This is a genomic window from Aliivibrio salmonicida LFI1238 (assembly GCF_000196495.1).
Taxonomy (GTDB): domain Bacteria; phylum Pseudomonadota; class Gammaproteobacteria; order Enterobacterales; family Vibrionaceae; genus Aliivibrio; species Aliivibrio salmonicida.
The window spans coordinates 2,360,673-2,418,343 of the sequence record NC_011312.1 but is presented as its reverse complement, the minus strand read 5'-3'; the positions used below and the strand labels follow the sequence as shown (position 1 = coordinate 2,418,343).

53 protein-coding genes, 1 tRNA gene and 1 pseudogene (2 of these 55 cut by a window edge) are annotated in these 57,671 nt (G+C 39.2%); 19 read left to right on the top strand and 36 right to left on the bottom strand.

Annotated features, from left to right (window positions below):
* The 14 genes from tnpA to yceD form a co-directional block, all read right to left on the bottom strand.
* Positions 1 to 195, bottom strand: the 5' portion of a protein-coding gene (tnpA, locus tag VSAL_RS11795; RefSeq protein WP_012548925.1) for an IS66 family insertion sequence element accessory protein TnpA. Its footprint begins 120 nt before the window's first position; 195 of the gene's 315 nt are visible here — the first part of the coding sequence; its start codon is at positions 193 to 195; its stop codon lies beyond the left edge, outside the window.
* A gap of 188 nt (positions 196 to 383) precedes the next feature.
* Positions 384 to 1,154, bottom strand: coding sequence for a TatD family hydrolase (locus VSAL_RS11790; protein WP_012550761.1), 771 nt, complete (start codon positions 1,152 to 1,154; stop codon positions 384 to 386).
* Between the two features lies 1 nt (position 1,155).
* Positions 1,156 to 2,127: a DNA polymerase III subunit delta' gene (holB, locus tag VSAL_RS11785; protein ID WP_012550760.1), complete on the bottom strand. Its 972-nt coding sequence runs from the start codon at positions 2,125 to 2,127 to the stop codon at positions 1,156 to 1,158.
* Positions 2,117 to 2,749, bottom strand: a complete 633-nt coding sequence (gene tmk, locus VSAL_RS11780; protein WP_012550759.1) for a dTMP kinase — start codon at positions 2,747 to 2,749, stop codon at positions 2,117 to 2,119. Before tmk ends, holB begins: the two co-directional genes overlap by 11 nt.
* A gap of 2 nt (positions 2,750 to 2,751) precedes the next feature.
* Positions 2,752 to 3,762: an endolytic transglycosylase MltG gene (gene mltG / locus VSAL_RS11775; RefSeq protein ID WP_012550758.1), complete on the bottom strand. Its 1,011-nt coding sequence runs from the start codon at positions 3,760 to 3,762 to the stop codon at positions 2,752 to 2,754.
* Positions 3,756 to 4,562 carry an aminodeoxychorismate lyase gene (gene pabC / locus VSAL_RS11770; protein WP_012550757.1) on the bottom strand — a complete coding sequence of 269 codons (807 nt, stop codon included), beginning with the start codon at positions 4,560 to 4,562 and terminating at the stop codon, positions 3,756 to 3,758. Before pabC ends, mltG begins: the two co-directional genes overlap by 7 nt.
* A 98-nt stretch (positions 4,563 to 4,660) precedes the next feature.
* On the bottom strand, positions 4,661 to 5,902 hold the full coding sequence (fabF, locus tag VSAL_RS11765; RefSeq protein WP_012550756.1) for a beta-ketoacyl-ACP synthase II: 1,242 nt from the start codon (positions 5,900 to 5,902) through the stop codon (positions 4,661 to 4,663).
* 92 nt (positions 5,903 to 5,994) lie between these two features.
* A complete protein-coding gene (acpP, locus tag VSAL_RS11760; protein ID WP_017022099.1) occupies positions 5,995 to 6,228 on the bottom strand; it encodes an acyl carrier protein in 234 nt (77 codons plus the stop codon).
* 168 nt (positions 6,229 to 6,396) lie between these two features.
* Positions 6,397 to 7,131, bottom strand: a complete 735-nt coding sequence (fabG, locus tag VSAL_RS11755; RefSeq protein ID WP_044583480.1) for a 3-oxoacyl-ACP reductase FabG — start codon at positions 7,129 to 7,131, stop codon at positions 6,397 to 6,399.
* 19 nt (positions 7,132 to 7,150) lie between these two features.
* Entirely contained in the window at positions 7,151 to 8,074 is a 924-nt protein-coding gene (fabD, locus tag VSAL_RS11750; RefSeq protein WP_012550754.1) for an ACP S-malonyltransferase, read from the bottom strand.
* 60 nt (positions 8,075 to 8,134) lie between these two features.
* Complete coding sequence (locus VSAL_RS11745) at positions 8,135 to 9,088, bottom strand: beta-ketoacyl-ACP synthase III (RefSeq protein WP_012550753.1); 954 nt, start codon at positions 9,086 to 9,088, stop codon at positions 8,135 to 8,137.
* A 5-nt stretch (positions 9,089 to 9,093) separates the two neighbouring features.
* A complete protein-coding gene (gene plsX / locus VSAL_RS11740; RefSeq protein WP_012550752.1) occupies positions 9,094 to 10,119 on the bottom strand; it encodes a phosphate acyltransferase PlsX in 1,026 nt (341 codons plus the stop codon).
* A 10-nt stretch (positions 10,120 to 10,129) separates the two neighbouring features.
* The gene (gene rpmF, locus VSAL_RS11735) at positions 10,130 to 10,300 is read right to left on the bottom strand and encodes a 50S ribosomal protein L32 (protein ID WP_012550751.1); all 171 of its coding nucleotides are present in this window, start codon (positions 10,298 to 10,300) and stop codon (positions 10,130 to 10,132) included.
* Between the two features lie 16 nt (positions 10,301 to 10,316).
* A complete protein-coding gene (gene yceD / locus VSAL_RS11730; protein WP_012550750.1) occupies positions 10,317 to 10,838 on the bottom strand; it encodes a 23S rRNA accumulation protein YceD in 522 nt (173 codons plus the stop codon).
* 133 nt (positions 10,839 to 10,971) lie between these two features.
* Here yceD and VSAL_RS11725 point away from each other — a divergent pair, with 133 nt between their 5' ends.
* Positions 10,972 to 11,553, top strand: a complete 582-nt coding sequence (locus tag VSAL_RS11725) for a Maf family protein (protein WP_012550749.1) — start codon at positions 10,972 to 10,974, stop codon at positions 11,551 to 11,553.
* 78 nt (positions 11,554 to 11,631) lie between these two features.
* Here the strand turns inward: VSAL_RS11725 and rluC are convergent, their stop codons facing one another.
* Complete coding sequence (gene rluC, locus VSAL_RS11720) at positions 11,632 to 12,579, bottom strand: 23S rRNA pseudouridine(955/2504/2580) synthase RluC (protein WP_012550748.1); 948 nt, start codon at positions 12,577 to 12,579, stop codon at positions 11,632 to 11,634.
* Positions 12,580 to 13,022: 443 nt separating this feature from the next.
* Here rluC and rne point away from each other — a divergent pair, with 443 nt between their 5' ends.
* A complete protein-coding gene (rne, locus tag VSAL_RS11715; RefSeq protein WP_012550747.1) occupies positions 13,023 to 16,070 on the top strand; it encodes a ribonuclease E in 3,048 nt (1,015 codons plus the stop codon).
* 174 nt (positions 16,071 to 16,244) lie between these two features.
* Entirely contained in the window at positions 16,245 to 17,792 is a 1,548-nt protein-coding gene (locus VSAL_RS11710) for a SulP family inorganic anion transporter (protein WP_012550746.1), read from the top strand.
* A gap of 57 nt (positions 17,793 to 17,849) precedes the next feature.
* Here the strand turns inward: VSAL_RS11710 and VSAL_RS11705 are convergent.
* Positions 17,850 to 19,301, bottom strand: a pseudogene (locus VSAL_RS11705) (HD domain-containing phosphohydrolase).
* A 131-nt stretch (positions 19,302 to 19,432) separates the two neighbouring features.
* On the opposite strand from VSAL_RS11705, the gene cobO reads away from it, so the two are divergent.
* Positions 19,433 to 20,035, top strand: coding sequence for a cob(I)yrinic acid a,c-diamide adenosyltransferase (gene cobO, locus VSAL_RS11700; protein ID WP_012550744.1), 603 nt, complete (start codon positions 19,433 to 19,435; stop codon positions 20,033 to 20,035).
* 68 nt (positions 20,036 to 20,103) lie between these two features.
* Here cobO and VSAL_RS11695 read toward each other — a convergent pair whose 3' ends face one another.
* The 3 genes from VSAL_RS11695 to apbC form a co-directional block, all read right to left on the bottom strand.
* Positions 20,104 to 22,263, bottom strand: a complete 2,160-nt coding sequence (locus VSAL_RS11695) for an AsmA family protein (protein WP_012550743.1) — start codon at positions 22,261 to 22,263, stop codon at positions 20,104 to 20,106.
* A 164-nt stretch (positions 22,264 to 22,427) separates the two neighbouring features.
* Positions 22,428 to 23,075 (bottom strand): uridine kinase, encoded by a 648-nt coding sequence (gene udk / locus VSAL_RS11690; RefSeq protein ID WP_012550742.1) that lies wholly within the window; start codon positions 23,073 to 23,075, stop codon positions 22,428 to 22,430.
* 111 nt (positions 23,076 to 23,186) lie between these two features.
* A complete protein-coding gene (apbC, locus tag VSAL_RS11685) occupies positions 23,187 to 24,254 on the bottom strand; it encodes an iron-sulfur cluster carrier protein ApbC (RefSeq protein ID WP_012550741.1) in 1,068 nt (355 codons plus the stop codon).
* Between the two features lie 132 nt (positions 24,255 to 24,386).
* Between apbC and metG the strand changes: the two genes are divergently transcribed.
* On the top strand, positions 24,387 to 26,447 hold the full coding sequence (metG, locus tag VSAL_RS11680) for a methionine--tRNA ligase (protein WP_012550740.1): 2,061 nt from the start codon (positions 24,387 to 24,389) through the stop codon (positions 26,445 to 26,447).
* 76 nt (positions 26,448 to 26,523) lie between these two features.
* Here metG and pyrF read toward each other — a convergent pair whose 3' ends face one another.
* From pyrF to aroA, 7 genes are all read right to left on the bottom strand, one after another.
* On the bottom strand, positions 26,524 to 27,228 hold the full coding sequence (gene pyrF / locus VSAL_RS11675; RefSeq protein WP_012550739.1) for an orotidine-5'-phosphate decarboxylase: 705 nt from the start codon (positions 27,226 to 27,228) through the stop codon (positions 26,524 to 26,526).
* A gap of 55 nt (positions 27,229 to 27,283) precedes the next feature.
* Positions 27,284 to 28,453, bottom strand: coding sequence for a lipopolysaccharide assembly protein LapB (gene lapB / locus VSAL_RS11670; RefSeq protein WP_012550738.1), 1,170 nt, complete (start codon positions 28,451 to 28,453; stop codon positions 27,284 to 27,286).
* A gap of 7 nt (positions 28,454 to 28,460) precedes the next feature.
* Positions 28,461 to 28,745 (bottom strand): LapA family protein, encoded by a 285-nt coding sequence (locus tag VSAL_RS11665; protein WP_012550737.1) that lies wholly within the window; start codon positions 28,743 to 28,745, stop codon positions 28,461 to 28,463.
* Between the two features lie 188 nt (positions 28,746 to 28,933).
* Positions 28,934 to 29,215 (bottom strand): integration host factor subunit beta, encoded by a 282-nt coding sequence (ihfB, locus tag VSAL_RS11660; RefSeq protein WP_012550736.1) that lies wholly within the window; start codon positions 29,213 to 29,215, stop codon positions 28,934 to 28,936.
* Positions 29,216 to 29,274: 59 nt separating this feature from the next.
* Entirely contained in the window at positions 29,275 to 30,948 is a 1,674-nt protein-coding gene (gene rpsA, locus VSAL_RS11655; protein WP_012550735.1) for a 30S ribosomal protein S1, read from the bottom strand.
* 96 nt (positions 30,949 to 31,044) lie between these two features.
* Positions 31,045 to 31,719, bottom strand: a complete 675-nt coding sequence (gene cmk / locus VSAL_RS11650; protein WP_012550734.1) for a (d)CMP kinase — start codon at positions 31,717 to 31,719, stop codon at positions 31,045 to 31,047.
* A 155-nt stretch (positions 31,720 to 31,874) separates the two neighbouring features.
* On the bottom strand, positions 31,875 to 33,158 hold the full coding sequence (gene aroA / locus VSAL_RS11645) for a 3-phosphoshikimate 1-carboxyvinyltransferase (RefSeq protein ID WP_012550733.1): 1,284 nt from the start codon (positions 33,156 to 33,158) through the stop codon (positions 31,875 to 31,877).
* A 198-nt stretch (positions 33,159 to 33,356) separates the two neighbouring features.
* On the opposite strand from aroA, the gene aat reads away from it, so the two are divergent.
* The 3 genes from aat (at position 33,357) to infA (ending at position 35,071) form a co-directional block, all read left to right on the top strand.
* Positions 33,357 to 34,067, top strand: coding sequence for a leucyl/phenylalanyl-tRNA--protein transferase (gene aat, locus VSAL_RS11640; protein ID WP_012550732.1), 711 nt, complete (start codon positions 33,357 to 33,359; stop codon positions 34,065 to 34,067).
* Between the two features lie 3 nt (positions 34,068 to 34,070).
* The gene (locus tag VSAL_RS11635) at positions 34,071 to 34,763 is read left to right on the top strand and encodes an arginyltransferase (RefSeq protein ID WP_012550731.1); all 693 of its coding nucleotides are present in this window, start codon (positions 34,071 to 34,073) and stop codon (positions 34,761 to 34,763) included.
* 89 nt (positions 34,764 to 34,852) lie between these two features.
* Complete coding sequence (gene infA, locus VSAL_RS11630; protein WP_005420180.1) at positions 34,853 to 35,071, top strand: translation initiation factor IF-1; 219 nt, start codon at positions 34,853 to 34,855, stop codon at positions 35,069 to 35,071.
* A gap of 113 nt (positions 35,072 to 35,184) precedes the next feature.
* Here the strand turns inward: infA and clpA are convergent, their stop codons facing one another.
* Complete coding sequence (clpA, locus tag VSAL_RS11625; protein ID WP_012550730.1) at positions 35,185 to 37,437, bottom strand: ATP-dependent Clp protease ATP-binding subunit ClpA; 2,253 nt, start codon at positions 37,435 to 37,437, stop codon at positions 35,185 to 35,187.
* A 42-nt stretch (positions 37,438 to 37,479) separates the two neighbouring features.
* Positions 37,480 to 37,800: an ATP-dependent Clp protease adapter ClpS gene (clpS, locus tag VSAL_RS11620; RefSeq protein ID WP_012550729.1), complete on the bottom strand. Its 321-nt coding sequence runs from the start codon at positions 37,798 to 37,800 to the stop codon at positions 37,480 to 37,482.
* A 395-nt stretch (positions 37,801 to 38,195) separates the two neighbouring features.
* On the opposite strand from clpS, the gene cspD reads away from it, so the two are divergent.
* Positions 38,196 to 38,417, top strand: coding sequence for a cold shock domain-containing protein CspD (cspD, locus tag VSAL_RS11615; protein ID WP_012550728.1), 222 nt, complete (start codon positions 38,196 to 38,198; stop codon positions 38,415 to 38,417).
* A 117-nt stretch (positions 38,418 to 38,534) separates the two neighbouring features.
* Positions 38,535 to 39,080, top strand: a complete 546-nt coding sequence (locus tag VSAL_RS11610; protein WP_012550727.1) for a DUF4136 domain-containing protein — start codon at positions 38,535 to 38,537, stop codon at positions 39,078 to 39,080.
* Positions 39,081 to 39,124: 44 nt separating this feature from the next.
* Here the strand turns inward: VSAL_RS11610 and VSAL_RS11605 are convergent, their stop codons facing one another.
* Both VSAL_RS11605 and VSAL_RS11600 read right to left on the bottom strand, forming a co-directional pair.
* Entirely contained in the window at positions 39,125 to 40,582 is a 1,458-nt protein-coding gene (locus VSAL_RS11605; RefSeq protein ID WP_012550726.1) for a protein adenylyltransferase SelO, read from the bottom strand.
* A 109-nt stretch (positions 40,583 to 40,691) separates the two neighbouring features.
* Positions 40,692 to 40,768: transfer RNA gene (locus VSAL_RS11600), tRNA-Arg, on the bottom strand.
* Positions 40,769 to 41,032: 264 nt separating this feature from the next.
* Between VSAL_RS11600 and folD the strand changes: the two genes are divergently transcribed.
* The 4 genes from folD to VSAL_RS11580 all read left to right on the top strand — a co-directional run bounded on the left by folD (position 41,033) and on the right by VSAL_RS11580 (position 46,878).
* Positions 41,033 to 41,890 carry a bifunctional methylenetetrahydrofolate dehydrogenase/methenyltetrahydrofolate cyclohydrolase FolD gene (gene folD / locus VSAL_RS11595; RefSeq protein ID WP_012550725.1) on the top strand — a complete coding sequence of 286 codons (858 nt, stop codon included), beginning with the start codon at positions 41,033 to 41,035 and terminating at the stop codon, positions 41,888 to 41,890.
* A gap of 188 nt (positions 41,891 to 42,078) precedes the next feature.
* A complete protein-coding gene (locus tag VSAL_RS11590; protein WP_012550724.1) occupies positions 42,079 to 44,013 on the top strand; it encodes a PrkA family serine protein kinase in 1,935 nt (644 codons plus the stop codon).
* Positions 44,014 to 44,080: 67 nt separating this feature from the next.
* Complete coding sequence (locus tag VSAL_RS11585; protein WP_012550723.1) at positions 44,081 to 45,349, top strand: YeaH/YhbH family protein; 1,269 nt, start codon at positions 44,081 to 44,083, stop codon at positions 45,347 to 45,349.
* Between the two features lie 11 nt (positions 45,350 to 45,360).
* Positions 45,361 to 46,878 carry a SpoVR family protein gene (locus VSAL_RS11580; RefSeq protein WP_012550722.1) on the top strand — a complete coding sequence of 506 codons (1,518 nt, stop codon included), beginning with the start codon at positions 45,361 to 45,363 and terminating at the stop codon, positions 46,876 to 46,878.
* A gap of 107 nt (positions 46,879 to 46,985) precedes the next feature.
* Here the strand turns inward: VSAL_RS11580 and VSAL_RS11575 are convergent, their stop codons facing one another.
* On the bottom strand, positions 46,986 to 49,214 hold the full coding sequence (locus tag VSAL_RS11575; protein ID WP_012550721.1) for an NADP-dependent isocitrate dehydrogenase: 2,229 nt from the start codon (positions 49,212 to 49,214) through the stop codon (positions 46,986 to 46,988).
* Between the two features lie 170 nt (positions 49,215 to 49,384).
* On the opposite strand from VSAL_RS11575, the gene VSAL_RS11570 reads away from it, so the two are divergent.
* Both VSAL_RS11570 and VSAL_RS23655 read left to right on the top strand, forming a co-directional pair.
* On the top strand, positions 49,385 to 50,017 hold the full coding sequence (locus VSAL_RS11570; RefSeq protein ID WP_012550720.1) for a pseudouridine synthase: 633 nt from the start codon (positions 49,385 to 49,387) through the stop codon (positions 50,015 to 50,017).
* 90 nt (positions 50,018 to 50,107) lie between these two features.
* A complete protein-coding gene (locus tag VSAL_RS23655) occupies positions 50,108 to 50,281 on the top strand; it encodes a hypothetical protein (protein WP_085941810.1) in 174 nt (57 codons plus the stop codon).
* A gap of 91 nt (positions 50,282 to 50,372) precedes the next feature.
* On the opposite strand, the gene VSAL_RS11565 is transcribed toward VSAL_RS23655, so the two are convergent.
* The 5 genes from VSAL_RS11565 to norV are packed head-to-tail and all read right to left on the bottom strand — an operon-like array spanning position 50,373 to position 54,521.
* Complete coding sequence (locus VSAL_RS11565) at positions 50,373 to 50,645, bottom strand: hypothetical protein (protein WP_012550719.1); 273 nt, start codon at positions 50,643 to 50,645, stop codon at positions 50,373 to 50,375.
* A gap of 59 nt (positions 50,646 to 50,704) precedes the next feature.
* A complete protein-coding gene (locus VSAL_RS11560; protein WP_012550718.1) occupies positions 50,705 to 51,040 on the bottom strand; it encodes a DUF1971 domain-containing protein in 336 nt (111 codons plus the stop codon).
* 38 nt (positions 51,041 to 51,078) lie between these two features.
* Positions 51,079 to 51,852, bottom strand: coding sequence for a ferredoxin--NADP reductase (locus VSAL_RS11555; RefSeq protein ID WP_012550717.1), 774 nt, complete (start codon positions 51,850 to 51,852; stop codon positions 51,079 to 51,081).
* 12 nt (positions 51,853 to 51,864) lie between these two features.
* Entirely contained in the window at positions 51,865 to 53,010 is a 1,146-nt protein-coding gene (norW, locus tag VSAL_RS11550; RefSeq protein WP_012550716.1) for an NADH:flavorubredoxin reductase NorW, read from the bottom strand.
* 11 nt (positions 53,011 to 53,021) lie between these two features.
* A complete protein-coding gene (gene norV, locus VSAL_RS11545) occupies positions 53,022 to 54,521 on the bottom strand; it encodes an anaerobic nitric oxide reductase flavorubredoxin (RefSeq protein ID WP_012550715.1) in 1,500 nt (499 codons plus the stop codon).
* 187 nt (positions 54,522 to 54,708) lie between these two features.
* On the opposite strand from norV, the gene norR reads away from it, so the two are divergent.
* From norR to hflD, 3 genes are all read left to right on the top strand, one after another.
* Complete coding sequence (norR, locus tag VSAL_RS11540) at positions 54,709 to 56,247, top strand: nitric oxide reductase transcriptional regulator NorR (RefSeq protein WP_012550714.1); 1,539 nt, start codon at positions 54,709 to 54,711, stop codon at positions 56,245 to 56,247.
* A 116-nt stretch (positions 56,248 to 56,363) separates the two neighbouring features.
* Positions 56,364 to 57,488, top strand: a complete 1,125-nt coding sequence (gene mnmA / locus VSAL_RS11535) for a tRNA 2-thiouridine(34) synthase MnmA (protein ID WP_012550713.1) — start codon at positions 56,364 to 56,366, stop codon at positions 57,486 to 57,488.
* Between the two features lie 11 nt (positions 57,489 to 57,499).
* Positions 57,500 to 57,671: the start of a high frequency lysogenization protein HflD gene (hflD, locus tag VSAL_RS11530; protein ID WP_012550712.1), read on the top strand. 446 nt of this gene lie beyond the right edge of the window; only the first 172 of its 618 coding nucleotides appear in the window; its start codon is at positions 57,500 to 57,502; the stop codon falls past the right edge of the window.

Sequence of the window (57,671 nt, the reverse complement as noted above, 5' to 3'; positions counted from 1 at the left end):
AGTTGATGTTAACGCTTCTACTTTCAAGAAAGTAGAAGCGTTAATCTTTTGTTTCCATCGTGCTTTACGTGCACTAAATGTCTTTGGCAGAATATTATGGTTACGACAAAATTCAGCGGCACTAAGCTTGCTAGATTGCTGAGATTCAAATAGAGCGTGCCATTGCTCTGGTGTTCTCTTTTTATCTTTTTGCATAATTACGTTCTCGTTAAATGAAAGATCGTAAGATACGCATAATGAATTTTATTTGTTAGGTGTAGTTCCCCGCACGCTTACAAAACGTTTACTTAGTAAAATAGTTACATAAACCTGTATTAAATCAATTTACAAAAAAAAAGAGAGGTAATTCCCTCCCTTTTGATTGCTTTATCAACAAATGCTATTTATCGTTTCAAAAAAAGATTTTTAAAATTATTTGTCGTGTTTTCCGCAACGTCTTCAACTGAAGTCGATTTTAACAGCGCAATATACTCTGCGACTTCTTTCACATAGGCAGGTTGGTTTTCTTTACCACGGTAAGGTACCGGTGCTAAATACGGAGAATCCGTTTCAACTAATAACCTATCCAGAGGTAAGCGACGCACTATATCTTTTAATTCAGAAGCTTTATTAAAAGTAACAATCCCAGAAATAGAGATATAAAACCCAAGTTCAATTGCCGCTTGAGCAAATGCCCAATCTTCAGTAAAACAATGTATCACCCCACCACACTTTTCAGCATGACCATTTTTTAAAATCGCTAATGTGTCTTCTCTTGCTTGGCGAGTATGGATAATAAGAGGTTTATTATATTCAACAGCAACATCTACTTGTTGGGTAAACAAGTCACGCTGTCTTTCTGCTGTTTCTGGCTGATAAAAGTAATCAAGCCCTGTTTCACCAATCGCAATCACTCTTTTATTTGATGCGTACTCACGGAAAAGCGCTAAGTCGAAATTAGATTCAACATCAAGTGGGTGGATGCCACAAGAAGCATGAACTTCTGGATGGTCTTCAATCATTTCCATCATATTTGGAAAAGCATCAAGCGTAACGCCTACCGTTAAAAACTGACTAACCCCACGTTGTTTTGCTTTTTCTATAACATCACCGACACTAACATGCAGATCATCATAATTTAATTTATCAAGGTGACAGTGTGAATCAATTAACACATTACGCTCCAATAAACTCAAATAACCATTGAGTAATTAATAATTCTTTATTCAATCCAGGATGACTATTTAACTGTTGTCGCAACTCATTTAATGATAAATATTGTTTGTATACTAAATCAGCGTTGAGCTTAATTGCATGTTTTTGAACGTAAGTAAGTTCATCACAATGCACTAAGTTAGTGCCTACTCCTAGCTGTACTTTTTGTATATCAGATAATAAATAGCTTAACCAACATAAGCCTTCATCCCCTAATTTAACCAATAAAGGTAATATTCCTGAAATATTGGTAAAGTAAGAGTCCGCATAAACCGCGAATTCAGCAAGTAGTTGTTTATGCTGGATGACTTTTTTGTCCTGATAATAACCACGAACAAGTAAAGGCGAATAACCATTTATTATAATCGATTGTTGCGTCACATCTAATTGCTCAGTCTCCATTAACCAATCGCGGATAACAGGAACAGGGATACTTGGTTGATGCCAGACCTGACATCGACTCCGAACCGTCGGTAATAGTTTGTGCGGTGAACTAGCAAGTAAAACAAAATGGCAGTTCTTTGGGGGCGCTTCTAATGTCTTTAATAAAGCATTCGCGGCAGACTCTGTCATTTTTTCGGCAGGATCAATAATAATGACGCGTTTTGCATTAAATTGAGAAGATTCTAAAGCCCATTGATTACACTGCCTAATTTGATCGACAGAAATAGATTTTCCTTCAACTTCAGGTCTGATCCAATGCAAATCAGGATGATTACCTGATTCAATTAATCCACAGCTATGGCAAAAACCACAAGGTTCCGTTCCTTGTGTCAAGCAAACTAATGTATCAGCAAAATATTGAGCAAGGCGGTCTCGACCAACGCCATCAGGCATAGCGCATAAAATGGCGTGTGGCAATCGATCCTTTTCAATCAATTGTTGCCATTGCGACCAAACCTCTTTCTGCCAAGGATAGAGTTTAGTTGCCATTCGTCGCTAACCATATTTCTAAAGCGGCAATAATCGATGCTGTTACCGTATCTAAGTCTTGTCCTGCATCAATGGTTATAATACTTTCGTCATTATTAGCAAATTCTAAATAACGTTCACGACTGCGTTCAAAGAAATCCAGTTTCATTTGTTCGATTCTATCTAGCTCACCACGAGCAGAAGCACGCTGTAACCCTAACTTCGGATCAATATCCATATAGATAGTTAAGTCTGGTGTAAAATCACCAAGTACTGTTCTTTTCATGGTCGCCATTAACTCACGGTCAAAACCACGACCACCGCCTTGATAAGCCTGAGATGACAGATCATGACGATCACCAACCACCCAATTACCTGCGGCTAAAGCTGGTTTAATAACATTACCAACTAACTGAGCTCGTGCTGCATACAATAGTAATAACTCGGCCATGTCCGTTAATGGCTCATCAGGATGTCCTTGCTTTACTAGTTCGCGCATTTTTTCGGCTAACGGCGTTCCACCGGGCTCTCTTGTCGTCACTGGTGCTGTAATTCCATGCTTAGCCAGTGTTGCTAATACGTTCTTAATTGCGGTGCTTTTACCCGCGCCTTCAAGGCCTTCAATAACAATAAATTTAGACATAATTAATTTCTTAAGGTTCTTAAGTAAGCTCTAACTGCTTTGTTATGCTCAACTAATGATTTAGTGAATTTATGACCACCCGTTCCATCCGCAACAAAATAAAGATACCGGCTAGTTTCTGGATGTAATGCTGCTTTAATTGATGCAGGTCCAGCCATTGCAATCGGCGTTGGTGGTAATCCATTAATGGTATACGTATTGTAAGCCGTTGGGGTACGTAAATCTTTTTTACGAATATTGCCATCATATTTGTCACCCATACCATAAATTACAGTAGGATCTGTTTGTAAACGCATTCCACGTTTCAAACGGTTAACAAATACAGATGAAACGCGTTCTCTTTCTGAATCAATGGCCGTTTCTTTTTCTATAATAGAGGCCAAAATCAATGCTTCATAAGAGGATTTTAAAGGTAGATTTACCGATTTAGTCTGCCATTCTTCGTTTAATACCGTGACCAATGCTTTATGAGAGCGAGCTAAAATATCAAAATCACTCATACCCGCAGTATAATGGTATGTCTCAGCCAGAAATAATCCTTCAACCTTCGCGCGATCAATGCCCAATTTATTGGCCACTTCTTTTTCAGATAACCCGCTTAACTCATGCTTTAAATAAGGGGCTTTTTCTAATTGCGCTTGCCACTCAGAAAAACGGCTACCTTCAACAAAAGTAATCGAAAATTGATGCTCTTTACCTGTTTTTAGCTGCGTCAAAACCGAAGCAAGTGATTGATTAGGTTCAATCCAATAAGTACCCGCTTTAATTTCAGTCAATTCTGGTGATATTTTATGAGTAAAACGAGCCCATTTAGTATTCGATACCCATTTATTCTTTTCAAATTCACGAATCAACTTACGGTAGCTTGTACCTGGTTTTACTTCAATTAGTTGGGCTTTTTCTAATAAAACTGGTTGCTCTGTAAATTTAATTGCTTGTTGATAGATCCAAAATCCAAAACCTACAGATCCAATGATGATAATTAAAATAAGGAATAAAAATTTCTTTAGCACGAGTACAATTTCTCCTGAAACCAATGAGACAACTTATGACTGTCAAAAGTCGTATTGCCAATTGCGTTAATTGGCACTATTTCAAATAATGAATTACTAATAAAAACTTCATCGGCCATGCATAGTTCGTCTACATAAATTGATGTTTCGAACAACGTTAGCCCATGTAAATTAGCCAATGCATAAATGTGTGCTTTCATCACACCTTCAACACCAGAGTTTGATAAATTAGGGGTGTAAATATTATCACCCTTCACCCAAAAAATATTGCCTATTGAAGTCTCTATAACTTTGTTATTAAGATCAAGAACCACGCCATCAAGATACGTTGTTTTTGCTATTTCTTTCTTAATCAAAACTTGTTCTAATCGGTTTGTATGCTTCATACCTGCAAGTAATGGTGACAACCCTAACTGGGTTTCACAAAGCATCAAACTAATACCGCCTTCTTTCCAATTCTGATAATACGTTGGATAAGAAAAAGTCGACACAATAATTTGTGTATCATGGCAGCCCTCAGGAGAATAACCTCGTCCACCACTCCCTCGACTGATCAGTATCTTAATGCCACCATCTTGAAGCTCATGGGCGCAAGATTCAATTTGCGTTTCAAGAAGAAGCCAATCTTCAATCTTGATGTCTAATCGTTTTGACGCTTCTTTTAAACGAGCTAAGTGCAAGTCCCATAAACGGACTCTCCCCCGCTCAACTTTCATGGTCGTAAAAGAACCATCACCATATTGAATACTACGATCAGTGAGTGGTAATGAATCCGTAACTACCCCGTTAACCCAATACATACAGTACTCCAAACAGAAAAAAGCGGCTTGATATAATATCAAGCCGCTTTCTAGTATAACTAACTGAGTGAAACTAATTAAGCCTCACAAACAAGTTATTACATTTTCTTAAATATTAATGTGCCGTTTGTACCACCAAAGCCGAATGAATTACAAATAGCGTATTCCATCTCAACTTTACGAGCAGTATGCGGAACAAGATCAATGTCTAAACCTTCTTCAGGATCATCAAGATTAATCGTTGGTGGCGCTATTTGATCAATCAAAGACATAACCGTAATAATCGCTTCAACAGAACCCGCAGCACCTAATAGGTGACCTGTCATTGATTTTGTTGATGACACTAATACTTTCTTAGAACCTTCTTCACCTAAAGCACGTTTGATGCCTTTGATTTCAGCAACATCACCCGCAGGTGTTGATGTACCATGCGCGTTAACATAACCGATTTGTTCACCCGTTACATTTGCATCACGCATTGCCGCTTCCATAGCTAACGCACCACCAGAACCATCTGGAGTAGGAGAAGTCATATGGTAAGCATCGCCGCTCATACCAAAACCGACTAATTCAGCGTAGATTTTAGCACCACGCGCTTTTGCGTGTTCATACTCTTCAAGAACCATCATGCCTGCGCCATCACCTAGAACAAAACCATCACGGTTCTTATCCCATGGGCGTGAAGCCGCTTGTGGATTCTCATTATTTGTAGACAGTGCTTTAGCTGCACCGAAACCGCCCATACCTAGCTCTGTTGATGCTTTTTCTGCACCACCCGCTAGCATTGCGTCAGCATCACCATAAGCGATCATACGTGCAGCATGACCGATATTATGAAGACCTGTCGTACAAGCCGTTGAAATTGCGATATTAGGACCACGTAGACCGCGCATGATCGACATATGACCAGAAATCATATTTACGATAGTTGAAGGCACGAAAAACGGGCTGATCTTACGAGGACCTTTTGCAGTAAAGGCTTTGTGACCGGCTTCAATTAAGCCAAGACCACCAATACCTGAACCAATAGCAGCACCAATGCGGTGTGCATTTTCTTCAGTAACTTTAAAACCCGAGTCATCTAATGCCTGAATGCCAGCAGCCACACCGTATTGGATGAATAAATCCATTTTACGAGCGTCTTTCTTAGACATGTACTCTTCAGCATTAAAGTCTTTAACGAGACCTGCAAAACGAGTCGTAAACTCAGTGGTATCAAAGTGCTCGATATTAACGATACCACTTTGGCCTGCTAACAGCGCTTTCCAGGCTGCTTCAACAGTGTTACCCACCGGTGTTAGCATACCCATGCCTGTAACTACTACACGACGTTTGGACACGATATATTTCTCCGGAATTAATTGAATTAGATAGGGATTGTAGCGTATAAAAAAACTCAGGCGGTCAAGAGTGACCGCCTGGAGGGTATTTCTTACTGTGCGCTAGTTACGTAGTCGATAGCAGCTTGAACAGTAGTGATTTTCTCAGCTTCTTCATCTGGAATCTCAGTGTCAAACTCTTCTTCTAGAGCCATAACTAGTTCAACTGTATCTAGTGAATCTGCGCCTAGGTCGTCAACAAATGATGATTCGTTTTTAACTTCAGCTTCATCAACACCTAGTTGCTCAATGATGATTTTCTTTACGCGTTCTTCAAGATTGCTCATTTTATTTTCCTAATTACAGATTTCGCTGATTTGCGATACTTGCTGTATTTTATTCATTAATAAGAAAGTTACAAGGCTAAGATTGCTGGTCAAACCACGAAATTCGTAATTTTTAGTGCAATTTTAACCCAAAATTGACTTAAGTCACTCTCAAGCCAACTTTATAAATTAAACCATGTACATGCCGCCATTCACGTGCAAAGTTTCGCCCGTGATATAAGCGGCTTCTGGGGACGCTAAAAAGACAACCGCAGCAGCGATTTCTTTAGGGTCACCTAAACGACCCGCAGGTACAGATGATAGTGTTGCAGCTCGTTGCTCATCATTCAAGGCTTTTGTCATATCAGTTTCGATAAAACCAGGAGCAACAGTATTCACGGTTATACCACGAGAAGCGACTTCACGTGCCATTGATTTAGTAAAACCAATTACACCAGCTTTTGCAGCTGCATAGTTTGTTTGACCCGCATTACCCATAGTACCAACAACAGAACCTACGTTGATAATACGGCCATTACGTTTTTTCATCATGCCACGAAGAACCGCTTTAGATAAACGGAAAATAGACGTTAGGTTAGTATCTAAAATATCCATCCATTCATCGTCTTTCATGCGCATAAGTAGGTTATCACGAGTAATACCAGCGTTATTAACTAAGATATCAATCGCACCAAACTCATCATTGATTGTTTTAAGTACAGCAGCAATAGACTCAGCATCAGTTACATTTAATGCAAGGCCCTTACCATTTTCGCCTAAATAGTCACCGATTGCCGCTGCACCATTTTCAGAAGTTGCAGTACCAATAACTGTCGCACCGCAAGACACTAATTGCTCAGCAATAGCACGACCAATACCACGGCTAGCGCCAGTAACTAAGGCAATTTTGCCTTCTAAATTCATCATTTAATTTTCCCTTTAATTACTTAGCAGCTTCAAGAGAAGCGGCATCATTAACCGCTGCAGCGCTAAGTGATTTTACGATTCGTTTAGTTAAACCAGTAAGTACTTTACCTGGACCAACTTCATACAACATTTCGACACCTTGTTCAGCCATTTGTTCAACGACTTCAGTCCAACGTACTGGACAATATAATTGACGAACAAGTGCGTCTTTAATTTTTTCAGGATCCGTCTCTGCAATAACATCAACGTTATTAATAACAGGTAAAACAGGTGTTGAGAACTCAATGCTTTCTAACGCAACGGCTAATTTATCAGCTGCAGGCTTCATTAATGCACAATGAGAAGGCACTGATACTGGTAGAGGAAGTGCTCGCTTAGCGCCCGCTTCTTTACACAATACACCAGCACGCTCAACAGCATCTTTATTACCCGCAATAACAACTTGACCTGGAGAATTAAAGTTAACAGGAGAAACGACTTCATCTTGTGCTGCATCTTCACATGCTTTAGCAATAGAATCATTGTCTAAGCCGATGATAGCAAACATAGCACCAACCCCCGCAGGAACCGCTTCTTGCATTAATTGACCACGTAGCTCAACTAATTTTATCGCTTCTTTAAAGTCAATAACACCAGCACAGACAAGAGCAGAATACTCACCAAGACTATGACCAGCTAAAACACTTGGTTGTGCTAAGCCTTGTTCTTGCCACACACGCCATAATGCAACAGAGGTTGCTAATAATGCTGGCTGAGTGCGAAATGTTTGATTTAAATCTTCAGCTGGACCATTTTGAACCAAAGACCATAAGTCATAACCTAATGCTTCAGATGCTTCTGCAAAAGTTTGTGTTACCACTTCATGTTGCTCACCTAATTCAGCAAGCATGCCTACAGCTTGTGAGCCTTGGCCTGGAAAAACGATAGCAAAATTGCTCATGGGTATTATTTCCTTTAAATAAACAAAGAAAGAAAGTGGGATGACATCCCAACAATCAAACTAAAATTTAACGAGCGCAGAGCCCCACGTAAAGCCACCACCGAATGCTTCAAGCAATAAGGTTTGGCCTCGTTTGATTCGGCCGTCACGTACTGCTTCATCTAACGCAGTCGGAACTGTCGCTGCTGAAGTATTACCATGACGATCTAAAGTAACAACAACTTGATCCATTGACATCGACAGCTTTTTTGCGGTTGCTTTAATAATTCGTAAATTAGCTTGGTGTGGTACTAACCAATCAAGTTCCGATTTGTCCATTTGGTTTTTATGAAGGGTTTCCTTCACCAAATTAGAAAGCTGCGTAACGGCAACTTTGAACACTTCATTACCGGCCATGTACAACCACTTATCAGCTTCTTCATTACGACGTGAAGGAACTGGCAATGAAAGCAACTCACCAAATTTACCATCAGCATGAAGATGAGTAGAAATAATTCCAGGCTCTTCACTTTGACCAACAACAACCGCACCCGCACCATCACCAAATAAGATAACGGTAGAACGATCGGTAGGATCACATGTGTGTGATACAGCATCAGAGCCGATCACTAAAACATTCTTTGCCATGCCTGTTTTAATATGTTGGTCTGCAACACTTAAAGCATAAACAAAACCAGAACAAGCGGCAGATAGATCAAAAGCTGGGCAGCCTTGGATCTCTAATAACCCTTGAACTTCACATGCGGAAGACGGAAATGAATACGTTGGCGTACTTGTAGCTAGGATAATCAGATCAATATCATTCTTATCAATTCCAGCCATTTCAATTGCTTTAACAGAAGCAAGATGCCCCATAGTAGCAACTGATTCGCCTTCACCAGCAATACGACGCTCACTAATACCTGTACGAGCTAGAATCCACTCATCACTAGTATCGACCATTTTTTCTAAGTCCGCGTTAGTGCGAACTTGTGCTGGTAAATAGCTACCAGTGCCTAAAATTTTGCTATACATGAAGACTAATAATGCCTCTCGAGTAAAACTGCCTCCAAGCGGTCACTAATACGATTAGGTATTTGACGCTTGATCTCATGAACCGCTTCCTTGATGGCATTGTTAAAGGCAGATATATCTGCACTTCCATGACTTTTTACAACAATGCCGCGCAATCCTATCAGACTTGCGCCGTTATACTGGTCGGGGTTCAACCCTTTTAAGCTAGAAATGACATCACCAAAGAGCCATTTCGCTAGAATTTGTTTGAATTTCGACGTTAAAAGCTGTGATTTAAGTTGATCTAAAAATAAATGTGCGACACCTTCACTGGTTTTTAAACATACATTTCCCACAAAGCCATCACACACTACTACATCAGCAATGCCTTGATAAAGTTTATCACCTTCAATATAGCCGATAAACTCGATATTTTGACATTGATTCAACATTTCCGCACAACGCTTAATTTGATCGTTGCCTTTAATTTCTTCTTCGCCAATATTTAATAACGCAACTTTGGCTTTTCGTCCAATGCTTTGTTCAGCTAACTCAGAGCCCATAACGGCAAATTGGAACAATGTTTCTGCATCGCAAGAGACATTCGCGCCAAGATCAAGCATCCAAGTGCGCTGATTGTTTTTTGTTGGTAACGGACTTATTAATGCAGGGCGTTCAACGCCAGGAAGAAGTTTTAATGTAAAGCGAGATAACCCCATCAATGCACCGGTATTACCAGCACTAATACAAGCATCAACGTCTTTACTAGCAACAAGATCCAGAGCCATACGCATTGAGCTGCCACGACTATGACGGAGTGCTTTTGAAGGTTGTGTGTTATTGCCTATAACGCTATCGCTATGAACAATAGAAAATCGGGGATTTAGAGTATAATTCAGATGAGTTAATTGTGTAGAAATCGCATCACGATCTCCAACGACAGTAACTTTTAGCTCAGGGAATTGCGACAATGCCTGCACGACGGCAGGCACTGTAACTTGGGGACCGAAGTCCCCTCCCATCGCATCAATTGCAATGGTTAGCTGCTGCAAAGCGTCAACCTTACTTGTTGATTACCTTGCGGCCACGGTAAAAACCGTCAGCTGTAACATTATGACGAAGGTGAGTTTCGCCACTAGTTGGGTCTACAGACAATGCCATTGTAGTTAGTGCATCATGTGAACGACGCATGCCACGCATTGAACGTGATTTCTTGCTCTTTTGTACGGCCATGGACCCTACTCCTCAATTACTGTTGTTTTAAAGATTTTAAAACATCAAACGGATTCGGTTTCTCTTCCTCTTCAGGAAGTTCGCCAAATACCAAATTGTTAGATTTGACCTGACAATCTTTAATGTCATGCATAGCGACTTGCGGCAACGCTAGAATAAACTCGTCAGTTACCAACTCAACGAGATCAACTTCACCTACTTCATTTAAATCTACAAGCTCATATTCCTCAGGAATAAGAGCTGCCTTTTCTTCGCTTAAAAAAGGCGTACACGTAAATGATACATTTAGGTGATGTTCAAAATTTTTATTACAGCGTTGACATTCCAACAATACATCGACGTTAGCTTTACCAGAGATAACGGCTAATCGTTGTTCGTCAACTTTAAACGACATTGTGACTTCAGCATCACTTTTCACATCTACAGTAGATTCAGCCAAACGCTTTAAAATATCAGATTGGATGATTCCATCGTAGTCTAATCTTCGTTGAGCGTTTTGGATTGCATCAACTGTTCGTGGTAATTTTACCTTTTGCATAGGGCGCGCATCTTATCTTTCTAAAGCCTTCGAGTCAAAGAAAAATGGCAAAAATTATGCTTTTTTTCTTCCCAGTTGCTATTTCAGCAGAGTTACTAATAATAAACGAAAATTTAAAGAAGAAGAACCCATTATGCAACCAAAACTCATTCTAGCCTCAACATCGCCTTTTCGTCGCTCGATCTTAGAGAAGATCCAAGTCCCTTTTGATGCTATTTCACCCAACTGTGATGAAACACCATTGGAAAATGAATCACCTATAACCTTAGTCACTCGATTGGCCGAACAAAAAGCCCTTTCTTGCAATATAAAAGATCCTAATTACTTGATCATAGGATCCGACCAAGTGTGCGTGATCAACAATCAAATTATAGGAAAACCATTAACACAAGAAAATGCAATTCAGCAATTACAGACAGCCAGTGGTCAAATAATTACGTTTTATACTGGTTTATCATTATTAAATACAACAACAATGATAGCAGAAACCGTCTGTGAAGAGTTCCACGTTCATTTTCGTCAACTAACCACAAAGCAAATTCAAAACTATGTTAATAAAGAAATGCCACTGTATTGTGCAGGTAGTTTTAAATGCGAGGGATTAGGAATTGCTTTGTTTGATAAATTAGAAGGTAAAGACCCTAACGCACTAATTGGCCTTCCTCTTATATCACTCATTGATATGCTAGAACGTCAAAATTTTACCGTATTATAGTGAAAGATAGCACGCACTAAAAAAGCGATAAGTGTTTGTGACAACACTTATCGCAAAATCGAGTGACATATTAAAAGATTACTTTGTCGTGCGTAAACCGGTTAATACTCTTTCTAATCGTTTTTCCATCGGCGCGCTAATATCCATCAACTCTTCAGTACTTGGGTGAGTAAATTTAATATTCGCTGCATGTAAGAAAAGTCGATCAAGACCAAATTGACCCGTATAGGCATCAAATCGTCTATCGCCATAGCGATCATCCCAACCAATTGGGTGACCAGCATGTTGAGCATGTACACGAATTTGATGAGTACGCCCTGTAATTGGGCTTGCCTGAATCAATGTCGCTTGCTCAAATTTTTCTAAAATTTTAAAACGAGTTTCAGAAGGCTTACCATTTGGATTAACACGTACAATACTGTTCACTTCGTTTTTAAGCAAAGGAACATTAACCACTTTACAGGTGCTCTTCCAATGTCCCATAACCAAAGCAAAATAATATTTTTGAACGGTTTTATTTCTGAATTGTTCTTGTAATCGACGTAAAGCCGAACGTTTTTTTGCAATTAAAAGAATACCAGACGTATCTCTATCAATTCGATGCACTAATTCTAAATAGCGTGCATCAGGGCGTAACGCTCTTAACGCTTCGATTGCTCCAAACTTCAAACCACTGCCACCATGAACAGCGGTACCAGAAGGTTTATTCAAAATAAGAAGATGATCATCTTCATATATGATGCAACTCTCAAGTTCAGATACTTTGGCTAATTTAACACTAGGTAGCTCTACAGCTGTTGATTCAGGTAACTTCACTGGAGGAATTCGAACTATATCCCCCTCTTGAATTTTATACTCTGGTTTGATGCGTTTTTTATTTACACGAACTTCGCCTTTACGGACAATTCGGTAAATCATACTTTTTGGTACATTTTTTAAGCGGGCAAGAAGATAGTTATCGATTCGTTGCCCTGCAAAATCGTCATCTATTTCGACGAATTGCACTTTAGGTTTATCTTCAGTCATAACGCCATTCTACTGCCATATTTCCTTTTGATAAAACTTTTTTACCGCAGTTTCAAATAATGAAGATTGCTGAGGCTTGATCTGACTGTTATAGTTGCACTCTGAAATCAGCCCAGATGGCTATTTCTTCACCTTGGTGAGCATAAAAGCACCAACAAGAACTAAAATATACTGCTCGAATGCGGTGATGCAGCAATTGGCGTAAGACATCTACACTGCTTTGAGTTTTTTTGCTTGTTATGCCTAAACCATTTTTTATGTTTTAACGACCGCGAATAATTGCGGATCAGCACGATTTTATAGATTGTGTTGATGTGGATTGTGCCCTAGAGCATCCCTGAGTTCCAGCCGTGAGGCTGCACATGTAATCAGCCTTGGGATCTGGCACCATTTGAAATGGATGTGGACAAACAAGCTCGACAATTTGTAATGAGTATTCCCTAATGAAAAGAATGTTGATTAACGCAACCCAAAAGGAAGAGTTGCGCGTCGCATTAGTTGATGGCCAGCGCCTTTTTGATTTAGATATCGAAAGCCCAGGTCACGAATCTAAGAAAGCTAATATTTATAAAGGCCGTATCACACGTATCGAACCAAGCTTGGAAGCAGCTTTCGTTGATTACGGTGCTGATCGCCACGGTTTCCTTCCCCTTAAAGAAATCGCAAAAGAATATTTCCCTCAAGGTTACACTTATCAAGGTCGTCCAAACATCAAGGACGTTTTGAAAGAAGGCCAAGAAGTTATTGTTCAAGTTGAAAAAGAAGAGCGTGGCAACAAAGGCGCGGCTTTAACAACTTTTATATCTCTTGCTGGTAGCTACCTTGTTCTTATGCCTAATAACCCTCGTGCTGGCGGTATTTCTCGTCGTATCGAAGGTGATGAACGCACACAACTTAAAGCGGCACTAAGTACATTAGAACTACCTCAAGGTATGGGCTTAATCGTACGTACAGCAGGCGTTGGAAAATCAGCAGAAGAGCTTGAATGGGACTTAAATGTTCTATTAAACCATTGGGAAGCCGTTAAACACGCTTCTGAATCAAATCAAGCCCCTTTCCTAATACACCAAGAAAGTAACGTAATTGTTCGCGCAATTCGTGATTACTTACGACGTGATATTGGTGAAATCCTGATTGACAGCCCTAAAATCTTCGATCGTGCTCGCCAACATATCCAACTTATTCGTCCTGACTTTTTGTCACGAGTTAAGTTATATGAAGGTGAAGTACCACTGTTTAGCCACTACCAAATTGAAAGCCAAATTGAATCAGCTTTTGATCGTGAAGTGCGCCTACCTTCTGGCGGCTCAATTGTTATTGACCCTACTGAAGCTCTAACTTCTATTGATATCAACTCTGCTCGTGCTACTAAAGGCGGCGATATCGAAGAAACTGCATTAAATACTAACCTAGAAGCAGCCGATGAAATTGCTCGTCAATTACGTCTACGTGATTTAGGTGGTTTAGTGGTTATCGATTTCATTGACATGACGCCAGTTCGTCATCAACGTGAAGTAGAAAACCGTATGCGTGAAGCGGTTCGTATGGATCGTGCTCGTGTTCAAATCGGTCGTATTTCTCGCTTTGGTTTATTAGAAATGTCTCGCCAACGCTTAAGTCCATCTTTAGCAGAAGCAAGTCACCATATCTGTCCTCGTTGTACGGGTACTGGTGTGGTTCGTGATAATGAATCTCTAGCGCTTTCAGTACTTCGTTTAATCGAAGAAGAATCTTTAAAAGACAATACAACTCAAGTTCTTGCTGTTGTCCCTGTCGCTATCGCTTCTTACTTATTGAATGAGAAACGCCGTTCAGTTCAACACATTGAAAAATTCCATAATGTACGCGTTATTATTGTTCCTAACTCTGACATGGAAACACCACACTTCGAAGTGGTCCGTATCCGTGAAGGTGAAGAACAAGAAATGCTGTCTTATCTTCTTCCTAAGAATTTAGAAGCATTACGTGAAGCTGAAGCCAAAGAAACGCCTGCAATGTATTCTGCACCGAAGAAACGTGAAGAACCAGTTCTTCAAGGTTTTAGTGCTCCTACACAAGCTGCGCCAATGTCTAAAGCTCCAGAAGAAAAAATAGCTGAACCGAAAACGGTAATGGCTAAAGATGAAAAACCAGGCCTAATCAGCCGTTGTTTCTCAGCTATTACTAACTTTTTCTCAACGCCTGAGGCTGTGTCTACTAAATCAGAGCCAAAGGAAGAAGAAGAGAAACCTGCTCAACCACAACGCCGTAATCAACAACGTAATAACAACCGTCGTAATGAAAATGGTCGTAATAATCGTAACAGCAACCGTCGTAATGACACGCGTAACGATAATCGTCGTGGTAAAAAACAAGATGAAGCGGCAGCACCTTTAGCAGCTCAAGATCCAGCACCAACACCAATACCAGCTCAAGTTAAACCTGTTGAAAACAAACCAGCTAAGCAACCTAAAGTTCGTAAAGAAATTGCTGAGCAAGGTCAACAATTAGCCGCTGAAGCGCAACTATCTCCTGAACAACAAGTACAGGCAACTGAGAAGACAAACGAAAAACGTGAGAAAAGCGTTCAAGTTAAACAACGTCGTCAACGTCGTCAGTTACAGAAAAAAGTTCGTACAGGTAAAGCAGTTGAAGCTGAAGAAGTACTTGTCGCTCCTATTGCTCAACCTGTTGATGCAGTAGAAACGCTAGAAGTACAAGATACAGCAACAACTGAAACAAATGCAGAGAACACAGAACGTAAAGAAGGTCAGCGTCGTAATCGTCGTTCACCTCGTCATTTACGTGCAAGTGGCCAACGCCGTCGTCGTCGTGATCGTCGTCCAGTGAACCCCGCTCGCCTTTACTCAGGTGTTTATTCTCCTGAGATGGCAATGGGTAAAGTATGGCCAGACTTTGCTAAAACATTAGAACTAGCAAAAGCGAATCTACAACAAGATAAATTTGTTGATAACGACACCCAAAATGCACAAGATAAAGCAGCTCAAACTAATGCTGTAAAAGCTCAAGTTGGTGGTGTTGCATTCCCAGAAATGGCAATGGGTAAAGTATTACTTCCTTATGTTGCTGTGGAAGCCGTTGTAATTGAAGCGACTCCAGTAGAAGCAACCATTATTGATAATGTGGTTATTGAAACGCCTATCGTTGTTATTGAGGAAACTACACAAGTAGAATCACCAGTAATTATCGAAGAAGTCGTCGAAATAAAAGAAGAAGTGGCTATTCCTGTAGAACACGCAGTAGTAGAAACAGTCGCTCAAGTGGAAACACCAGTTGAAGCACCTCTTCAAACAACAAATGTTGTTGCAAAACCTCAATATAAAGGACATGCCGGTTCAGGTATGACGAAAGCGAGCGGACCGACAGAGATTAAAGAAATCACTGTTTCTGCAGCAGCCTTTAAAACTGAACGCTTTGCTCCTAAGCAAGCAGGTAGCCAAACCGCTACTGGTCATGCAAGTGCAGCAATGGCAAAAACAGCAGGTTTATAATTTTTTAGACCTTAGTCTTTAAAAGAATAACCAATAAATTAAGCAAGTTACATTTCGATGTGACTTGCTTTTTTTTATATTGATAAACTGAATAAACATTGAAGTTCATCACGCTTTTCTGTACGATTCTCGCCATACATGCTTGAAAAACAACCAAGAAGATATCTAAAAATAATGTTTGAATTCCCAAAATTTTCTAATCATTCAGTGAAGAATGATGTTCTATCAGGGCTAACCGTTGCGTTAGCTCTAGTCCCTGAAGCAGTTGCTTTTGCTTTTGTTGCTGGTGTTGACCCAATGGTTGGCCTTTACGCTGCATTCATCGTTGGCTTAATTACCTCAATTATTGGTGGTCGCCCTGGGATGATTTCAGGTGCAACTGGTGCAATGGCTGTTGTAATGGTTAGCTTAGTCGCAATGCACGGCGTTCAATATCTTTTTGCCGCAATTTTACTCGCCGGTCTTCTGCAAATTACCGCAGGCTTATTTAAGTTAGGTAAATTTATTCGTATCGTTCCACATCCGGTAATGATCGGATTTGTAAACGGTCTTGCTATCGTTATTTTCCTTGCTCAATTAGGTCAGTTTAAAGCCCCTGATGCTCTAGGTAATTTAGATTGGCTTCAGGGCCCTGAAATGATGCTTATGCTAGGACTTGTTGCATTAACAATGGCTATCATTCATTTCTTACCTAAATTAACAACAGCAGTACCTTCTTCATTGGTTGCTATTATTGTTGTTACTGGTTTAGTTCAAGGTTTAGATTTAGATACTCGTACTGTTGTTGATTTCCTGCGTACGATGAGTGGTGATGAAGCGGCAACATTGGCGGGTTCTCTACCTACTTTTTCGGTGCCTAACGTTCCATTATCTTTAGAAACACTTTATATCATTTTCCCTTACGCACTTATTTTAGCGGCTATCGGTCTAATCGAATCATTACTAACACTAACAGTAATTGATGAAATGACAGGGACTCGTGGTCAATCTAACCGTGAGTGTGTTGGCCAAGGCGTTGCAAACGTTACTTGTTCAGTCTTTGGCGCGATGGGTGGCTGTGCGATGATTGGCCAATCAATGATCAACGTTAACTCAGGTGGTCGTGGTCGTTTATCTGGCATTACAGCCGCACTTGCCCTACTTGGTTTTATCTTATTTGCTTCAGGCTTAATTGAGATGATCCCATTAGCAGCATTAGTTGGTGTCATGTTCATGGTCGTGATTGGTACATTTGAATGGGCCACCTTTAAGTTAGCTCGACGAGTACCAAAACAAGATTTTTTTGTTATTGTATTAGTGACGGTTGTAACCGTACTTACTGACCTTGCTGTTGCAGTAGGTGTGGGTGTTGTTGCTTCTGCTCTTATGTTTGCATGGCAACACGCAAAACACATTTACTCAACGAATTCATTGAGTGAAGACGGATCTAAAGTATATGAAATTAATGGCCCAATATTCTTTGGTTCAGCAGCGAACTTTCTAGAGCTATTTGATTTAGAAAATGACCCACAAGATATTATTATTGATTTTGCTTCTTCGCGAGTTGTTGATCATTCAGCAATTGAAGCGATAGAAACCATTGCCGAGCGATACTCAAAAGCAGGTAAGAAAGTGCATTTACATCACTTAAGCCAAGATTGCCATGCTTTACTAAATAAAGCCGGTAGTCTTGTTGAAATCAATGTGAAAGAAGATCCTATTTATAAAGTAGTTAGCCAGTAATACACAAACCCTTGATGAAAAATCCCGATAGCATTGCGCTTATCGGGATTTTTTTATCTAATTATCTTGATATTTTTTCGCTATCTTTTGAAATTGCGTTTCTACATTTAAAAATGAATCTACAATCATGGGATCAAAATGACTCCCCTTTCCTTCTAAAATAATTTCTTTGGCTTTTTCATGACTAAAGCCTGGCTTGTATACCCGTTTTGATATCAATGCGTCATAAACATCCGCTAAAGCCATTAATCGGCCAGATAATGGGATATCTTTACCTTTAAGTTGTTGAGGATAACCACTGCCATTCCATTTTTCATGATGAGTTAATGCAATTTCTTTCGCTAATTGTAAGAAAGAACTTTCGCCTTGCATTTGTGCCTCCGCAACAGAAAGTGCTTTTGCTCCGATGGCCGCATGGCCTTTCATTATCTCAAATTCTTCTTCTGTCAATTTCCCCGGTTTAAGTAAAATATCATCCGGGATACCGACTTTACCTACGTCATGCAATGGTGCCGATTTAAAAAGTAAATTAATGTAGTTGTCCGTTAATACGTCTGAGTACTCAACCTTATTTCTTAAATCAAACGCAAGTACTCTAATGTACTCTTGCGTTCGTAAAATATGAGCCCCCGTTTCATTATCTCTTGATTCTGCTAATGCAGATAAACCAACAATAGCAGAATCTCTCGTCTGTTGAATTTCAGTTTGGCTTTCTTCTAAACTGAATAACATTTTATTCGTCAACACAGCTAAAACACCAAACTCATCATTACTATAAACGGGTAAACGCTCACTAATTACACCTTTTGCTACATTATTTAATGCATTCTCTTTCGTATTTAAAATCAAAGATAATTTTTTTCCCCATAAAAAAACCACTAAAAATGTATACAATAAGAGAATGAAACTGACAAAAATAAATTCCTTAATTATTTTTATCTTTCCTTCTCCATTTAAATAATGATTTTTTGCACTTTCCAACCAAAATAGATCTTTAACTGCAACCATAATAAGTGTTGTCGTTAGCGCAACAACAAGTAACGTTACTAAGACGGTAAACTGTTGTGTTATAGACCTTCTATTTCCATGTAACTCGGTATTTAACACATAGTGTTGAGGCATATTTTTATAACGTTCAATTAACTCTACTTGAGTCGTTATTATGCCAGTAAATATACCTAATATTCCCATACCAAAAACAACCTTGAGATTACTTTCAATTGGAAAATCATGAGCTTGCCCCATAAATAAAGAAATACCAAATCCAAATAATAAAAAAATTGAAAGATCGATTAATAACGGCACTTGCTTACTTAAGCAGTAAAAGCGTGGAACAATAACTAATCGACTAATTAGCATAAAAATAAAGGCGGCACTCACCTCAATAAAAATGGTTCCTCTGGGTAACTATTCAATAAAAGGACAAACAAAAATACCGTAGCAAGAAAAAACAACAGCAGCAAAACTATACAAATAAGAAATATTTCTTTTATTTAATTGATAATACATTTCAATCACTCTAATTATAATTAACACAATCATCACACTAACAACAATAAAACTCAATACTGTATCCTAATGGTAAGATTCCACTTTTATTTATTCATTGCTATGATTCAGAATTTAACATGGAGAACATCATGACAAACACTTCAAAAGATGACCGCTATAAGCAACGCCAATCAAAAATAAAAGACAACGTTGATAAACGAGTAGAAGAGGCACAAACAGAAAAAGGATTATTAATTGTTGTTACTGGTAATGGTAAAGGAAAGTCCACATCAGGCTTTGGCACCATAGCGAGAGCCGTTGGTCATGGCCTAAATTGTGTTGTAGCTCAATTTATTAAAGGAACATGGGATTGTGGGGAACGAACCCTTTTAGAGTCCCACGGTGTTCCTTTTCATGTAATGAACACCGGATTTACTTGGAATACTCAAGATAAAAAATCCGATACAGAAGCAGCACAGCGAGTATGGCAGGAATGTAAGAAGAACCTAGCTGATGAGTCGATAGATCTTATTCTATTGGATGAGATGACTTACATGGTCACTTATGGCTATATTGAATTAGGTGAATTGAAAACAGCACTAGAAAATAGACCTAAAATGCAATCGGTCGTGATAACAGGTCGAGCCGCCCACCGTGAGCTTATTGAAATGGCTGATACCGTGTCTGAAGTTCGTAGTGTAAAACATGCTTTTGATTCAGGCGTAAAAGCATTAAAAGGAATTGATTGGTAATCACTATATTACAATTAAAAAGCCCATATTAATCTTCATCAATATGGGCTTTTATATAAAAGAGAGAACTAGTTAAATAATCCTTTTAGCAATTTATTTGCTGCATCTTTTACTTTTTCATCTTTAATTTTATCGCCGTATTTTGCTTCTAATTTCTCAATACCGCGATCAAGTTCTTTTTTGGCTTTCTGTTGCATTACATCACCAAATTCAAGCTTATATTTAGGGTTAGCCCAAGAACCTGTAATACGAATAGGAATAGTAACGTCTTTCAAATCATCGATACTCTTGCCACCCTGTCCTTTTAATGAACCTACAATCGACGTTTCAATAAGCATATTCGCCGTTTTATTCACGTACTGTGCAGAACCTTCCCCATGAATACGTAATAATGGAGATACCATACGAATATTATTTGTAGTGGCATTTCCGTTTTCTAATAAGAAACTTGCGGTTAATGCACTAAAATCTGTTTTTTCAGCTTCATCACTGCCTTTAATTTTCTCACCTTTAACTTTTGCATAAGTGGTTCGAATCATAAGGGGAACGTTAATTCCATTCACGGCACCATCGGCAAAATTAATAGCTACTTTACCTTTAACATTTTGCTTTAATGCCGTCGGTTTTAAACTTTTTCCAGATACATTTATCGTAATATTACCAGTACCTTCAACTAAACTCTCGCCCATAACATCTATCAATAAAGGCGCAACTTTAACTCCTTTAATGGTGTTTTTCATGCTATATACGGGTATTGACTTACGAGCATCTAATTTAGCTGTCATATCAATGCTGCCATCATAAAGAGTTGAATGAAATTTAGATAAATTCAATACTCCACGATTCACAGAAAATTGCGATTGTACATTTTGCATTTTTGCATTATTTGCTTTAAAACGATCAATGGTAATCTTACCCGCAACATCCAATCCTTTTAATGCATTTAAGTCTGGTTCAATTTCTTTCACTGGTGTGGATTTTTTAACATTACTCGTATTCGTTTGTTTATTATCAACTACTGTATTCTTTGATGATGGCAACGTCGCTAATAAAGCATCAACATCTATGCTAGGGCTATGTAACTCAAACCTCACTTTAGGAATGCCCTTAAGCTCAACACTCGCCTTTCCATCAAATTGAGTATCTACCGCAGAAAGCGTTAAATCAGTGACTTGTAATAATGATTTAGTGACATCAAAAGAACTATTAAAACCAATAATGGCAGTGACGTCTTTATTTGGAAGTGCATCACCTATTACATTGTTTGTACTTATAAATTTACGTATTTTAATAATATCGAGTGCTTTTGGGACGTTCAATTCAAACGTTGATTTTGAATCTACAGTCATATCATTCGCTTTACCCGCCGCCACTAATTCGAGAGTTGACCATTCATCAAAATTAAATTTATCTATCCTTAATGTAATACCATCAAACTTATTCGTCTTATCCGCATAAGAAACAACTAATTCAGTTTCTTTTAATGATGCGGTATCTAACGTCTTAGCAATATTAAGGTCCGTTTCTCCCTTCAGAGCTATTTTCTGTTGACCAAGATCTGCCTTCAAATCAAACGTTAAGTGCGTCCATTCTCCAGGACTGAATTGTGATAGCTTGATATTCATATTAGACAATTGCGTTTTTGTGCCCGCTTTGTCATCTTGAATAAGCGCACTCGCATTAGTTAATGCAATCCCCTCTAAACTGACGGTCCAACTATTAATTTCAGGCGCTGTAGTTGCAGCTTCGGCGTTTAAATTATCACTAGTCGTAACGTCTTCATTCTTTATTTCAGTTTTATTTTCAGCAACTGAAATCTCTTCCTTAGGACCGATGCCATCAAGATTTGTTACACCACTTTTTAATGTATGTAGTGTAAAAGCAGCCCCATCTAACGTAATCAATCCAATATTAATCTCGTGATCAAACAATGGAAGCACATTGATGTCTATATTGGCATTATCAAATTTCACTAAATTAGCCGTAGCAAACCCAGTTGGATTGCTTAATGCCATATTACCGATTGAAAAACCAATAGAAGGGAAGAAACGCCAAGAGATATCACCATCCATAGTCAGTTGACGACCAGTTTGCTGCTCTACTTGTTCTTTAATTAATGGTTTGAATTGATTAGGGTTAACAACTAATACCAGCACTAATAATGCGATAACAATTGCAATAAACGGAATGCTAATTAATAAGACTATTTTCTTCACGGCCAAATCCATCCAGAGTGTATAAAAAAAGTGATGTGAATGTTAATTATGGCACTATTAGCACATAATAAACATAGAGTTATTTATAGTTATATACCTAAATATAGACAATTTACAGAGCATGAGACAAAAAAAAGGCCGACATAATGTCGACCAGTTCTAATAACTATTATTATTTACGCTTTCAATAATCTTGAAATATGCGCTTTTAGTACATCAATAGCGATACGGTTTTTACCGCCACGAGGGACAATAATATCGGCATGTTGCTTTGATGGATCAATAAATTGCATGAACATTGGGCGGACAGTCTTCTGGTATTGTTCAAATACCGATTCCATTGAACGACCACGTTCTTCAACATCACGCTTAGCACGACGTAATAAACAAATATCTAATGGCGTATCCATAAACACACTTGCATGCATCAAATTACGTAATCTAGGATCAGTTAGTAATAAAATACCTTCAAGAATAATAACCTTTTTAGGTGTCATTACTTCAACATCTGATGTTCGAGTGTGCTCTGTATAGCTGTATGTTGGGATGTTAACAGCTTCACCACGCATCAATTGTTCAAGATGTTCACTCAATAATCGATGATCTAATGCATTTGGGTGATCATAATTAGTTTTGACTCTTTCTTCCATGGTCAGGTGGCTTTGGTCCTTGTAGTAACTGTCTTCAGTTATTACGCCAATTTGGTGGTCGCCAACTTTTGCTCGTAGTTCATTATAAATAGTAGAAGCAATCAGACTTTTGCCTGAAGCGGATGCCCCTGCAATACCTACGATAATACAGTGATGATTACTGTTCTCTGACATAAAAGATACCTAAAAGTGTAGCGAGATACGATAAGATTTATTAAATAAAACCGCTCAATTATAAGGACTAAAAATAAGACTTTCCACTCATAATTTAACTTAAATGATATTCTACAATGACTTGAACATTATTTGGTCAGCTACGACTTCGCCTTGCCAATAAAGTCTACTCGAAATTTGCTCAGCTAAGGCTATGTACATTTGGCTGTGATCACTACTTGAATTAGCCGCAACACTTGGCGTTCCTGAATCTGTTTCACTACGAATATCAATATGTAAAGGCAATTTACCTAATAATGGGAGTGAATAACTCCTCGTCATCGCTTCAGCACCACCAGTACCAAATATAGCCTCTTTATGACCACAATTAGAACAAACATGAACGCTCATGTTTTCAACAACACCAATAACGGGAACATCTACTTTTGTAAACATATTCACCCCTTTTATTGCATCAGTTAGAGCAAGATCTTGCGGTGTTGTCACTATAATGGCTCCAGTAGTCGGAACCTGCTGTGATAATGTCAATTGAATATCACCAGTACCTGGTGGCATATCTATAATTAAATAATCAAGATCTGGCCATAATGTTTCATTTAATAATTGAGACAATGCTTTTGATGCCATTGGCCCTCGCCATACTGCGGCTTCTGATTTATCGACAAGATAACCAATGGAGTTACTGTACAGGCCATGCGCTTCTACTGGCATCATACGATTATTATCAACAATATTCGGTTTCTTATCTTCAACACCCAACATTAATGGGACTGATGGTCCATAAATATCCGCATCTAAAATACCAACTCGTGCACCAAGGTGTTGCAGTGCAAGAGCAACATTTACTGCTGTTGTAGACTTACCAACGCCACCCTTACCAGAACTGACTGCAATGATATTCTTAATGCCTTTAACGGCTGGTTTATCTGTTTTTAGTGTTGCCGGTTTTGCAATTACCGTTAGAGTTAACGACAGTATATTTAATCGATTTTTTTGCTCCTCAACCCAAGAAGACAAATCCGTCGAAATTGAAGAAGAAACAAAAGGAAGTGTTACGGTGATCATACCCGTAGCAGCAATAGAGACCATATTAGGGATCTCAGCCCAACCTTCACAAAGTTGTGGATGCGTAAATTCATTTAACCAATTCTTAATCTCAGCCATCGTTGTAAATGCCATCTTGCTACTCCTTAAGTTATTTTCCTCATCCTATCATTAATTGAACCCTTGATCCTCTATGCATTCTGGCTCGCATCAGGTACTATTTATCTCTTAAAATTTTTACCCATCACATAAAGCGAAAGAGAAGATATGGCTACCGATCCGAGAAAAATTCTGGTTACATGTGCCCTACCGTATGCAAACGGTTCAATCCACTTAGGCCACATGCTTGAGCATATCCAAGCGGATATCTGGGTTCGTTACCAACGCTTACGTGGCAACGACATTAACTTTATTTGTGCAGATGACGCTCACGGCACTCCAATCATGCTTAAAGCTCAACAGATGGGTATCACTCCAGAAGAAATGATTGCAGCAGTTAGCGAAGAACATCAAAAAGATTTCGCAGGCTTCGACATTAGCTTTGATAACTATCACAGCACACACAGTGATGAAAACCGTGAATTAGCGTCTAGTATCTACCTAGAATTGAAAAAAAATGGCTTTATTACTAGCCGTACAATTTCTCAGTTATTTGATCCAGAAAAAGAAATGTTCTTACCTGACCGTTTCGTAAAAGGTACGTGTCCAAAATGTAAATCTGAAGAACAATACGGGGATAACTGTGATAACTGTGGCGAAACCTACAGCCCAACGGATCTTATCAACCCTAAATCAGCCGTTTCTGGTGCGACTCCAGTAATGAAAGATTCTGAACATTTCTTCTTTGACTTACCTCAGTTTGAAAGTATGTTAAAAGAGTGGACTCGTTCTGGCTCTCTTCAAACTGAAACAGCAAACAAAATGCAAGAATGGTTTGAATCTGGCCTACAACAATGGGACATCTCACGTGATGCACCTTATTTTGGCTTTGAAATCCCAGGCGAAACCAATAAATTCTTCTATGTTTGGTTAGATGCACCGATTGGTTACATGGGTTCATTTAAAAATCTATGTGATAAACGTGATGATTTAGACTTTGATGAGTATTGGAAACTAAACAGCACAACAGAGCTTTACCACTTTATCGGTAAAGATATTGTTTATTTCCATAGCCTATTTTGGCCTGCAATGCTTGATGGTGCTGGCTTCCGTAAACCAAACAATGTATTTGTTCATGGTTACGTAACGGTAAATGGCGCAAAAATGTCTAAGTCGAAAGGCACATTCATTAAAGCTGGCACTTACTTAAATCACCTAGACCCAGAATGCCTACGTTACTACTACGCCGCTAAACTAAATAGCCGTATTGATGATATTGATTTAAACCTTGAAGATTTCACTCAACGTGTAAACTCAGATGTCGTAAACAAGATTGTTAACTTAGCATCTCGTAATGCTGGTTTCATTACTAAACGTTTTGACGGCAAACTGTCTGATAATTTTGTGGCTCCTGAGCTCTACAACGAATTCGTTGCTGCTTCAGATCGTATTGCTGAGCTATATGAAACTCGTGAATTTAGTCGTGCTATTCGTGAAATTACCGCGCTTGCTGATAAAGCAAACCAATACATTGACGAAAAAGCACCTTGGGTTCTTGCGAAAGAAGAAGGCAAAGAACAAGAGCTACAAGAAGTTGCTTCTGTGGGTATTAACTTGTTCCGTGTGCTAATGGCTTACCTAAAACCAGTAATGCCTGAACTTGCAGCACGAACTGAAGCCTTCTTAAACGAAACGTTAACGTGGGAATGTATTGCACAACCTCTAACTTCTCATGAAATCACGAAGTTTAAAGCACTGTTCAACCGTATTGATCCTAAGAAAGTAGAAGCAATGGTTGAAGAATCAAAAGAAGATGCTGCAATTGAAATGGCTGCAAAAGAGAAAGCAGAAGCGGAAAAAGAAAAAGCAAACCAAACAGAACTAGACAAAGAACCAATCGCGGATGAGATTGAATTCGATGCATTCGAAGCGGTTGATATGCGTATTGCTCGTATTATCTCTTGTGAAGAAATTCCAAAGGCAAACAAACTACTTAAATTTCAGCTAGACATTGGCGGTGAAACTCGTCAAGTATTTTCAGGGATTAAATCTGCATACACACCTGAAGAATTAGTTGGTAAGCATACTGTGATGGTTGCTAACCTAAAACCTCGTAAAATGAAGTTTGGTATGTCTGAAGGCATGATTCTGGCTGCTGGCCCTGGTGGTAAAGATCTTTGGATCCTTGAACCACACGAAGGTGCTCAACCTGGTATGCGTGTAATGTAACTCTTCTCTTTTAATAGAGAGCTTACAAACAAAAATAGAGACCATAAGGTCTCTATTTTTTTATCTGCATAACAATTTATAAGACGGGAGCCAACGACAAATTAATGTCATTTAATACTTGTGATGGGTTTTCAGCTTGAGTAATTGGGCGCCCAATTACCAAGTAATCAGATCCTGAAATAATCGCATCAACTGGAGTCATGATACGTTTTTGATCACCAACGTCTGAACCCACAGGACGGATACCAGGTGTTACTAACTTAAAGTATTTACCTAGGTCAGCTTTTAGCATTGATGCTTCTTGAGCTGAGCAAACTACTCCGTCCAAACCACTGTTTTTTGTTAATGCAGCAAGACGTTTAACTTGCTCTTGTGGTGCGATATCTAAACCAATACCCGCTAAATCTTGCTGTTCCATGCTCGTTAAAACAGTCACACCAATTAATAATGGGCGATCTTTGCCATACGGTTCTAAAATCTCACGCGAAGCTGTCATCATCCGCTCACCACCACTCGCATGAACATTTACCATCCAAACCCCCATTTCAGCAGCTGCACGAACTGCTTTTGAACACGTATTAGGAATATCATGAAATTTTAAATCTAGAAAAACAGAAAAACCACGCTTATGAAGTTCTTTTACAAACTCAGGGCCAAAAAGAGTAAACATCTCTTTACCCACTTTTAATCGGCACGAGCTAGGATCAATTTTATCCACGAACGCCAATGCGTCAGCTTGACGGTCATAATCCAATGCCACAATTACCTTTTGGTCTTTCATTTTCTATCCTTATTTTTATTTTATTCAAAAAAAGAGGCACTCATGCGCCTCTTAATTATTCACCGTCTAAGCCTCTAATTGGCTTAATAACCCCCCACCCTTTACAGGAAGGACATTGCCAAAATAAACGATGTGCAGAAAATCCACATTTACTGCATCGATAATTTGGCTTCATTTTTAATTGTTCACCAACTAGGTTTTGCAAGCTTGATAAGCTCGCTTTTGCTCGACCGTTTTCAGCTTCATCTACGTGATAGCCCATTAAACGATAAAAGCCTTTCATTGTTGGGTTTTTTAATAACTGTTTCGTCATGTAGCCTTGAGCTACAGCGGTACCTTCATGCTTTGCAATCAGATTCGACAACATTAATTCAGCACTTGCGCCTGAACCTTTCGAAATAGCCTCTTTTAAGAAGTGCAGTAATACACCTTCTCTATCTAACGTTTCATAACATTCAGCAAGTAAAGGTAATGCCTCACTGACAAAATCAATATCTTGATCTAATACTGATTCTAATTGGCTAACGGCAGCTTTATGATTGTTTTCTTTCATTAAAAGCTTAGCCATCATTATTGATGCTCTAACGCATAAATTATCCGTCGACAGTGCTTTCTTTAAATGTTGCTTCGCTGCATTAATATTCTCTTCAGCTAAGTCTAATGTTGCTAATTCACAATAATAATGGGCAATGTCTGGCTTGATTTTTTTCTTTCCCATCCTAACCAAACTATTTGCAAATTTAATGGCTTGTTCCCATTCACGGGTTTGCTGATGGATAGATACAAGTTGCAATAATGCGGCTTCTTTATGCTCTGGTTCGTCGACCAATTGCTCAAATATTTTTTCAGCACGATCAAGAATACCTGCAACCATATAATCTTTGGCTAATTGTTGGAGAGCAATATTTCGTTGTTCAAGAGTAAGATTAGGACGAGCGATGAGATTTTGGTGGATTTTAATAGCGCGATCAACCTCACCTTTGCTTCTAAAAAGATTGCCTAGAGCAAGATGGGTATCAATGGTATCACTGTCAACTTGAAGTAATTCAATAAAGTGATCGACGGCTTTATCTGATTGATCAGACAACAATAAATTCAAACCCGTCACGTATTGACGAGACAGGTGATTCGTTTCTCTTTGACGTTGTTGTCCAGCATTCCGATTACCCATATACCAACCATAGCCGGCAGCAATAGGTAATAGTAGGAATAGCAGCTCTAACATTCAGTAACTATCCTTTTGTTGACTCAAGACGCAGCTTATTCAATTCTGCGTTTTGTTTTTCGAGACGTTTACGTAATCGGCGTTGAGTAACGCTTGCCTTTAAATACATACTGCCACAAATAAGCCAACCTAAACCAAAGCCAGTAGCAAAAAATATCCCAAGTAAAGTAGATAACTGAAAATCATCTTGGGCTAATAAGTAATTAAAATGTACAACAACTTGGTTTTGAGCACCGAGTGCAAGAGATATTAAAAAAAGAGCAATTAATGCGATAGTAACTATAATTTTCACTGGTATTCCCTCCAGTTGATTTCATACGACTAGTCTCTATAAATAAGCGAGTAATTATTAGGTTTACTTATTTATAGACACCTAACGACATCTTTTATTACTATTCTAAGATACACCTAAATGCATTGAAAATGAACATAAAAAAACGGCATACTTAAAAGTATGCCGTTTTTATATACCAATTTGCATCAGCTGAAATTCACACGTTCACGCAGTTCTTTACCTGGTTTAAAATGAGGAACAAACTTACCGTCTAATTCCACTTTGTCGCCAGTTTTTGGATTACGACCTAAACGAGGCTCCCGATAGTGTAGAGAAAAACTACCAAAACCACGAATCTCTATACGATCACCGCCCTCTAGCGTTGTTGCCATCTGTTCAAGGACTTCCTTGACTGTATCTTCAACCTGCTTAGCAGAAAGTTGAGGCTTTTTACTACACAGTTGTTCAATCAATTCAGATTTTGTCATAAATGACCTCTCCTACGTTATCGAAAGAAAAGGGAGCATAGTGCTCCCTTCTAATTTACTTATTCGCCTTTAGCTGCTTTGAAAGCGTCAGCCATTGCGCTACCGAAACCACCATCTTCTGGTTTAGTATTCAGTGTCGCCATTGCTTCTTGCTCATCAGCTTCATCTTTAGCTTTGATAGATAGGTTAACTACGCGGTTCTTACGGTCTACACCAGTGAACTTCGCTTCAACGCTATCGCCAACGCTTAGGATTAGAGATGCATCTTCAATACGGTCACGAGAAAGCTCAGAAGTACGGATGTAACCTTCTACGCTATCTGCAAGAGTAATTGTAGCGCCTTTAGCGTCAACAGCTGAAACAGTACCGTTTACTAGAGTACCTTTCTTGTTGTCTGCTAGGTAGTTGTTAAATGGGTCTTCTTCCATTTGTTTAACACCTAGAGAAATACGCTCACGCTCAGCATCAACAGCTAGAACAACAGCAGAGATTTCGTCGCCTTTCTTGTACTCACGTACCGCGTCTTCACCTGTAGCATTCCAAGAAATGTCAGAAAGGTGAACTAGACCGTCGATGCCGCCGTCAAGACCGATGAAGATACCGAAATCAGTGATAGATTTAATCTTACCACTAACATGGTCGCCTTTAGCTTGCGCTTCAGCGAATGTCTGCCAAGGGTTAGCTTTACATTGTTTCAGACCTAGAGAGATACGACGACGTTCTTCGTCAATCTCAAGAACCATAACCTCAACTTCGTCGCCTACATTGACAACTTTAGAAGGGTGGATGTTCTTGTTAGTCCAATCCATTTCAGAAACGTGTACTAGACCTTCAACGCCTTCTTCGATTTCAACGAAGCAGCCGTAATCAGTTAGGTTAGTAACACGACCAGAAAGTTTGTGACCTTCTGGGTAACGCTTAGCGATAGCTACCCATGGATCTTCGCCAAGTTGCTTAAGACCTAGAGAAACACGAGTGCGCTCACGATCGAACTTAAGAACTTTAACATTGATCTCGTCACCAACATTTACGATCTCAGATGGGTGCTTAACACGCTTCCAAGCCATATCTGTGATGTGTAGTAGACCGTCAACGCCACCTAGATCAACGAATGCACCGTAGTCAGTAAGGTTCTTAACGATACCTTTAACTTCCATGCCTTCTTGTAGAGAAGCAAGTAACTCGTCACGTTCAACACTGTTTTCAGATTCGATAACAGCACGACGTGAAACAACAACGTTGTTACGCTTTTGGTCAAGTTTGATTACTTTGAACTCTAGCTCTTTGCCTTCAAGGTGCAGAGTGTCACGTACTGGACGTACATCAACAAGAGAACCAGGTAGGAATGCACGGATACCGTTAAGTTCAACTGTGAAGCCGCCTTTAACTTTACCGTTAATAACACCCATAACTGTTTCAGCATCTTCATATGCTTTTTCAAGTTGAATCCAAGCTTCGTGACGCTTCGCTTTCTCACGAGAAAGTTGAGTTTCACCGAAACCATCTTCAACAGCGTCAAGAGCAACGTCTACTTCAGAACCAACTTCAACTTCAAGTTCGCCAGCAGCGTTCTTGAATTGTTCAGCTGGGATTGCTGCTTCAGATTTAAGGCCTGCGTCAACAAGAACGAAACCGTTCTCGATAGCAACAACAACACCTTTAACGATGCTGCCTTGTTGGAATTCAGTTTCAGATAAAAACTCTTCAAAGAGTTGAGCAAAAGATTCAGTCATTAATTTGATCTTCAATTATTAAACGTCCATGGGTATCCTACCGCATGGGGTTGATAGTAAGGTTAGTTATCATCCTTGAAACTAACTAAGTTTCAATTATAGCTTAGATTCAATAAAAGTAAGTGCCTGAGCAACGACTTCATCAATATTCATTGACGTTGAATCTAGTACCAAAGCGTCTTCCGCCGGACGTAATGGTGCAACAGCTCGATTGCGGTCACGATCATCACGCTCTTGGATTTCGCTTAAAAGACGGTCAAATCTAACATTTAACCCCTTCTGTTGCAACTGCTTCATACGGCGATTCGCACGTTCTTCAGCACTTGCATCTAAAAATATCTTAACTTCTGCACCTGTAAATACAACAGTGCCCATATCTCGACCATCAGCGACAAGTCCAGGGGCACTAGCAAAGGCTCTTTGACGACGTAATAACGCTTCACGTACTTGAGGTAAAGCCGCTACTTTTGATGCCGCCATACCAGTTTCTTCTTTACGAAGTTCCGAAGAGACGTCTTCGCCTTCTAAGATGACTTTAACCAAGTCACCTTCAGCTTTAAATTGAACGTCTAGATTAGCAGCAAGAGGAACAAGTCCTTCTTCTGAACCTAAATCAACACCATGGTGAATTGCAGCCAGTGCTAATACGCGATAAATCGCACCAGAATCTAATAAATTATAACCTAGCTTTTCGGCAAGTAACATGCACAGAGTGCCTTTACCTGCTCCACTTGGACCATCAACAGTGACGACTGGTGAATGAATAGTCATGGAGTTCTCCATTAATTATTATGATTGGTTTCTACCGCCGCATTATACCCAAGTCAGATTATTTATATACTCTAGTTTCTTAAAAACTAAAAAAGCCCTGCATTTTTTACACAGGGCTTACATCCACTTAAAACCAATGACTTAAATACAATAAATTACACGCTAAGTTCTTTCAATTTATCAAAATAATCGGGGAAGGTTTTAGAAGTGCAACCGGGATCATTAATCGTCACTGGCGTATCACTTAATGCAACTAAAGAAAAGCACATTGCCATACGGTGATCGTCATAAGTATCAATAGTGGCATGTCGTAACATCGCTGGTGGAGTGATCGTAATATAATCCTCACCTTCTTCAACTTCAGCACCTACTTTACGGAGTTCAGTTGCCATTGCGGCTAATCTATCCGTTTCTTTTACACGCCAATTATACACATTGCGAATTGATGTAGTGCCTTTTGCGAACAACGCTGTCGTTGCGATTGTCATTGCAGCATCTGGAATATGGTTAAAATCCATATCAATGGCGTTTAATTCACCTTTATGAGCAATAACATAGTCATCACCCCATTCAATCTCTGCACCCATTGCTGCTAGTGCATCAGCAAACTGAACATCGCCTTGGATGCTTTTTTTACCAATACCCGTAACTTTAACACTTCCGCCTTTGATCGCGGCAGCCGCTAAGAAATAAGATGCAGATGATGCATCTCCTTCTACAAGAAATTCTCCTGGGGCGATGTAAGATTGATTCGCAGGAACAACAAACGTTTTATACTCTTTGTTTTCAATTACAACACCAAAAGTAGCCATAATGTCCAACGTAATATCGATATACGGTTTGGACACTAAATCGCCAACAATATTAATGGTTGTTTCTTGTGATGATAGTGGTGCTGCCATTAAAAAAGCCGTTAAAAATTGACTTGATATTGAACCATCTATATCAACATTCCCGCCTTTTAAACCCGTTCCTTTAATTTTTAACGGTGGATAATTTTCATTTTCTAAATATTCGACATCAGCACCAGCCGCTTTCAATGCAGTAACAAGGTGCCCAATTGGTCGCTCTTTCATACGAGGTTCACCAGTAAGGATAAACTCGCCTTCACCTAAACATAACGCAGCCGCTAATGGACGCATTGCGGTTCCCGCATTACCCAGAAATAATTCTAAAGCTTCTGTTGTAGATTTAAAGGCTTGACCCAGACCATTCACTTCGCAAACCGTCTTATCTTCTGAAAGTTTATAATCAACACCCAATGCTTTTAGTGCATTAAGCATATGTCGAATATCATCGCTGTCTAATAAATTAGTTAATGTTGTTTTTCCTGACGCTAGTGCAGCAAGTAATAGTGCTCGGTTAGAAACACTTTTTGAACCAGGTAAATTAATTTGGCCATCAATTTTTGAAATTGGTTGAAGAGTTAAGCTTTCCATGTTTATGTAAAAATTCCTATACAAATAAAAATAATGCTATGCCTGTTATTTGATTCAGATATTGCATAGCTGCTTCAGCTTTAATTGTTATTTTTTGTTATTCTTCATACTTGCAGAGTAACGAAAACCAACGCGTTGCGCTAGAGGCAATGTCGTCTCTCTAAATTAAAAATAATGAATACGTATTTCTTTTTGCCTATGACTATCTATTTACCCGAACTTGAACAAGAACATGACGCTTCATTTCCTGACATAGAAAGCGCATTACATGATCCTGATGGCTTACTTGCTATGGGCGGTGATTTAACCCCCAAACGCCTATTACTCGCTTACTCCCATGGGATTTTCCCTTGGTATAGCAATGACGATCCTATTCTATGGTGGAGCCCAAGTATAAGAGGTGTATTTATTCCAGAGAATTACACTCCATCAAAAAGCCTTAAGAAATTCTTTAAAAAGTCAGGTTACTCCATCACCATAAATCATGCGACGTCTGATGTTATTTCATTATGCGCATCAACTCGGCCAGCAGAAGAAACATGGATAATGCCAGAAATGATCGAGGCTTATCAAAACCTAGCTAAGTTAGGGCATTGCCATTCTGTCGAGGTTTGGTTTAATAATGAATTAGTCGGAGGGCTTTATGGTCTCCAAATTGGGCAAGTATTTTGTGGTGAATCGATGTTCTCAATAAAAACCAATGCATCAAAAATTGCCTTATGGAAATTTTGTGAGCACTTTGTTGCTTTTGGAGGCAAACTCATTGACTGCCAAATGATGAATCCTCACTTAGAAAGTTTAGGCGCGATTCCAATGGAACGACCTATATTTAATGAAAGGTTACAGGTATTTTCAGCTATCTCAGTGTTCGAAAACTGTTATCAACCTCAATCACTTAGCAATGGATAAATTATGACTCAATATTCACTGCAAGTAGGACTAACCCCTGAAGGTACATGCAGCTATTTACCTGATCAAAAAGATCGATTAGGCGTAATTATGGAACCTGAACTACATTCATTGTCAGGTTATCAAGAATTAATACGCTTGGGATTTCGTCGTAGTGGTTCCACGATTTATAAACCGATGTGTGATTCTTGCAATGCGTGCCAACCACTTCGTATTGATGCCGAAAATTTCTCACCCAGTAAAAGCCAAAAACGTATTTTAAATAAATCGTCTCATTTTGAATGGGAAATTAAATCTCAAATGGATGAAAATTGGTTTTCTTTATATGAACGCTACATTAATGCTCGTCATCAATCAGGGAGCATGTTTCCTGCAAATAAAGAACAATTTTTTGAATTCGCTCAAGCAGAATGGTTACCTAGACACTTCCTTCATATTTATGAAAATGAAGTCTTAGTTTCTATTGCCGTTACTGATCTTTTATCGGATTCACTCAGTGCGATGTACACTTTCTTTGACCCTGACAATGCTTTGTCTTTAGGCACGGTATCGGTATTGATTCAATTGCAATTATGCACGAAATTAAATAAGAAATGGGTCTACCCTGGTTACCAAATAGACGACTGTCCTGCCATGAAATATAAAGATCGATATAAACCGAACCAAAAGCTAGTAAATATGGTCTGGCAGGGGTAAGATGCCCAACAAACTTTACATACATCATTTTTAAGGGCATTATTAGCCGCTTAAAAATCAGCCGAAGCTATCTATATAAAGAGGATTCAATGGCAAAAGAAGACGCAATTGAACTGCAAGGCACAGTTCTGGATACACTACCAAACACTATGTTTCGCGTAGAATTAGAAAACGGTCACGTTGTTACTGCTCATATCTCAGGTAAAATGCGTAAAAACTACATCCGTATTCTTACTGGTGACAAAGTAACAGTTGAAATGACTCCTTACGATTTATCTAAAGGCCGTATCGTCTTCCGTGCTCGTTAATTGTCATCTTACTACCCAAAGTAAACATATTTACACTGGGTAGTATTAAACAATATAAAAAAACCCAGTCAACAGACTGGGTTTTTTATATTTATAACATTATAAAATGATATTTAATGGACAACTTCAGCTTCACTCGTAAACTCAAAGTCCAATTCACCTTTCGTTAATTTAACTCGAACGGTGCCACCATTAACTAACTCACCAAATAATAGCTCATTTGCCATTGGTTTTTTCAAGTTTTCTTGAATAACACGAGCCATTGGACGTGCGCCCATCGCTTTATCGTATCCTTTATTAGCTAACCACTCTTTGACATCTTGCGATACTTCCATTGATACACCACGAGCGTCTAATTGTGCTTGTAATTCAACAATGAACTTATCAACAACTTGCCCGATCACGTCTTTGCCTAAGTGCTCAAACCAAATAATATTATCCAGACGGTTTCTAAATTCTGGCGTAAATACTTTTTTAATCGCAGCCATCGCATCGGTACTGTGATCTTGTTGGATTAAACCAATAGATTTTTTGACCGTGTCATGGACACCAGCATTGGTTGTCATTACAAAAATAACATTGCGGAAATCAGCTTTACGGCCATTGTTATCCGTTAATGTCCCATTATCCATAACTTGCAGTAGCAAATTAAATACGTCAGGGTGTGCTTTTTCAAGCTCATCAAGTAATACGACAGAATGAGGATGCTTAATAACCGCGTCGGTTAATAGACCTCCCTGCTCATAACCAACGTAACCAGGAGGAGCACCGATCAAGCGACTAACAGTATGACGCTCACCGTACTCAGACATATCAAAACGTAATAATTCTATGCCCAATGCTTTTGCTAATTGTACCGTTACTTCAGTTTTACCAACCCCTGTCGGACCCGCAAACAAGAAAGAACCAACAGGTTTATTATCTGCACCCAGTCCAGCACGGCTCAATTTAATGGCTTCACATAAAACATCGATACCTTGATCTTGCCCAAACACTAACATTTTAAGTTTAGCATCCAGTTTTTTCAGTACATCTTTATCGCTTGATGATACTGATTTTTCTGGAATACGAGCCATTTTAGCAACCATCGATTCTATATCAGCAACATTGATGGTTTTTTTGCGACGGCTAATTGGAGTCAAACGACAACGGGCACCAGCTTCATCAATCACATCAATCGCCTTATCTGGCAAGTGACGCTCATTAATGTATTTCGCTGACAGTTCTACCGCAGCACGGAGTGCTTTATTGGTATAACGAACCTCGTGGTGTTCTTCATATTTACTTTTCAGACCCATTAATATTTTAGTTGTATCATCTATTGATGGTTCTAAAATATCAATTTTTTGGAATCGACGAGCAAGCGCTCGTTCTTTTTCAAAAATAGTACTGTGTTCTTGATAAGTTGTAGAACCAATACAACGTAACTTACCGCTGCTTAGTAATGGCTTAATTAAATTAGCCGCATCAACTTGCCCACCAGAAGCGGCACCAGCGCCAATAATGGTATGGATTTCATCAATGAATAAAATCGCATGTTCTTCTTTTTCAAGCTGTTTTAAAATGGCTTTAAATCGTTTTTCAAAATCACCACGATATTTAGTACCCGCTAATAGAGAACCAATATCAAGAGAATAAATAATACAATCTTTAATCACATCGGGAACTTGTTCTTCAACAATTCTCCATGCTAACCCTTCCGCTATCGCCGTTTTTCCGACTCCAGCTTCACCCACTAGTAATGGGTTATTTTTACGTCGACGACAAAGAACTTGAATTGTTCGTTCAACTTCTTGCTCACGACCAATCAACGGATCAATACCGCCATTTTTAGCGACTTGATTTAAGTTAGTTGCGAAGCTTTCTAATTGATCATCAGAATTGCCTTCAACAGCGGCTTCTACATTTGATTGTTCTGAATTCTCATCTCGATTTTCTGGTGCACCATGAGAAATAAAGTTAACAATATCGAGTCGACTAATATCATTCTTTTTAAGAAGATAAGCAGCATGAGATTCTTGCTCGCTAAAAATAGCGACTAAAACATTCGCGCCAGTGACTTCATTACGACCTGATGATTGAACATGAAAAACAGCTCGTTGAAGAACACGTTGAAAGCTTAACGTTGGCTGCGTTTCACGACTATCATCGTCAGCTGGAATAAGAGGAGTTGTTTGTGTTATGAATTCATCAATTTCTGTCGAAAGAGCATCCAGGTCTGTATGGCAAGCAATAAGAGCTTCGTGTGCAGATGGGTTCTCTAATAGAGCAAATAACAAATGCTCCACTGTCATAAATTCATGACGCTTTTCTCTTGCACGAGCAAACGCACTGTTTAAACTCGCTTCTAATTCTTTATTTAGCATAGGAACCTCCCAAAACACCAAATGATGGTGTAACGAACAAACTTAAGCTTGCTCCATTGTACACAGTAGTGGGTGCTCATTATCACGCGAATAAATGTTTACTTGCGCAACTTTAGTTTCAGCAACTTCAGCAGTAAAAACCCCACATACTGCTTTCCCTTCATAATGCACAGTAAGCATTAATTGTGTCGCTTTTTCCAAATCCATGGAAAAAAATTTATCTAAAACTTCAACAACAAACTCCATTGGAGTGTAATCATCATTATTTAAAACTACCTTATACATCGGCGGCGGCTTTAAACCTGTTTTCTCCAGTTCCAGAACATCTGAATCAGGAGAAATCCATTCATAGAATTTACTCATGTCGGCAACTAATTCGTTAAAAAACATTTTTGATACTGCAAGGTATCTCCTACTATTCAGCCTAATCTAGACGAGGAGTTACATCAAACAAAAGATGTGAATTTAACGTCTTTATCACCTATTTAGTGACCGTTTGCATAGAAAATCATCGATAACACAAATAAAGAATAGAGCCTTTTTTTCTTTATAACCACTTAATTTATCAAATTGATATTATTGATATAAATGTTAATCTTAAATGTGATATTAAACATAAATGTTACAAAGGTAACCAATTTGTACTTGACTCCCTCTTTATATTTAATAGAGTGTACCTAGTAGTGGTTATCAATTAGGCAAAAACTTAATTGATAGACATTATGCTAGGTAACTAAAAATGCAGAGGGATGTATAGCATGGCAATAGGCACAGTAAAATGGTTCAATAACGCCAAAGGGTTTGGCTTCATTTGTCCAGAAGGTGAGGATGGTGATATTTTTGCTCATTACTCAACAATCGAGATGGATGGCTACCGTACATTAAAAGCAGGACAAGCTGTCACCTACGAAATTCATGAAGGCCCTAAAGGCTATCATGCAAGCGAAATTAAACCGCTTGAAGGTGAAGCTGTAAAATAGCATAAAATAATACTTACTGTTAAAGTGAGATCAACGGTGAGTATTACTACTCACCTTTTTTGAACCTATCACATAAGAAATACTCTAAACTCCAATCAATTTATTCAGGGAACTATTTTGAAATATTTTATTTCGTTTATTCTACTTCTCACCCTTTCTGGTTGTGTGTCTGAAACTTATCAAGAAAAAAGCACCATAAATTTAGTCACTACTGGCGATATTAATAATATCCTTCAAAACAAAACCACATTCGCTTGGCACCCTACAATTAGTGCTAATTTTTTAAATAAAGAATTAAATAACAGAGACATAGAACAACGATTCTCACAAGCATTGAAAGCGTCTCTAGAACAAAAGGGATACTTATTTACAGATGATGTTAGTAACGCTGATTTTTATATTGGTTATGGCTTAGGAATAGAAGAAAACATTAAAGATATGGCCATTCTAGAGAAAACAGGCTTATTAACGGGAATACAACCAATAGGTATTGATGATAATGATGACTCACAAAAAGCGAGTATTTTTATTGCCCTCTTTTTACCAAATCAGCCTTATCAACAATGGTCAGTGTTAGCTCAAGGCTATACAAATACTGACAATACGTACTCTTTAGATGAAGTCACTGAACTGATGCTCCATGATCTGAAAGAGAAGCAATAAATATCAGATGAAAAATAAGCAGCTAACCTAGCTGCTTATTTCCGTTATGACGAACAACTTATTTCCATTTTCTTACCCCAACTCGGAGGTAAATTCGCATAATGTTCAAATTCAATATGTTCATCAAAAGGCGACCGAAGCAATAAACTCAAAGCTTCTAGTTCGCTATAGTCCCCTTCTTGTGCTTTATCTATCGCTTGCTGTGCTAGGTAGTTTCGAAGAATATATTTAGGGTTAACTTCTCGCATTTTTTTACATCGAGAGGCCACTGTCTCATGCTCTTTCTCACAACGAGTTATGTATAAACTAACCCATAATTTCGCCGCATCTCGATCGATAAATAAATCAATAATCGCTTGCTCATTATGAGTATCAACATTTGATAACTCTCGTAAAAAACGCGTGTAATCCACCGAATTTTGAGACAATAATTCAAACATGGATTCAAATAATCGACTATCTCCGTCTTGCTTTGTTATTAGCCCTAATTTTTGTCTCATCAATTGACTAAAATAGCCATGTAATTGCACTTCGTATTGTTCTAGTGCTTGATCTAAATCGGCCTTATCAATCAGTGGAGATAAAGCATGAGCAAGGGCAGATAGATTCCATAAGCCAATTCTTGGTTGTTGATTAAATGCATAACGTCCTTGATAGTCAGAATGGTTACAAATGTATCCTGGTTCATAATCATCAAGAAAGCCAAAAGGGCCATAATCAAATGTTTGCCCAATGATAGACATATTGTCCGTATTCATTACACCATGAGCAAAACCCACCGCTTGCCAATGTGCAATCATCTTAGCCGTACGATCAACGATCTCATTAAACATAACGGCATAAGGATTCTCATTATCTAAGCAATCAGGAAAATGCCATTCAATGACTTTGTCCGCTAATAATTTATGTTCCGCCAATAAATTCGAATAAAAGAGATGCTCAAAATGACCAAAGCGAACATGAGTTTCTGCCACACGAAGTAACAATGCTCCAGTTTCATACCCTTCTCGATAAACAGGCGTATCGCTACCCATCATCCCTAACGCTCTTGTGGTAGGAATACCTAATCCGAACATCGCTTCGCTGCACAAATACTCTCGAATCGTCGATCGTAATACCGCCCTCCCATCCCCTGAACGAGAATAAGGTGTTCGGCCTGCCCCTTTTAAATGAATATCAAAACTGGCACCGGCTTTATCTTTGATCTCTGCCAGTAATAACCCCCGACCATCACCTAAATCAGGATTGTAACTGCCAAATTGATGCCCAGCGTATTTCATTGCCAAAGGAGAAAATTGAGGCGGAACAACCTCTCCAGAAAAACCAGATAATAACTCAGCATCTGCCGCAGGATCTAAAGGCAAATTAAACCGTTTAGCGAGTTTTTCATTCCACATTATCCAATGGACATTGTTTAACGGTTGTGGCGGTACATGAGTAAAGAGAAGTGGAGGAAGCTCAGAATAACGAGTACTAAGTGAAAGGGAATTCCAAATCGACATCATTTAATCCATTAAAAGTAAATTAAGCTAACGCTAGCATATTAAAAATGGATATGACAGATATGAAAAAAGCCGCAATAACTTTTCAGTTATTGCGGCTTTTTCAATTTGGTACGCCCTGAAGGATTCGAACCTTCGACCACCTCCTTAGAAGGGAGGTGCTCTATCCAGCTGAGCTAAGGGCGCTCTATGGGGTAGGATTATACGAATATACGAAACTAGATCAATCCTTTTCTTATCATTATCTTACTGAATGCTGAAAAAAAAGGCATATTGTCTATTCTTTGATTCAATATATACATATTACATTGATTTAAAGGTGCTTGTTATTGGTTTGACGATTTGTCATCTTCAAAAACAGCAAAAAGCAAACGTTTGCGTTGTAGCTATTATTATTTAATTCTGAGACAATGCGCACGTCAATCAGTCCAAGCCCTTGAAAGGATCACTATGACCGCTCAAATTATCGATGGAAAACTTATTTCTCAAACTGTTCGCTCTGAAGTCGGTGCTCGTGTAAAAGCCCGCATAGAGGCCGGACTGCGTGCTCCTGGTCTAGCCGTTGTTTTGGTAGGACAAGATCCTGCGTCTCAAGTCTATGTAGGAAGTAAACGCCGTGCCTGTGAAGAAGTTGGATTCGTATCAAAATCTTATGATTTACCAACCACGACCACAGAAGCGGAATTGCTGACATTAATTGATACACTAAATCAAGATCCTGAAATCGATGGTATTTTGGTTCAGTTACCTCTTCCTGCAGGAATGGATAGCACTAAAATTTTAGAGCATATCGATCCAGAAAAAGACGTCGATGGATTTCACCCGTACAACGTAGGACGTCTATCTCAACGTATTCCAAAATTACGTTCATGCACACCAAAAGGCATTATCACTCTACTTGATCGCTACAATATTCAAGTTCGAGGGATGCACGCTGTTGTCGTTGGGGCCTCAAATATTGTTGGTCGCCCGATGACCCTTGAATTGCTTCTTGCTGGTTGCACCACGACGACTTGTCACCGTTTCACAAAAGATTTAGAGCATCACATTCGCCAAGCTGATCTTGTTGTGGTTGCGGTAGGCAAACCAAACTTTATCCCTGGAGAATGGATAAAAGAAGGCGCTGTTGTGGTCGATGTTGGTATTAACCGTCTAGACACAGGTAAGCTCATTGGTGACGTTGAATTTGATGTAGCCAAAACAAAAGCAAGCTATATCACTCCCGTTCCTGGTGGCGTTGGTCCAATGACCGTAGCAAGTTTAATTGAAAACACATTATTGGCTTGCGAGCAATTCCACAGCAAATAGTCATCAAGCCTATTAATCAAAATGTCAATTAGCGGACTTTATTAAGTTCGCTTTTTTTATACCTGCGTGTTGCCGCATTTCTCGATCAATTTTTATTCTATTTTCGGTTTTTTCTTGGACAAAATAAGGGTTTAGTTACTAACCTTAAGATGTGTAATAAAAAAAACGGATGACAAGAGGAAATGGATATGAGTATTTTTGACCACTATCAAGCCCGTTACGAAGCGGCAAAAGATGAAGAGCTTTCACTGCAAGATTTCTTATCACTATGTAGTCAGGACAAAAGTGCTTATGCCAATGCAGCAGAAAGACTTTTATTGGCCATTGGTGAGCCCGAAGTCATTGACACAGCTCTTGATCCTCAGCTTAGTCGTATATTCTCAAACCGAGTAATTTCTCGCTATGAGACATTCAAAGACTTCTATGGCATGGAAGAGCCAATTGAACAAATCGTGTCTTACCTAAAGCATGCTTCTCAAGGCTTAGAAGAGCGCAAACAAATCCTTTACTTACTCGGCCCTGTTGGTGGTGGTAAATCATCACTTGCCGAAAAACTAAAAAGTCTCATGCAACAATTGCCAATTTATGTATTAAGTGCAAATGGCGTTCGTAGTCCTGTAAATGACCATCCTTTCTGCTTATTTGACGTAGCCGAAGATGGGGAACTATTAAAAAAAGAATATGGCATTGAGAAGCGAAACCTACGTTCTATTATGTCCCCTTGGGCTGCAAAAAGGTTGCACGAATTTGGCGGTGACATCACGCAATTTAAAGTGATTAAAGTAAACCCTTCTATTCTTGACCAAATCGGTATTGCTAAAACTGAACCAGGTGATGAAAACAACCAAGACATCTCTTCTCTGGTCGGTAAAGTAGACATCCGCCAATTAGAGCATTTCGCCCAAGATGACCCCGATGCTTATAGCTATTCAGGATCACTCTGTAAAGCCAACCAAGGTTTAATGGAATTTGTCGAAATGTTTAAAGCGCCAATTAAAGTGCTACACCCTCTTCTAACGGCAACACAAGAAGGGAACTTTAATGGAACAGAAGGCTTATCAGCATTACCTTTTGACGGCATGATTTTAGCTCACTCAAACGAATCAGAATGGCAAACATTCCGAAACAACAAAAACAACGAAGCTTTTTTAGATCGAGTTTATATCGTTAAAGTCCCATATTGTTTACGTGTTTCTGAAGAAATAAAAATATACCAAAAGCTGCTAGAACACAGTGAGTTATCTCAAGCACCTTGCTCACCAAGCACCCTTGGCATCCTAGCTCAATTCACCATACTTTCACGCCTAAAAGATCCTGAGAATTCATCTCTATTCTCTAAAATGCGTGTTTATGATGGGGAAACATTGAAAGACACGGATCCAAAAGCAAAAAGCTATCAAGAATATAAAGATTTTGCTGGTGTGGATGAAGGCATGTCAGGCCTATCCACTCGATTCGCTTTCAAAATTCTGTCACGCGTATTTAACTTTGACCAAACCGAAGTCGCAGCAAACCCCGTTCACCTTTTTTATGTCATTGAACAACAAATTGAACGAGAACAATTCGCTCAAGATGTTGCCGATAAATACACCGAATTTGTGAAAGGTTTTCTTGTACCAAAATACGTTGAGTTTATTGGTAAAGAAATTCAAACCGCTTACTTAGAATCTTATTCAGAATACGGACAAAACATCTTTGATCGTTACGTCACTTATGCCGATTTTTGGATCCAAGATCAAGAGTATCGAGATCCAGATACTGGTCAGTTATTTGATCGCTCAGCATTGAACGATGAGCTAGAAAAAATAGAAAAAACCGCAGGGATAAGTAATCCTAAAGATTTCCGAAATGAAATTGTTAACTTTGTTCTTAGAGCAAAAGCCAATAATAACGGCCACAACCCTAAATGGACCAGTTATGAAAAGCTGCGTGTTGTTATTGAGAAAAAAATGTTCTCAAACACAGAAGACTTACTGCCAGTAATTTCTTTTAACGCGAAAACATCAACAGATGATCAGAAAAAACACGATGATTTTGTCGCTCGTATGATGGAAAAAGGGTATACCAAAAAACAAGTTCGTTTACTTGCTGAGTGGTACCTACGCGTTCGTAAATCTTCATAATCAACCAACAGGACGTTGCAGCCTATATCTCATAGGCTGCCCCTACCAAAATATAGGGGGACATATTATGGCTCAATTTATTGATCGAAGATTGAACGGAAAAAAGAAAAGCACCGTCAACAGACAGCGCTTTATTCGTCGCCACAAAGACCAAATTAAACGTGCGGTCTCTGATGCAGTAAACCAACGTTCAGTAACGAATACTGAAACGGGAGAAAGCATCTCTATTCCTAAAGGGGACATCTCTGAACCTATTTTTCATCAAGGTCAGGGAGGCATTCGCGAACGCGTTCATCCAGGAAATGACCAATTTATCAAAGGAGATAAAATCGAACGTCCTCAAGGAGGCGCGGGAGGGGGGTCAGGAGACGGCGATGCCAGTGCCGACGGTGAAGGAGAAGATGAATTTAGTTTCCAAATTTCAAAAGATGAATACTTAGACATTCTTTTTGAACAACTTGAATTGCCTAATTTAGAAAAAAACCAAGTTCAAAAAATAACAGAATGGGAAACACATCGCGCTGGGTATCAAACAGCCGGTGTTCCATCAAACATAGACATTGTTCGTTCGTTGCAGCAATCACTTGCTCGCCGTACTGCCATGACAGCAGGAAAAAGACGCTTACTTAAAGAATTAGAACAAGAACTTGAGAACATAAAAAACAGCGAACCGGCACAACCGCTCTCGGTTCGACAAATGAAAGAAGAAATCGAAGCATTAAGAACCAAAATTAAACATGTGCCTTACATTGATTCTTTCGATTTACGCTATAAAAACTATGAACGAACCCCTATTCCATCAAGCCAAGCGGTTATGTTTTGTTTAATGGACGTATCCGGCTCCATGGACCAAGCGACTAAAGACATTGCTAAACGCTTCTATGTCTTACTTTATTTATTCTTAACTCGTACTTATGAAAATGTCGACGTTGTTTTTATTCGCCACCATACTCAAGCAAAAGAAGTTGATGAGCATGAATTTTTCTACTCCCAAGAAACGGGAGGCACTATGGTTTCAAGCGCATTAAAACTCATGAATGACATTGTCACTAAACGTTATCCCGCCAATGAGTGGAATATTTATGCTGCTCAAGCCTCTGATGGGGACAACTGGGCAGACGATTCACCAAAATGTAAGGAGCTACTTACTACGTCAATTCTTCCTTATTGCCAATATTATTCCTACATTGAAATCACAAAACGAACACACCAAACACTGTGGAACGAATATGAAAAACTATCTCAAGGGTGCAATAACTTTGCGATGAAAAATATCAAAACCGTTGATGATATTTACCCTATTTTTAGAGAATTATTCCACAAACAATTGGCTTAGGAGGAAATACTATGAATAAAAAAAGTAGGTTACCTGATGGGCCAGATTGGACCTTTCAAACCTTAGAACAATACCATGTTGAAATTAAGCGCGTTGCGGAGTATTACCGTTTAGATACCTACCCTAACCAAATTGAGATCATCACCGCTGAACAAATGATGGATGCGTATTCTAGTGTTGGGATGCCCATTAATTACCATCATTGGTCATTTGGAAAAAAATTCATTCAAACCGAACAGAATTATAAGCATGGCCAAATGGGCTTAGCTTATGAAATTGTCATCAACTCCTCCCCTTGCATCTCTTATCTTATGGAAGAAAATACCATTACGATGCAAGCATTAGTGATGGCACATGCTTGTTATGGGCATAACTCTTTCTTTAAAGGGAATTATTTATTTCAAACATGGACTGATGCGAGCTCAATAGTCGATTATCTACTTTTCGCTCAGCAATACATTACTCAGTGTGAAGAAAAGCATGGCGTTGATGAGGTAGAGGCCATTCTAGATTCTTGTCACGCACTCATGAACTATGGCGTAGATAGATACAAACGCCCTGAAAAAATATCCATTGCAGAAGAAAAAATTCGTCAAGAAGACAGAGAGGCTTACCTTCAGTCACAAGTAAATGACCTATGGCGAACCGTTCCAAAAACCAAGCAAGAAAACAACGAAGAAAAAGAAAGATTCCCCTCTGAGCCACAAGAAAATATTCTGTATTTTATTGAAAAACACGCACCATTATTAGAATCGTGGCAACGGGAATTGGTCAGGATTATTCGTAAGATAAGTCAATATTTTTATCCACAAAAACAAACACAGGTAATGAATGAAGGATGGGCAACATTTTGGCATTACACTATTTTAAATCATCTTTACGATGAAGACTTAGTGTCCGATAAATTCATTTTAGAATTTTTACATAGCCATACCAATGTAGTGGCGCAACCAAGCTATAACAGCCCTTATTATAGTGGGATTAACCCTTATGCATTAGGGTTTGCTATGTTTCAAGATATTCGCCGTATCTGTGAAGAGCCCACAGATGAAGATAGGGAATGGTTCCCAGATTTAGCAGGAAGTGATTGGTTAGACGCCGTTCATTTTGCGATGCATAACTTCAAAGATGAAAGTTTCATAAGCCAGTATTTATCACCTAAATTAATACGTGAATTTAAATTATTTGCCATATTAGACGATGATAAAAGTAAACACATTGAGATTAGTGCTATTCATGACGATGTCGGTTATCGAGAGATTCGAGAAAAGTTAGCTGCTCAATACAATTTGAGTAATTTAGAACCGAATATTCAAGTATGGAATGTGGATGTAAGAGGTGACCGTTCATTAATATTAAGGCACGTCCCACACAATCGAATTCCTTTAGATAAAGGCCACCAAGAAGTAATGAAGCACTTGCATCGTTTGTGGGGGTTTGATGTGATATTAGAAGAGGTTATTTCATTTAACCGGGCAGAAATCATTTCATCTTGTCCAAAGCGTAATTATTACAATACCACGATTTAATCACTTAAAAACATCACGACATAGATAACAAAAAGCCTTGAGATATAACTACCTCAAGGCTTTTTTAGTTAATACGTATTCACGTTATAATTTAAAAATAATTCAAACTATAAAGTCGCTAATGCCGCATTCAACGTTGCACTTGGACGCATTTCTTTTGCAGCAAGTTCAGCAATCGGTTGGAAGTACCCCCCAACATTGCCAACAACACCTTGCGCTGCATTTAACTCTTCAACTATTTTAGCTTCATTTGACGTTAGTGTTTCAGCCAATGAACCAAAATAGGCTTGAAGTTCTGCATCACCCGTTTGCGCTGCAAGTTCTTGAGCCCAATACATTGCTAGATAGAAATGGCTACCACGGTTATCCAACTCACCGACACGACGTGATGGCGATTTATTCGTTTCAAGGAATTTAGACGTTGCAGCATCAAGTGTATCAGCAAGTATTTGTGCTTTTGCATTGCCAGTCGTCACACTTAAGTGTTCAAACGACGCTGCTAATGCTAAGAATTCACCTAAAGAATCCCAACGTAAATGGTTTTCTTTTTCGAATTGTTGAACATGTTTTGGTGCAGAACCACCCGCCCCCGTTTCAAACAGACCACCACCATTCATAAGAGGAACAATAGACAGCATTTTCGCTGATGTACCTAGCTCTAGAATAGGGAATAAATCCGTTAGATAATCACGTAATACATTACCCGTTACCGAGATCGTATCTTCGCCTTTAATAATACGCGCTAGCGTAAATTCAGTCGCCGCAACTGGAGACAAAATTTGAATATCAAGACCTGATGTATCATGATCGGCAAGGTAAGTATTTACTTTCTTAATCAGTTCAGCATCATGTTGGCGATTAGTATCAAGCCAGAAAATAGCCGGAGTTCCTGTTGCACGAGCACGGTTTACCGCTAATTTAACCCAATCTTGGATCGGAGCGTCTTTTGCCTGACACATACGCCAAATATCGCCTTCACCAACGGAATGTTCAATCAGTGCGGTGCCTGTCGCATCAACCACTCGAACGGTACCCGCAGCAGGAAGAATGAAGGTCTTATCATGAGAGCCATATTCCTCTGCTTTTTGAGCCATTAATCCTACGTTTGGCACAGAGCCCATCGTTGTTGGATCAAACGCGCCATTTACTTTACAGAATTCAATAACCGATTGGTACACACCGGCATAACAACGATCTGGGATCATTGCTTTCGTATCTTTTAGTTGACCATCTGGTCCCCACATACGACCAGAAGTACGTAATGCAGCAGGCATAGAAGCATCAATGATTACATCACTTGGTACATGAAGATTCGTGATACCACGATCTGAATCAACCATTGCAAGCTCTGGTTGGTATTCATAAACCGCCGCTAAATCCGCTTCAATCGCGGCTTTTTCAGCATCAGGAAGCGATACTATTTTAGTATAAACATCACCAACACCATTATTTGCATCAACACCAAGTTTTGCAAATGTCGTCGCGTATTTATCAAAGACTTCTTTATAGAATACTTTAACCGCGTGACCAAAAATAACTGGATCAGAGACTTTCATCATCGTCGCTTTCATATGCAGTGAAAGCAGAACATCTTCTTCTTTGGCTTTTTTAATTTCAGCTTCGAAGAATTCAACCAATGCTTTTTTGCTTAGACAAGAACCATCAATGATTTCTTTGTCTTTCAGTGCCAGTCCTTCTTTCAGTACTGTTACATCGCCATTATCAGCAACAAATTCAATATTAACGTTTGTTGCACCGTCAATCGTCACTGATTTTTCGCTTGCGTAGAAGTCACCTTCACTCATGCTTGCAACATGTGATTTTGAATCCTTCGCCCACGCACCCATTGAGTGTGGGTTATTACGCGCGTATTGCTTAACCGCACCCGGTGCACGACGATCAGAGTTACCTTCACGAAGGACAGGGTTAACTGCTGAGCCTTTAATTTTATCGTAAACCGCTTTAACGGTTTTTTCTTCGTCCGTTTTTGCTTCTTCAGGGTAATTAGGCAGAGCATAGCCTTTCGCTTGAAGCTCTTTAATTACCGCATGAAGTTGAGGAATCGACGCACTGATGTTCGGAAGTTTAATGATGTTTGCTTCAGGCGTTTTAGCGAGTTCGCCAAGCTCTACCAATGCATCACTAATACGTTGGTCTTCTGTTAGGTATTCAGAAAAATTTGCAATGACACGACCCGCAAGTGAGATGTCGCGAGTATCAACATCAACGTTAGATGATGCTGCAAATGCTTGAATAATTGGAAGAAGTGAATGCGTCGCCAATGCTGGCGCTTCATCAGTGATGGTATAGATAATCTTAGATTTTTGCGTTGTCATTTAATTTCCCTATTTAATCTACAAAACCAATAACAAAACGTATAATAGGCTTTGTAATTTACCGACTTTATTTTTATTAGTCTTTTGTTTCACGCGCGTACTATAGCGAAAAGCCGTGAACTTTAAAACTAAACACCACAAAAGCTTTACAATTTTGCAAGGTAGTTAACATGACATTCAAGCGTTCTCCAAATTGGAAAAAACCGGCCTTTAAGAAAAAAACCACACAAAAGCCACGCCCTGCACCAGAAGATCGTAAAGTCCTTATCTTTAATAAACCTTTTGATGTATTGAGTCAATTTACCGATGATCAGCATCGACAAACTCTTGCAGATTTCATTTCTGTGAAGGATGTTTACGCAGCAGGACGCCTTGATCGTGACAGTGAAGGATTATTAATTCTTACCAATGATGGTGTGCTTCAAGCACGGTTAACACAACCTGAATCTAAGTCACCAAAAACCTATTGGGTACAAGTTGAAGGTGCTCCGACAGAAGACGATTTAGAGAAGCTTCGCCAAGGCGTTGAATTAAAAGATGGGATGACACTTCCCGCAAAAGTTGAAGTAATGACAGAGCCTGAACTATGGGAAAGAAACCCTCCCGTTCGCTTTAGAGCAGCGATTCCGACAACATGGATAGCAGTGACTATTATTGAAGGAAGAAACAGACAAGTTCGCCGAATGACGGCTCACATTGGGTTTCCAACGTTACGCTTGATTCGTTACTCTATGGGAGATTGGACGATCAAAGATGTCCCTCATCGAGAATGGAAAGAAGTGACAATTAATAGTAATAAATAGAAATGTAGCAAATAAGTTAAAAACAACTACATATTTACGTACTTTTCACTTAAACTAAATAGATAATCACATGAGAATAAAGGAATAAAAATGAAGATAATCATCAAGGTAGCAGGGATAGCTAGCGTATTATTTTTAAGTGCTTGTGCTCCAGCAGATAGAGAAGACATTAACTCTACCGAACTCACTAATGAGCACTATGGCAATCAAGAAAGACAGCAACAAAACTGCATGTTGACTGGCGAAATTGGTTGCGCAAACTAGCATTATTGAATAAAAAAAGCGAGATAGAGTTTACACTCTGTCTCGCCTTTTTATTTGATCATTGCTTGGGATTAACCAAGTAATCTCGGTATTATTCGTCGCCCATAAAGCTCATGTCTGGCAAAGATTCTAAATTTTCTTTATAACGCTTTTGGTTAAATTCAGCGCCATTTTTCATCACATCAAACACTTCAATCGCGAGTGCACATGCCATCATTTCAATCACATCTTCACGAGAATTACCCGTCATAACTAAACGCATTAGTGTTTCTTTAACTGCAATTGGGCTGCCGTCTTCAATTTGATTTTTTACGGTTTCAATCAAAGTTTCTTCCGTCATGAAATCGTCTTGTTGATCTGTCATTTGTTCTGCTCATTCTATAATTTCGCTTACTATGCCATAAATGAAAAGAAGAGTGACAATTATTTAGTGTTGAACATTTTCTTTCCAGTTTTGTCTTGATCTGACCAGAAATTAATATTGAATTGAGCATCCTCACTTAACTCAACTCGGTGCCAATACTGAGGAGGGCTTGTCGCAAACTCGCCCGCGTTAATGACCACTTTAACTTCAGGCTCTATTGCCTCTTCATCTGCAAAACCATAATAGGTAACGACACCTTCCATCACACACAACTGCCCAAACACATCAGCCGCAGTATTGTGGTGGCTAAGCAATGCCGCAGGTACATTGTCACGAGTAAAGAAAGGGGTTGAGCGTTGAATCGTCCAATTTGCTGGAATACGTAAATGACTCATAATAACTCTCCAAATAAATGTAATACTTCTATGTGTAATTACCAATAATTCTCAGAGCTAAACTGCCCTGATTTCTTACGAAGATGTTTTTGAAACCCTAATTCATTTAAGGCGCTTGCTGTGTCTTTAACCATGCAGGGATTACCACAGAGATATAAGAAACTATGCGCTTTATTAAGGGGACATTGGGTTTGTTTTTCGATGCTTCCATTGAGTAATAAAGACGGGATTCGTCCACGTAGAGTTCCGGTGACATGTTCTCTAGAAACAATTGGCACATAATGAAGCCTCCTATTAAACCGATGAAGTAATCGCTGAATTCGATCGTGATAAATCAACTCAGCATGTGTTCTTACTGCATGAACTAAAATAATATTTTTAAATCGAGTCTCAAGTGACGGTGTTTCTAAAAGAGAGATAAAGGGGCCTATCGCCGTTCCCGTTGACAATAACCATAAATCACCCACATGCACTGGAACTTCATCTAACGTCATAAACCCCGCGGCATCTTTACCAACAAAGATATCATCGCCTGAATTTAAGCGATGAAGACGAGGAGATAACTCCCCGAGATCATCGGCAATGATCAGAAACTCCATATGTTGATGCCCTATCGCTTGCTTAGGGTTATTCACAATCGAATACGCCCTTCTTACCCAACCACCACTGCCATCAGGCAAGGCAAGTTTCGTAAATTGCCCAGCAGTGTAAGCATCAATCGGGGCCTCAACATACAAACTGAATAAACGATCGGTCCAATCATAGCGACTCAGAACCACGCCTTTTATTAAGCCATGAGGAATTTCTGTCATAATTCACCTCTATTAATTCGTATTATGTATCTCTCTAAATAAAGGAAATGCCTTTTTCATCTGTTCTTTTGTCACAACAAATCCGGTTAGGTTATCCTTTTCGTCATAAGCTTTAGCACATATCCCCTGTTCATCAAGTTCAATAGACCAACGATGGATATGACTTGATGTATTACCCGCAAGCTGTATTGGGTAAATAGGGGTTTTCACTTTCACCATCATATTCGGTAATACCAACGGCGTGTTCAAGCCCAGCAATGTCTTAGCTAATGCATTTGCACTCAGTAAAATAGGTTGAAGATAGGCCATTACCTTGCCTTCTATTTCTGCGCAATCGCCTAACGCATACACATTTCTAGCCGACGTTTGTAAGGTTGAATCCACCACAACTCCACGATTAACACGAATATCAGCGTCTTTCGCTAACTGAGTATTGGGTTTTAGACCAGCGGCTGAAATAACACAATCAACTTGATAAGACTGACCCTTCATTGTCGTGACTATAAAGCCACTACCACTCTGATTTACACTTTGAACACCATCAGAAAGCGTAATAACCACGCCTTTATCTCTGCACGCATTCTCTAAAGGCAAAGAAATAAAGTCAGGGATCATATTGGCAAGAAGATGCGTATTCGGCTCAACCACCGTTACGTGTTTACCTGCACCCGCAAGATCCATTGTTAACTCTGTGCCTATCAGTCCACCACCAATAACGAGTATGCTTTGTGAACTCACCACTTTTTTATGAATAACCGCAAATTCTTTTAAGCTGTTTAACGTAAGGATCTCACCACATCCGTCCCCTTTAAAAGGTGGGATAAACGTTTGAGAGCCCGTGGCTAATACCAATTTAGCGTAAGAAAACACCTCGTCTTTCACCGTAATGGTTTGACTGATGGTATCAATCGACTCAACTAAAGTGCGGGTATGCAATACCACATTGTATTGTTCAGAAAAATCGGAGCCTGATAGCGTCACTACATCATCATGACTCTGTTGCTTTGAAAACACATGACTTAAATCTGGCTTGTTATAATCGTGGCCATCATCATTCGTAAATACATGAATAGGACAATCTACTTCTGTACGACGGATCGTTTTAATTAGTTGATAAGAAGCAAAACCACTGCCAATAATAACGATTGGTAAACTCATTATTTCACTCCCTATTTAACTTCAACAAAGACATCTTTGCCTAAATTACACTCAGGGCATAAGAAATAATCGGGCACATCAATCCACGCCGTGTTTGGTTCTACCCCTTGGTTTGGTTCACCGATTTCAGGATCGTAGACCCAATTACACACAGTACATAACATGCATTGCTTATCGTCATTTGACGCAATTACGCTTATCTCACTCTCAACAGTAGAACTCACAGAAGGATCGACCATAATCACAGGCTCAGCAATAGACGCCGGAATGGTTTTCTTTTCAACATTGATCGTCTGAAACGTCGTAGTTACGGGTTTTAAGGCCCACTGCTTTGCAATAAATTGTCCATGCTCTCGGCACAATTGCATCGCTTTACCATCTGGACGCCATTTTGCTTTTAAGCCTACCGCCGTTTCAAAACCTGCATCAGTTAAACGAGAATGTATTCTGTCTACCGCACCGCCATTCCAACCATAACTCCCAAATGCTCCTGCTTTTTTCGCTCGAAATCGAAGTCCTGTAATTTCTTCCAGCATACCTGCGATCTTAGGCATCATCACATTGTTCATGGTTGATGAGCCAACCAAAATCCCTTTTGAACGGAACACACTGGTTAAAATGTCATTCTTATCTTGTCGAGACACATTAAAGACTTTTACCGCGACACCAGGATCTACATCGTGAATACCTTGTGCAATCGCATCTGCCATCATTCGAGTATTGTTTGACATAGAATCATAGAAAAGCGTAATTCGATCTTCTTGGTAGTTGTCAGCCCACTCTAAATATTGATGAATGATTTGAGTTGGGTTATCTCTCCATACACACCCATGAGAGGTTGCAATCATGTCTACGGGTAAATTAAAGCTTAATACTTCTTTAATTTTTGCCGTCACTAACGCACTGAATGGCGTAAGGATATTGGCGTAATAACGTAAACATTGATCCATCAACTCAGTTTGATCGACTTCGTCATTAAATAAGCGTTCATCACAATAATGCTGACCAAAGGCGTCGTTACTAAATAAAATCGCATCGCCGGTTAAGTACGTCATCATGCTGTCTGGCCAATGCAACATTGGTGCTTCAACAAACACCAGTTGTTTGCCATTACCAATATCTAATGCATCACCCGTTTTAATTGGCTTAAAGTTCCATTCAGGGTGATGATGGTGACCAACGATTGAATCAATCGCATTTTCAGTACAATAAATTGGTGTACCTGGGATTTTTTCCATTAATGCAGCAAGCGCACCTGCATGATCTTCTTCTGCGTGATTTATAACAATGTAATCAATGCTTGTGAGATCAATTTCCATTTCTAGGTTTTGAATAAATTGATGACTAAAACGATGATCAACCGTATCAATTAATATCGTTTTTTCTTCTTGAATCAAGTAACTGTTGTAGCTTGTGCCTTTGGTCATTTTAAATTCAGTACCATGGAAATCAGAGACTTCCCAATCACGTTGGCCAACCCAGTTAACATTGTTTTTAATATGAATAGTCATTATTTGTCTCATTTAATAATTAGCGTTACTAGTCATATTGCATCGAGCATGCCAACTATCTATCCATTTGTTTTATAAGAAAATAACAAAGATAAGCCACCGAAAATGTCAATTTGACACTCATTTACTTCTGTCAAAAAGACAGTACAATAGTCAAATTGACATTAAGAAAGAAGGTGTGACAATAATGAAAAACATTAAAAAAGAATGGATTCAGATAGCCTTAGATTTAACGTCTGGATTATCAAATAAAGATCGCTTTGAACGCTTACTCTCGACGATAAGAAACGCCTTAAAATGCGATGCTTCAGCCTTGTTACTGTTCAAAAATCAATATTTTTCTCCTTTAGCCATTAATGGTCTTGATGGTGATGTCATTGGTCGTCGCTTTTCCATTTCACAACACCCTCGTTTAGAAGCGATTGCCAGAGCCGGTGACATCGTTCGGTTCCCACCAGACAGCGATTTACCCGATCCTTATGATGGATTAATCGCAAATAAAAAAAGCCAGTTACACGTCCACTCCTGCATAGGCCTTCCTCTCATCGTCAATGAACGTCTCATTGGAGCGGTAACCATTGATGCATTCGATCCTGCCCAATTTGATAAATTCACAAATAAAGAATTACGCATCATCAGCGCATTAGCGGCAACAAGTTTGAACACCGCCTTACTCATGGAAAGATTAGAAAAACAATCAGGAGAAAGTAGCACAGCGTCTTCTTTTGAAAGTCCACAACACCACGTGGCCGAGATGATTGGTGAGTCTCAAGTAATGCAAGAGTTGCAAAACAACATTAACGCCGTAGCCAACACCGAATTGTCGGTCTTAATTACAGGTGAAACGGGAGTCGGAAAAGAATTAGTCGCCAGTGCTCTGCACGAAAGATCGGCGCGTTCAAATCAAAATTTAGTCTATTTAAACTGTGCAGCGCTACCAGAGTCGGTTGCAGAAAGTGAGTTGTTTGGTCATGTAAAAGGCGCATTCACAGGCGCAATAAGTAACCGAAAGGGAAAGTTTGAATCCGCAGATAATGGCACGTTATTTCTTGATGAAATTGGCGAATTATCTTTAGCGCTGCAAGCCAAATTACTGCGTGTTTTGCAGTATGGTGATATTCAACGTATTGGGGACGATAATCACATTAAAGTGAACACTCGAATTATTGCTGCCACCAACAAAATGCTTCATGAAGAAGTCAAGAATGGCAATTTTAGAGCCGATTTGTATCACCGCTTGAGTGTCTTTCCCATTTTTGTTCCCCCACTAAGGGACCGAGAAAATGACATTACGATTCTCGTTGGGTATTTTGCAGAAAAAAGCCGCATCAAATTAGGTGCTTCAAGTTTACGTATCACTCCAGAAACGATCGCCCTTCTTAACGATTATTCATGGCCAGGAAACATCCGAGAGTTAGAGCATGTAATGAGCCGAGCAACCGTACTTTCTAGAGCACAGAGTAATGAAACGGACTTAACCCTTACGCCGCTGCATTTTTCAATTAAAAAAGACACTAACTTGGAAGTAAGCCCCATTCAACAAACAGAAAACACACTCATAGATGAAACGAAAGGATTACGCCTTGCAACCGACGAATTTCAAACACAATTAATAAAAAAAACACATCAAGAAAACCAACACAATTGGGCGGCTACCGCCAGAGCTTTGCAGCTTGATACAGGAAATTTACATCGTTTAGCCAAACGCTTAAAACTAAAGGACTAAATCAACATAAATAACCTACATTTCACAGATATAATCTGTGATTTTAGTCTCGGATCTGTCCCATGCAAATTCTTTCTGGTAGAATCTGCTTCAAGTTTTATTAGTGGTGTTAAAGAATGTCAGACAACAGCCAAAAGAAAGTCATCGTCGGAATGTCCGGTGGTGTAGACTCTTCAGTATCAGCCTACCTACTTCAGCAACAAGGATACCAAGTTGAAGGTCTTTTCATGAAAAACTGGGAAGAAGACGACAACGAGGAATATTGTACCGCAGCTGAAGATTTAGCCGATGCACAAGCCGTGTGTGACAAATTAGGTATTCACCTTCATACCATTAATTTCGCAGCTGAATATTGGGACAACGTCTTTGAATATTTCCTAGAGGAATACAAAGCGGGTCGCACGCCAAATCCAGACATTCTTTGTAATAAAGAAATTAAATTTAAAGCATTCTTAGAGTTTGCTGATGAAGTGTTGGATGCCGATTTTATTGCAATGGGTCACTACGTTCGTCGTACTTTCCCAACCGCAGAAGACATCGCAAATGGTGCTAAACCACAAATGCTTCGTGGTTTGGATTCAAACAAAGATCAAAGTTACTTTCTATATACATTAAGCTCAGAGCAAGTTGCACGCAGCCTGTTCCCTGTTGGTGATCTAGAAAAACCAGAAGTACGTCGCATTGCCCAAGAGCAAGATTTGATCACAGCGAAGAAAAAAGATTCTACTGGTATTTGCTTCATCGGTGAGCGTAAATTCACTGAGTTCTTAGGCAAATACCTACCAGCACAACCAGGTAATATTGAAACGCCAGAAGGCAAAGTTATTGGTCAACACCAAGGCTTGATGTACCACACTCTAGGCCAACGTAAAGGTTTGCACATTGGCGGTTCTAAAGGCGGCGGCGGTAACGAAGACCCATGGTTTGTTGGTGAAAAAGATTTAAAACGCAATGTACTTATTGCTGTACAAGGTCATGACCACCCATTATTGAAATCACAAGGCTTATTAGCCTCTCAACTTGATTGGGTTGATCGCACGGCGATCAAAGCACCATTGAGCTGTACGGTAAAAACACGTTACCGTCAAACTGATATCCCTTGTACCATTATCCCTATCGATGATGAGAACATTAAGGTGATTTTTAATGAACCACAAATTGCGGTGACTCCAGGTCAATCTGCTGTTTTCTACTCAGGTGAAATTTGCCTAGGTGGCGGTATCATCGAAGAACGTATTTAAGGAGTCCTAGCGTGGCGAACACTTTATTTGACAGAACCATTGCATTTGCTGGCATTTGCCAAGCGGCAAGCTTAGTACAAAAAATGGCGAAAGATGGGCATTGTGATCAAGCCGCGTTTGATACCGCTATCCAATCTATTTTGGAAACCAATCCAAATAATACGGTAGGTGTTTACGGGAAAG

What these genes read in the sequence shown, in the direction of transcription:
- holB (WP_012550760.1), bottom strand. Translation starts at nt 2,127, where the DNA reads ATGGCAACTAAACTCTATCCTTGGCAGAAAGAGGTTTGGTCGCAATGG.
- tmk (WP_012550759.1), bottom strand. Translation starts at nt 2,749, where the DNA reads ATGTCTAAATTTATTGTTATTGAAGGCCTTGAAGGCGCGGGTAAAAGC.
- pabC (WP_012550757.1), bottom strand. Translation starts at nt 4,562, where the DNA reads ATGTATTGGGTTAACGGGGTAGTTACGGATTCATTACCACTCACTGAT.
- acpP (WP_017022099.1), bottom strand. Translation starts at nt 6,228, where the DNA reads ATGAGCAATCTTGAAGAACGCGTAAAGAAAATCATCATTGAGCAACTA.
- fabG (WP_044583480.1), bottom strand. Translation starts at nt 7,131, where the DNA reads ATGAATTTAGAAGGCAAAATTGCCTTAGTTACTGGCGCTAGCCGTGGT.
- fabD (WP_012550754.1), bottom strand. Translation starts at nt 8,074, where the DNA reads ATGAGCAATTTTGCTATCGTTTTTCCAGGCCAAGGCTCACAAGCTGTA.
- VSAL_RS11745 (WP_012550753.1), bottom strand. Translation starts at nt 9,088, where the DNA reads ATGTATAGCAAAATTTTAGGCACTGGTAGCTATTTACCAGCACAAGTT.
- rpmF (WP_012550751.1), bottom strand. Translation starts at nt 10,300, where the DNA reads ATGGCCGTACAAAAGAGCAAGAAATCACGTTCAATGCGTGGCATGCGT.
- yceD (WP_012550750.1), bottom strand. Translation starts at nt 10,838, where the DNA reads ATGCAAAAGGTAAAATTACCACGAACAGTTGATGCAATCCAAAACGCT.
- VSAL_RS11725 (WP_012550749.1), top strand. Translation starts at nt 10,972, where the DNA reads ATGCAACCAAAACTCATTCTAGCCTCAACATCGCCTTTTCGTCGCTCG.
- rluC (WP_012550748.1), bottom strand. Translation starts at nt 12,579, where the DNA reads ATGACTGAAGATAAACCTAAAGTGCAATTCGTCGAAATAGATGACGAT.
- rne (WP_012550747.1), top strand. Translation starts at nt 13,023, where the DNA reads ATGAAAAGAATGTTGATTAACGCAACCCAAAAGGAAGAGTTGCGCGTC.
- VSAL_RS11710 (WP_012550746.1), top strand. Translation starts at nt 16,245, where the DNA reads ATGTTTGAATTCCCAAAATTTTCTAATCATTCAGTGAAGAATGATGTT.
- cobO (WP_012550744.1), top strand. Translation starts at nt 19,433, where the DNA reads ATGACAAACACTTCAAAAGATGACCGCTATAAGCAACGCCAATCAAAA.
- VSAL_RS11695 (WP_012550743.1), bottom strand. Translation starts at nt 22,263, where the DNA reads ATGGATTTGGCCGTGAAGAAAATAGTCTTATTAATTAGCATTCCGTTT.
- udk (WP_012550742.1), bottom strand. Translation starts at nt 23,075, where the DNA reads ATGTCAGAGAACAGTAATCATCACTGTATTATCGTAGGTATTGCAGGG.
- apbC (WP_012550741.1), bottom strand. Translation starts at nt 24,254, where the DNA reads ATGGCATTTACAACGATGGCTGAGATTAAGAATTGGTTAAATGAATTT.
- metG (WP_012550740.1), top strand. Translation starts at nt 24,387, where the DNA reads ATGGCTACCGATCCGAGAAAAATTCTGGTTACATGTGCCCTACCGTAT.
- pyrF (WP_012550739.1), bottom strand. Translation starts at nt 27,228, where the DNA reads ATGAAAGACCAAAAGGTAATTGTGGCATTGGATTATGACCGTCAAGCT.
- lapB (WP_012550738.1), bottom strand. Translation starts at nt 28,453, where the DNA reads ATGTTAGAGCTGCTATTCCTACTATTACCTATTGCTGCCGGCTATGGT.
- ihfB (WP_012550736.1), bottom strand. Translation starts at nt 29,215, where the DNA reads ATGACAAAATCTGAATTGATTGAACAACTGTGTAGTAAAAAGCCTCAA.
- rpsA (WP_012550735.1), bottom strand. Translation starts at nt 30,948, where the DNA reads ATGACTGAATCTTTTGCTCAACTCTTTGAAGAGTTTTTATCTGAAACT.
- cmk (WP_012550734.1), bottom strand. Translation starts at nt 31,719, where the DNA reads ATGACTATTCATTCACCAGTCGTCACTGTTGATGGTCCAAGTGGAGCA.
- aroA (WP_012550733.1), bottom strand. Translation starts at nt 33,158, where the DNA reads ATGGAAAGCTTAACTCTTCAACCAATTTCAAAAATTGATGGCCAAATT.
- aat (WP_012550732.1), top strand. Translation starts at nt 33,357, where the DNA reads ATGACTATCTATTTACCCGAACTTGAACAAGAACATGACGCTTCATTT.
- VSAL_RS11635 (WP_012550731.1), top strand. Translation starts at nt 34,071, where the DNA reads ATGACTCAATATTCACTGCAAGTAGGACTAACCCCTGAAGGTACATGC.
- infA (WP_005420180.1), top strand. Translation starts at nt 34,853, where the DNA reads ATGGCAAAAGAAGACGCAATTGAACTGCAAGGCACAGTTCTGGATACA.
- clpA (WP_012550730.1), bottom strand. Translation starts at nt 37,437, where the DNA reads ATGCTAAATAAAGAATTAGAAGCGAGTTTAAACAGTGCGTTTGCTCGT.
- clpS (WP_012550729.1), bottom strand. Translation starts at nt 37,800, where the DNA reads ATGAGTAAATTCTATGAATGGATTTCTCCTGATTCAGATGTTCTGGAA.
- cspD (WP_012550728.1), top strand. Translation starts at nt 38,196, where the DNA reads ATGGCAATAGGCACAGTAAAATGGTTCAATAACGCCAAAGGGTTTGGC.
- VSAL_RS11605 (WP_012550726.1), bottom strand. Translation starts at nt 40,582, where the DNA reads ATGTCGATTTGGAATTCCCTTTCACTTAGTACTCGTTATTCTGAGCTT.
- folD (WP_012550725.1), top strand. Translation starts at nt 41,033, where the DNA reads ATGACCGCTCAAATTATCGATGGAAAACTTATTTCTCAAACTGTTCGC.
- VSAL_RS11590 (WP_012550724.1), top strand. Translation starts at nt 42,079, where the DNA reads ATGAGTATTTTTGACCACTATCAAGCCCGTTACGAAGCGGCAAAAGAT.
- VSAL_RS11585 (WP_012550723.1), top strand. Translation starts at nt 44,081, where the DNA reads ATGGCTCAATTTATTGATCGAAGATTGAACGGAAAAAAGAAAAGCACC.
- VSAL_RS11580 (WP_012550722.1), top strand. Translation starts at nt 45,361, where the DNA reads ATGAATAAAAAAAGTAGGTTACCTGATGGGCCAGATTGGACCTTTCAA.
- VSAL_RS11575 (WP_012550721.1), bottom strand. Translation starts at nt 49,214, where the DNA reads ATGACAACGCAAAAATCTAAGATTATCTATACCATCACTGATGAAGCG.
- VSAL_RS11570 (WP_012550720.1), top strand. Translation starts at nt 49,385, where the DNA reads ATGACATTCAAGCGTTCTCCAAATTGGAAAAAACCGGCCTTTAAGAAA.
- VSAL_RS23655 (WP_085941810.1), top strand. Translation starts at nt 50,108, where the DNA reads ATGAAGATAATCATCAAGGTAGCAGGGATAGCTAGCGTATTATTTTTA.
- VSAL_RS11565 (WP_012550719.1), bottom strand. Translation starts at nt 50,645, where the DNA reads ATGACAGATCAACAAGACGATTTCATGACGGAAGAAACTTTGATTGAA.
- VSAL_RS11560 (WP_012550718.1), bottom strand. Translation starts at nt 51,040, where the DNA reads ATGAGTCATTTACGTATTCCAGCAAATTGGACGATTCAACGCTCAACC.
- VSAL_RS11555 (WP_012550717.1), bottom strand. Translation starts at nt 51,852, where the DNA reads ATGACAGAAATTCCTCATGGCTTAATAAAAGGCGTGGTTCTGAGTCGC.
- norW (WP_012550716.1), bottom strand. Translation starts at nt 53,010, where the DNA reads ATGAGTTTACCAATCGTTATTATTGGCAGTGGTTTTGCTTCTTATCAA.
- norV (WP_012550715.1), bottom strand. Translation starts at nt 54,521, where the DNA reads ATGACTATTCATATTAAAAACAATGTTAACTGGGTTGGCCAACGTGAT.
- norR (WP_012550714.1), top strand. Translation starts at nt 54,709, where the DNA reads ATGAAAAACATTAAAAAAGAATGGATTCAGATAGCCTTAGATTTAACG.
- mnmA (WP_012550713.1), top strand. Translation starts at nt 56,364, where the DNA reads ATGTCAGACAACAGCCAAAAGAAAGTCATCGTCGGAATGTCCGGTGGT.